Raw genomic sequence first — 57671 nt, 5'->3', positions numbered from 1 at the left:
TTTGCGGTGTCATCTTCTCTTTGATTTGCTCAATAACCAAATGATCAAGCACGCTACCTGGAAATTCAGCATTCTTAATATGTATCGCTCTTGATAGCGCAACAGGGCTGGCCCAAGAAGGTGTCATTGATGAAATAGGATAGGAATTTAAACCCAACATATCCGTTTGCATTACTGGCGTTTTATTATAAGGAAATGGGCGAATAGGGATGATACCAAAGTTAATAAATACATCTATCCATTGTTTGGAGTTACCCCGAGCAGATTGCAGTGCAGGTGCTGCTACATCATTAATAATACCTGTGCTGGGTAGCTTTGAATCTAATGAACTAAAATCCCCTACCAACATTCTATTAATATAAGACTTCTCAATATCAAGCGCATTATTATCTACCGACATATTAAGTCCGGTTGCCTGAAAACCAAACACGCCCTGAGAATTAAACAGCATTTCATAAAATGGTCGTAAAGTATCAAATAACGCCTTTTTTACTGTTGTTGACGGCTGCGGTAAACTACAATATTCCGTCCATAAACTTGCGATACTTTCCAGTGTATAACCACCTGAATAATTGATGTATTCGACACCATGTTTGTCCAAAACATTTTGTTTAAAATCAGTTGAAACATTACTAATATGCTTAGTTAATCTTTGTAAATTAGTCGTAATTTGTCCATTTTCTGTTTTATTGGGATAACAAAACAAATCAGTTTTGTGTTTAAAAAACTCGGGTTGTGGTGCAATAACCAATTCAGCTAACGGGTTATGTTCCAGCAAATAAGTAAAAGGTATTCCACCGTGACCGATAAATGCTTGATAATTTGAAAAAGGATATAATTCATCAAATATCGTGTTTAAAGGCGTTAACCACACTGCGGGAATGAAACGTGCTTGTTGATTTTCATCGGTAAAGTTGTCAATCTCTTTTAACGTATCAACAACAAACGTGGGTAATTCAAACGTAGGATCGTAATCAACCACATCATTTTGTTGATAATATCCTGTATCAGCTTCTTTAAACGCGGCTTTCACCCGACTGCGGTAACGAACAGTAGCAGAAAATTCAAGCCCCGAATCCAAAATAAGTATGGTTTGATTTGGATCTGACTTTTCTGGTGAAAACTCACCGTCTGAAAATTTTAAAATAACCTTTTCACAAGCTTCATCATTATTATCAGTTTCACAGTTCAACGCGTTTAACTGAGTTATCTTTTTAGTGAGCCAGTCATCAACCTGCGGCTTTAAAAGCTGTTGCGGAGTGTCAGAAATTGGATCTGGCTCTGGTTCAACAATCACTGGAGGGGACTTTTTAGGGGATGAGTTACCACCACCACAAGCCCCGAGCATCAAACTTAAAAAAATCAGAAGGGTTATGTGTCTTTTTTTCATAATAATTAATACCGCTTAGTCCATTTGGATTGCTTTGTCCATTTTGGGTACCATAGCGTTAATAATCATCGGTGTAAATAATAAATAATCCTTTTACATTACCGCTTATAAAATAGACCACCACATTTAGCTAGTTGAAAATAAATTAAGATTTAAGGGTAGGAACAAAGTTAACACCCTTATAAATAAATGCTGCAATCATCAAACTTAACCGTGCAAAAAACTACCTGCCCGCAATTACTTTTCGAGGAAATGTTGTTTGTAATAAATAACGTGACTAATGTCCGCTGAATACTGAATTTTAAACATATAAGGCTGCAAATTCGCAGTTCTTGAATTGCTTTTGATGGTTTATTATATCGTTCTATTTTATGCTAATAGCTTTTCACAATTACTCACGTTTGCTCGTCGCTTTCTATTTAAATCTTCACAGTATCCCTCCTGCGATGTTGGCCTCCCGACTGCGCCATCAAACACCCGTGTAAAGTGGGTCGTGAGTTTTAACCAATTATCTGCTGAGATATTTGCCCGCTCCAATAACCGTGAATGAGTATTATCTATATAACCGCGCTTATCTTCTCGTATACAACGACCTGTTAACTCGACAAGATCTAAATAAGATTTTAACTCAAATGGTAAGCCCTTTGGCATGTGCTGCCTTGACATACCTGCAAAGCGCATTAGATGTTTTGGTTGTTTGCCGTCTTTTGCGCTTTCTAATCGTTTTTGAACACTCGTATGTGATGACTCTTCTGGCGTGTTTGCCATTCTGGCCCTGATAGGATTTAAATCAACGTATGCCATACAGGCTGCCAATGATGCTTCATCAAGAAGCGCTTGTGACTTGAAGCGGCCTTCCCAGAATAGTCCTGTACAGTTATCTTCCTTATTCGCTTTACGAGTAATATCTTCATTTAATAATCGCATAAACCAGCTAATACTTGCTAGCCGTTCACGGTATTGTTTTACTGTTTGATTAAAAAAGATAAGTTCAGCTTTACTTAGCTTTTCACTTTGTATGTATCTTTGCTTAAGTACGGTGCCTTTACACAGCTTGTGCCAACGAATAACAATCGCTTTATCATTCAGCCTCTTTGCTTTTTTATCATCAACATAGAGCACTAAGTGCGTGTGGTTACTCATTACAGCATAAGCACACACATCAATACAAAATACCTTGGCTAGACTCAGTAGTTTCTCTTCAACCCAACCTCTGCGGTGCTCATAAGACTTCCCTGTAAAACAGTCTTCACCGCATAAAAATGCTCGGCGTACACAGCGAGAAATACAATGATAGTATTTTGTATCAACCAAACTTATTTGACGCTTTCTTGCGATAGCCATAGGACAACCTGTTTATTTTTTAAACCAATTAAAAGTTAGTGCAAAATATAGAAAATACAAACTTTAGGATGGGTGTCATCTTTGTTGTTCAAGCCTGCTGTTTTGTGTCCTTGGTTTAACGGCCTTGTTAGCTCTTAATACGTGACAAGCCTTCTTTTTGCTTAGCGAAATTCAGTAACATTAAATCAAATAATTTAGGAACTTCTGTAATTTCTTGAAAGCAGAATTTATAGCATTTTTTATTAAACCCAATAAAATCTTGGTGATACTCTTTACTAGTTGGACGAGCACTAATAAAAAACTCAAAAAGAAAACCCGTAAAGCAAAAACATATAGCTTGACCAATTTGGTTATGATTAAGCCTATAATCAGTTCTTACGAATGGACTTACTATAAAATCTCTTAGATCTTTTTCACTAAAACCATTTTCAGTACTATCTATCAAGCGAAAGCCTCTTACTAAAAATGTGCCTTTTGAGAGCTCAGTTTTCGTATTAAGCCCACTTCTGATACTTTGCTGTATTTTTGGAGGAAGATTAACATTGCTAAAACTTGGGTGCGATGACTCACTCATTCTCCAAAGAATTGACGCTAAAAAGTCTCTGAACTTTCTAGTGTTGAAGTCTGATAGGATAATGCCTGATTCATCTTGGCTTTTTAAAGCCTTTTTCCCCGAAAGTACAAGCATACCGTAACTTTCGTAGTGTTGATTAAGTTTTCGTTCACACCCTTCGCATAACTGCGTTGAAGCCCTGCTATCCTGTGAATGCTTAATTTCTTCATTCTCAACTGAGGACAACTCTATAGCTTTGCCATTGTTGGATCTAAAAATTTTTTTAAAAAATGAATCTGGAATTGCGTGCGATTTGCATAAATTGCTATGTTTAAGGCATAGCTTACATTTCTCAAGCATAACGTCCTTTGTTTAATTAAAAGTAAAGACTCTCTTGGGAGCTAACAGCGTTTTACCAAGAATACCGATAAACACTTTGCTAAAAGTGGCCGTACTCACGTAAATACGCATTAAAATTTATAATAATATTATTAACTTACTAATTTATGATGACGATGACAACAAAAATTAGCACTACCATACCGAGAATTTACTTAATCAAGAACCGACATTTTTGTTAACCGAGAATAAATAACGTACATTAAAATAAAATCAATAAGTTACGACCAGCGCAAAATACAAAGCGAGAATTAAAACTAATTACATACCGAGAATTTTAGTATCGAAATCCCCCCCTCCCTATTAAATTAAGGGTACGATTTACCCTTGTTTTAGTGATACAAAAAATGCGCAGTACTCTTCACATTCAAAATGTCTGTTAAGCTTTATTTAATTCGAAAATCGGTAAAACATTCTGGGAGAGTATGGTTTGAGGTATGAAGTTAAGTCGCTCATTTCAAGAAAAAGAGGGGCAGATCACTTGCCCCTTTGTTTAGTTACTTTGATAGTTTGTTGTGAATTTCGTTGGGTTTAGTGGTACTCAACTCAACCTATGCGGATGCTTTGAATAGTAATATTTTAGGGTGCGACGTATTTTAAAAAACAAAAAAGGCAGGTTCACTTTACCTGCCTTTTTATGACTACCCTTTTATTTGTTACTCTTTTATTTGTTGAGCAGCTACATTACTCAGCTCGCCCTTGCACACCGTAAATTGCAGGGCGTTTTAGCTGGGCATTTAAAGGTAAGTAACACGCTAGTGCACCGAGGCTAATTACAAACAATAACGTCATAAATAACATACCAAACTGTATAATTTGTGGTATGCCACCAGCAATGAATTGCAATGGTTGCTGTAAGGTCAGCAGTAACGTAATACTCAGTATTATGCCCGCTATTATTGCGCTGCCATTTTGCTTAAATACCAACAAAAACAATGCCAGTGGCTTTGCGCCAATACATAAATGAATGCCTATTTCAGCGCGGCGTAACAATACCGAGTAACGCATAATGCCTATCAAACCAATGCTGGTTAGGGCAATGGTTGCTGCGATAATCATCAGCGTTGTGGCCGATACCACATAATGGCGAAACAGTGCCGTGTCGCGCTGTGCATTTAACGGCTCTAACTGATGCACCGACAACCCTGAGTTGCTATTTTGCAATAACGTATTAAGCGTATTTTTTGTTAATTGCTGGCCCTGCTTAAGCGCTACAATAAATGAACGATAGCCTTTACGTGCTAAAAACGCTTTTGGTTGTGCCTTGCTTTGCCCTGGAATGGGCATTGCTTTGACTATGCCTATAATTGTCAGGTCATTCTCGCGCCCTGAAGTCATATCAAAACTTAGCCGCTTGCCTAACGCATTGCCATCTGGCGATAGCTGCTTTGCAAACACATCATTAATAATAATGACCTTTGTATTGCTTTTAGTATCCTCGTTTGTAAAACCTCGCCCCTGTAACACGGGTTGTTTAAGTAATGAAAAATACTGTGCATCAACTGATTTACCATAGGGTAATACGCTTTGATTGCTTGCCACCTCAACCAATGACCAGGTAATTAAATTATCGTTAATCGGTGATGAAGAACGACTTACTTGCCTAACCTCGGGCAATAAAGCAATCTCGTTAGCTACTTGATTTAATAATTGATTTGCTTGGTTTCTATCTGCCGCTACATGGCTTGCTAAATTAACCTCTAGACTGATTAGTTGATCAAGTGGCACTGTAAAAGCATCGTCAATATTGGTTTGATTCACGTTAAAGACTAAAAAATTAATAAATAATAATGTACACGCCACCGCTACTTGAAAGGCGACCAAGCCTTGCCATACGCGCTTACCTACCTGCACTGCTGTACCTTTACCTGCTGATTTTAAACCGCCAATTAATTGTTGATAATTTATAATTCGCGTACATAAAAAGGCGAACAGCGTGGTTAATATTAAACCGCTAAACAGTGTGATAAGAAATGATACTGCGTTGATAGAAAGTTCATTAGCGCGCGGTAATATTGCCATGGCAAAATCGCTTATAGTTGCTAAAAAAACCGCCGCGAGCGCAAGCCCAATGCTACTTGCCAAAGCGATGAGTAAGGCAACCTCTAGCCAAAATTGCTTAAACAAAGTAAGCCGTGTTGCACCCAGTGCCGCACTCAGTGCTAATGTATGTTTGCGCGCTGCGGTTCGTACTATAAACACATTACTAATATTTACGCAGGCAATAATAACCAAACCAGCTACGGCTAAAATAAGCCAATAAATATTTTGTGGCGTTTCTTTTAAAATCACTGTTTGCAAGGTGTTTAGCTCAAGCTCGATATGCCAACCTGCAAAAAATGCTTCTGTATCAATATGCTGCTGCCATACGTTATCCACATACTGCGATAACGTTTTACTTGCCTGCTCAAGGCTTATATTACTTGGTAATTTGGCTACAAAATGACTGCGCGAATAACGGTTCCACCAAAACGGCTTAGCTTCTGCTGAGGTTAAATTGTAATCCCACGGGAGCCACACAGCGGTGGTTTGCCCCGTTTTGATCAGTGCAGGCGATTTAAAATCAGCCGCTGCCACACCTATAATTTTAAACTGCTGAGCACCTACGCTCAGTGTTTGGCCTATTATATTATCTTTGCCGGCAAAGTCATTTTGCCAAGTTTGATAGCTTATAACTGCAACGGGGTTAAAGCTATCAAGGGCTTCGGTTTGCGTAAAACCACGCCCTAAATGCAGCTTAATGGCGAACATATCAAACCACTGCGGGGTAACAAATGAGGTGTTTACTATGGGTAAGCCCGCCACATCATCTAAGCGTTGTTCTGCGTAATACACCAATGCCACTTGCTCAAAAAGATGATGATTTTTATATAAATCAATTAGTGCTGGGTAATTAAAAGCGCGGGTATTGAGCGTGCCTGTTTGGTCAATTTGAGCGTATTCAGCTTTGACTAAACGCGCTTGGTCAGGATACGGTAGCGGTTTTAACAGCATAATATAAGCCAGTGTGAGTACGGTAATTAATGCAGCTAACACTACACTTAATGTTGTAATGACACTTAGGCTATAAACTCGATGATTAATTAAATTAGCAACGGCACTTTTAAGGTTGTAGCTCATTATTGTGCCCCCGTTAGTAATTGATTAACCGGCTTAGTGACGTATTTTTGCATTACCAGCACAATAGTCATAAAAGTTAGTAAGGTAATAACCAGTAAAGTAAACCCGCCTAAAGCAGCACTTAATGGGTTTGCTAACGAGGCTGTGGTTAAGTTAAAAATTCCTATTTTTGTAAACACAATAGCTAACACAATGGTAAAGGCACTCACAAAGCCAAACAGCAGGTACTTGGCATGATCAAACAGCATTAATAGCACAACCTGATAAGGCTTAGCACCTATAGCCATTCGCGTAGCAATTTCAGTAAGCCGTATTTGTAAGCTAATACTTAGCACACCATACAAACCAATTGCGGCAATAAACAATGCGCTTACGGCGGTGCTAATTGCACCATAGAGTGCGAGCTTGCTATGGCTAAGCTGCTGCGCATGTTGCTGTTCAAGGCTTATAAATTCACTAATTGCTAAGCGGCTATCAATGTTATTAAGCACACTTAATAGCTGTTGCCTTGTTATTGTTTGTTCGGTATTTGTTTGTCCTGCTTTCGTTTTAATTAAAAAATTAAGTGCCCCAGGGTTTGAGGCTTGATACATTACAAATCGCTCGCCATCAATGTTAGGTAAGTGTTTGTCTGCAACCACGCCAATCACTGTAAACTCACGCTGTGTTGGTGTAATACGCGTGCCTACGGCGTTGCCTTCTGGACTTAGATAATGAGCAAACGATTGATTTATAACAATGCCTGAATCGCCGTCTATTAGCTCTTGGTGATTAAAGTTGCGCCCAGAAAGCAGTGGTAAATCAAGTAATGAAAAGCTGTGTTCGTCGGCTAGATTTATAAAGCTGGTGTATCGCTCTTGGCGTTTTACATCGTTTATTGGCCAGCCCCAATGGTGTGCAAATGGCGAGCGCGCCCGCGATACGGCCTCAACACCCGCCAGGCTACTGAGTGCGTTAACGGTTGCTTGTACAAACTCTTTACTTTGCTCGCGGCTTATTGGCTGCGCGCCTACGGCTTCTACTGATAAGCTATAACGATCAGCCACAGCAAAACCCAGTGGTTGATTTACTTTTTTAAGCGCGTCGTTTATTACCAGTGTTGACGCAAACATCAGCACGCTGGCAAAAGTGATCTGTAAAACAATAAATACTTGGCGTTTGACGTTGTTAATTTGACTACTTTGCCCTTTTCCTGAGCCACTCAATTGTGATTGAAGTTGCCCATAATTTAAATGTGGCGTACTCACCTTTGCTAAAATAGCACCCGCAAACACCACAAATAATACAACTGTAAAATAAGAAACCCAGCCGAGCGCAAGCTCATTCACTCTTGGTAAAAACTCGCCAAACTGTGCTTTTATCAGCATTAACGCTAATTGTGCAAATACTAACGCCAAGCAACTAGCAATGATCAACAAAGTCACAATATCCACTAAGTTACGCATATAAATATGCTGTGTTTTTGCCCCAACAACATGATGAATAGCAATGGTGTGACTTTGCAGCTGATATTTAGCTAACAATAAATTAGCTACGTTTGTTAAGGCAATCAGTAGTAAACCCACTGACGCTGCAATAAGCACCTGTAAAATAGTTTTACTGTCGCCTAAAATAACTGTGTGTAATGGCGTTACTTGCATATTAAGCTGCCAACCTTTTAAAAAGGCACGCTCGGTCACTTGTGGCAGCCATAGTTGATTAGCGCGCTGTGCAAGCTTTAAAGCAAGTTGTGCAGGGTCAATATTAGTGTTTAATTTAGCTAGCATAGCTATCATTGGGCTGATACCAGCCCAGCTCTGCGTTTGATCTTTACGTGGGTTATAACTAAACGGCAGCCATACCTCTCGTGTTTGTGAAGGTCGGTGCATTTGCGGTTCATGAGCAAACTCGTCAAGTACACCGCTGACACTAAAATGGCTCCCTCCAACGGTTAAGGTTTTGCCTATCACGTCGGTATTTGCAGCAAAATGTTGCTGCCAAAACTGATAACTAATCACCGCTTGAGGCAGTTGTTGATCTAAAGCGGTCGTGTCATTAATTAGGCTTAAAGGGCTCCCTAGGTGCATTTTCCAACCGAGTAAGTCAAACCACTGCGGGGTAACATAACTCACAAAAACTTTAGGCTGGTTTGGCAACGAGCTAATAATAGCCTCGTCATAATAATTAAGGGCTGCCACACCAAACTCACTTTGATTATTATAAACATCAAGTACACCTGGGTAAGTGAATGCACTATTATCAATTGCGCCATTTTGCTTTATTTGTTGTTGTTCTATTTTATAAAGTGACGACTGATCTGGGTACGGTAATGGCTTTAAAATAACGTTATACGCCAAAGTAATAACACAAATAAGTACCGCAAGTGTTAAGCCTACCGTTAATACAAAACTGGTATTTAACAGTGGTTTTTGTTTTAGGTTTTGCCACGCTGTTTGCAAAAAGTATTGCATAAAGTTCTCACTAAATTAGCTGTTTATTATGCGCTTAACGCCTCATTGGTATTTACTGCACCGAGCATTTCGCCATCTAATAACTTTAATTGCCTAGTGGCCATATCGCCGTAACGCGGGTCATGTGTGACCATACAAATAGTGGTACCTGCAGCGTTTAGCTCACTGAGAACTTGCATTACTTGGTCGCCCGATTTTGAATCTAAATTACCCGTTGGCTCATCCACTAACAGGATTGCGGGTTGAACCACCAACGCCCGCGCAATCGCCACGCGTTGTTGCTGACCGCCCGATAACTGGTTCGGTTTATGGCTCATACGATGCCCCAGCCCTACTTTTTCAAGGCACACTTTTACTTTTTCAGCAATTACTTGCTTACTCGGCTTAGACTGATGATAACGCAATGGCAACGCTACGTTGTCAAACACGCTTAGCTCGTCAATTAAATTAAATGATTGAAAAATAAATCCTATTTTTGCATTACGAATTTCAGCCGCTTGATTAAGCGAAAGCGCCGACACATTTTTCCCTTCAATTAAATACTCGCCGCTGGTTGGCATATCAAGTAGGCCCAATAGTGAAAGTAATGTTGATTTACCACAGCCAGATGGTCCCGATATCGACAAATATTCACCACGATAAATACACAAATCAATACTGCGCAGTGCGTAGGTTTGTAGTTCTTGGGTTTCAAATACCTTACTAATGCCCTTCATTGCTAATACGACATCGGCTTGGGGGTGCGTTATTTTTTGCTCTGTCATTATTTTCATCCTGTTCATTAGTTAATTAAGATTTCGCTATTGCTGCGAGTAAGGTTGGTTAAATCTGAAATAATTAGTTGTTGTTCTAACTTTGCGCCATTAAGTATCTCGATAAAGCGCCCAGCTTCGCGGCCAAATTTTATATTAACCAAGCGTGCGCTTTGTTGCTGTGCGTTTACCTGATACAGCGCTGTTTCAGTGTGCGGTTTTACATTTGCTGGGCGCTCAATATAAGTCACGTTTTTGAGCTGCGCGACATTAATGTTGGCATCGACTGTTAATTGCGGCCTGACATTTTCAGGAAGTTCTTTAGGCAGAGATAATTCTACCTCTACTGTATTGTTGATCACCACCGGGCTTATACGTGCTACCTTTGCCGTTACTATACCGCGGCGTGTATCTACTTCTGCTAGCTGCCCTAATCGAATATCATCCACTTGATTTTGTGGTACTTGAATAATCGCAATGAGTGAATCAACCGAGCCGATAAGCGCAATTTCTTGCCCTGCGTTTACACTTTGCCCAAGCTCTACTGGTAAGCGCTGTAATACGCCATTCATCCCAGCCACCACAGATAAGTTAGCCAATTGTGTTTGTGCCATACCCACTAAACCTTGTTGCTGCTTTATTTGCTCAAGCTGAATTTTTTCAGATTCTATATGCACGGCTTTTAGTTGCTCAGCACGCTGCTTGGCTATCACTAATTGCTGGCTCAGTTGTTGCTCGTCTAGCACGCTGCGTTGATAATTAAGCGTTGAAACAATACCCTGCTCAACTAAACTTGTTTCAGCTTTTAATTGTAATTTAGCATTTTCGTAAGCGGCATGGCTTTGTGCTACATGAGAGCGTTCATTTAAAAGTTCGCGGGTATTATTTAACCTTAACTGGCGTAAATTAGCGTTGAGTTTATTAAGCTCTTGTTGGGCGCTTTCAAGTTGCTGCTCAAGTGTTGGATTGGCTAATTGCACTATTACCGAGTCACTGGTCACAATTGCACCGGGCTTTAATAAAATAGCCTGTACTGTGGCGGGTGTTTTTGCCGTTAGCAATTGCTGCTGCGCTGATTTAAGCTCGCCATAACCTGTAACTGTAACCGCAAGCGCGCCTTGACGTACATTAGCGACAATTATATTACTGCGCGCCACAGACACCCCTACTTGGCTACTGCGCTGATAAATCACTCCTGCAATTAAAATAATAGCCAGTAGTAAAATTAACTTATGCCAAAGCGATAACTGCTTTACTACTTTTGTTTTTGCTATGTCCATATTTCACCGCGTTATGCTTTGTATGTTTAAGCTATTGCGAAACACATGCCAACATTAAAATCTAATAAATACATAGCATTATAAATTTACATTATTTAAAAACCCTTATAGAGCTGCGATACCGGACTACCCAGTACCAGTTTGAAACTGGCTATGATCTAGCGCTTTCAATATGCTCAAAACAGCAACCCCAAAACCGGACTCAAATAGTCCATAATCGGACTAAAACACATGATGAAATAAAACCTAAGTAACTAACAAGCTGAAATACAAAAATAAAATCACTGGCATAGAAATCGCTATACGCTACAATCATCCTGCGCTTATTCACCTATTTGGAAGTTTATGTCTGCCACTATTTTGATCATCGAAGATAGCCCTGAAATCCGCCTAAGCGCGCGCTTTATTTTAGAAGATAACGGCTATCAGGTGCTCGAATGCGACTCGCCTTTTACAGCACACACACTAATTGAAGACAGCCAAGCGATTGACCTTATTTTGCTTGATATGAATTTTACCCGCGACACCACTTCAGGTAACGAAGGCATGGCGTTTTTAAAGCACTTACATAAACAACAATTAGATATTCCCGTCATTGCAATGACTGCGTGGTCGAGCGTTGATCTGGCGGTGCGCGCTATGCAACTAGGTGCATGTGATTTTATTGAAAAACCATGGCAAAACCAGCGTTTATTAAAATTGCTCGATCAGCAACTCACGCTTAAAAAGTTAAATAAACAAAACCAAAAATTGCAGCAACAGCTTAACGATCATACCTCGCCTACATTTGTGTATCAGTCACACGCGATGCAACAGCTGATAAGCCAGTTAGCTAAAGTAGCTAAAACCGATGCCAACATTTTACTAACCGGTGAAAATGGCACGGGTAAAAGCCAATTAGCACAATGGCTTCATCAGCAGTCTACGCGCCATACACAACCATTTATTGCGGTGAATATGGGGGCTATTGTTGAATCGTTATTTGAAAGCGAAATGTTTGGTCATAAGAAAGGCGCGTTTACTGATGCTAAAAATGAACGCATTGGCCGCTTTGAACTGGCCGATAACGGCAGTTTATTTTTAGACGAAATAGCCAATATACCGCTACCACAACAAGCAAAGTTATTGCGGGTACTCGAAAGCCAAGAGTTTGAGATGGTTGGCGCGAGTCAAACTAAAAAAACCAATGTACGCTTGATCAGCGCCACCAATGGCGATATTGCCACACTGATAAATCAAGGCCAGTTTAGAGAAGATTTATACTACCGGGTAAACACGTTGGAGTTTGTTATACCACCACTGCGTGAACGAATAGAAGATATAGTACCTTTATGCGAGCATTTTATAAATTTACACGCTAAAAAATACTCAAGCGCCGTGCTTACCCTAAGCGAATGCGCTAAACAGGCATTGAATCACTATCCTTGGCCAGGTAATGTACGCGAACTAAGCCATGTAATTGAACGGGCAATATTACTAGCAGCAACCGATACATTGACCGCCAATGACTTAAATTTACAAAGCAATCAAAGCAGTAACACATTACCACTAATGACACTAGAGCACGCTGAGCGCCAACTAATTAATTTAGCGCTAAAACAAACTCAGGGGCATATTCCTAACGCCGCAAAATTATTAGGTTTAGGCAAATCATCTATGTATCGTCGCCTTGAGAAATACGGTATCGCTGGATGGCAAAAGGCATGACAAAAGGCATGACAAACGGTATAAAAATAAATAGCCTTTATCACTCATCGCTTGAACGCAGCTTAATTGGCTTTGCACTGTTAAGTGGCACTTTAGCGGCGTTGGGTTGCTATTTTATTGGCCAATATTTTGCTTTACCTGTTATTACTTCTGCCGTTATTTCAAGTCTATTTTTAGCTATTTACCTTAAACTGTTTACTCGTACCTACAAAAAAGTGATCAACAGCTTTAACCGCAATCACGCCCACTTAGATGCCATTTTAAACGAAGATTACAACCAACTCGTTAAGCCCAGCTATCAGGCAGGGAGTATTCACCAATTACAACAAAGCTTGATCGATTTAAGTGAAGAGTTATTTAAAAAGAAGTCGCGCTACGATCAGCATGTGTTTTTGGTGTATCAATTAATTGAGCATTTTAATGTGCCGATCATGGTGCTCGATCAACACAATAAACTCAGCTATGCCAATAATGCGTTTAGTGAATTTAAACAGACACAATGGCAAACCTTACGCTACACCAGCGCAGAACAATTAGGGCTTACAAAACAAGGCGCACATTGGCAATTTAGCGATGTTATTACAGCCCAGCAATGGCAAATACGTCACAGTGAATTTATAGAGCAAGGCAGCTGTCATCAGCTTATTGTTATGATCGACATCACCTCAGCCCTTCGCGAAAACCAACTGCAAGCATGGCAGCAAATTATTCGCGTACTCGGTCACGAAATTCGCAACTCACTCACCCCTGTTACTGCTATGGCTGAAAATCTCGCCGTGAAGCTCACCGAGCCACGCCAAGTACAAGCGCTTAATGTAATAAGTGAGCGCTGTAATTATCTTAATGAGTTTGTCACCCGCTATGGCGATATTAATAAACCACTGACGCTCAATATAGTTGAAATAGACACGGCTGCATTTTTAAAACAAGTATGTGCTATTTATCCTGATGTTAAATTTAGCTGCGTGACTAACGCCACAACCTTTAAGGCCGACCGCACGTTTATTCACCAAGTGATGATCAACCTAGTAAAAAATGCCATCGAAGCAAGCATCCCGCCCATAAAAATAGCACTAGGCGTGCATAATCAAGGCAAAGTAAACTGCATCACCATTGATGATAACGGCCAAGGGCTCGCCAACCCAGACAACATATTCGTGCCATTTTACACTACTAAACAACAGGGCCAAGGCATCGGCCTCAGCTTTTGCCGTAACGTAATAGAGCAACATCACGGTAGCTTGAGTTTAATAAACAAGAACAAAACCCAAGGCGTTCTTGCTACTGTATTGCTGCCTAATGAGTAGTAGTTAAAAAGATAACTACACCTCACCTAAAATTAAATTACACTTAATAACATAAGTATCAGGTACGAAAAGTTAAGTAGATTAACCCTGCTTACTGGCAAACCATTGCTCTAAGTATTCTATACATTGTATTAATTTTGCTGGTACAAACTGCCTAGCAGGATATAAAGCATAAAGTGTTAACTTAGATTTTTTTGCATCAGCCAATACTTCAACAATGTCGCCGCTATCGATTGCCGACTGACAAACAAAGTCAGGGATAAACCCAAGCCCTAAACCTCGCTTTATTCCTTCCATCATAAATAAGGTACTGTTGACTCGTAAACGCCCATTCACTGTGATCCCATCCTCAATAGGCCATACATTTTTACCTTGAAAATAACTATAAACAAAACAGTTATGTTGCTGTAGATCTTTAGGTAAAACGATTGCAGGGTTATTATCAAGATAGCTTTGTGCCGCGCATACTTTATATGTAAAGCAAGTCAGTGGCCTGCCAACATAATTAGAGTCGATTGGTGTACTTGATGCACGAAATCCTAAATCAAAACCCTGCTCTACAAGATCAACCTTCTCATCGCCAAGGTGAATATCAAGCTCAATATCCGGATAAGCTTGCATAAAATCTGTGAATAAACTCGCCAAATCAGTAATGCCTAATGCCATAGGGGCATTAATTTTAAGCTTGCCTCGTAAATCTTGCTGCAGTTCTCGTACAAAACTATCTGCGTTATCCAACTTTGAGAGTATGTCGCGCGCTCTTTGTAAATAACCTTCGCCTGCATGAGTAAGCTGTACGTTGCGTGTAGAGCGATGCAATAAACGCGCGCCGAGATTATCTTCTAGCCTAGCAATTTCTTTACTGATCATTGATTTTGATGAATTGGTTTGTTCAGCAACTCGCGTAAAACTGCCTAAATCAGCTAAACGAACAAATAGCTCAATCGCACGTAGTTTATTCATTTTCGCTCCTGTTGAGGTTTTTATTGTGGATATACCCAAGCCACCTCGATTGTTTCCTTCTTGATGACAGTATATCCACATTATAGGTATATATGAAAACCAACTAAACACTTAATATTCATCACTGCTGACATAGATTCTTTAGTCAGCATGAAAGTAATTAATTCAACCAAATTTAGGAAACATTATGTACACACTTTACTATATGCAAGGCGCTTGCTCATTGGCGACTCAAGTTGTATTACATGAATTGGATCAAGAGGTCACTATTATTGATAAAAATAGTCTTGATGACTTTAATACCATAAACCCTGTAGGCACTGTGCCTGTATTAGTGGATGGTGATAATAAACTAACCGAAGGTGCTGCTATAATATTGTACCTGCTTAATAAACATGACAATACCTTGCTTCCAACTAATGCAAACAAACAACAAAAAGCAATAGAAGAGATCCTGTTTGCAAATGCCACCATGCACCCTGCCTATTCAAAGTTATTTTTTATTGAGCAAAACATCAGTGATCAAAAGGCAAAACGTGAAGCATTCGATGCCATTGAAAAAAACATTAACGACCTATGGCAAGTTGTTGAAGACAGTCTTGAAAGTAAAGAAACCTTAAATGGTTACATGCTTTCTGCAGCAGATATTATGTTAGCGGTATACGCTACATGGGGTCAGTACTTTCCTGTAAAACTCATTTTTGGTAAACGCACAACTAAAATGCTTGCGGCAGTTCAGTCAATGCCAAGCTTTTTAAAGGCTGTTCAAGCTGAAAGTATTACATCAGCAACCTAATATTTTTTAAGGCAATTACTTTTGAGTCGTAAAATTTCTAAGGCCTTTAGGGCGAGTTTACCTTTTAGGATTCACATTTGTTCAATTGCGGCGCGAGGCTTATAACCTTGTAACCTCGTGAGCCAAATAAAATAGAGTAAAACGACCATGTCTTACTCTCCTAAGTACTTTAATCCACAAAGCATATGGAGCGCTTTAGTCGCATGAGCAAGCAATTAAGTCTGTTTAAAAATATAGTCCAAGATGTGTCTCTTTCAGCAATAAACGCAGGATTTATTACTGTTTTAGTTGGTTTTACAAGCTCTGTTGTTATTGTATTTCAAGCAGCATACGCGTTAGGGGCAAGCCCTCAACAAATCAGCTCATGGATATTAGCTTTAGGCGTAGGCATGGGAGTTACTGGTATTGCATTATCTATTAGATATAAAACGCCAATAACCACTGCTTGGTCAACATCTGGCGCTGCAATGCTTGTTAGCACGACCTCGACTGTGAATTTAAATGAAGCGATTGGCGCGTTTATTATGACTGGGATTTTAATAAGCCTTAGCGGCTTTAGTGGTTTATTTGAACGTGTAATGAAAAAAATCCCTCTGTCGATTGCTGCTGCAATGCTATCTGGCGTATTAATAAACTTTGGTGTTGATGCATTTTCTGCGATGAAATCCGATCTATTTTTAGTTCTGACAATGTTTATTGTCTTTATTATTACGCAGAAATACAGCCCTCGTTATGCGGTTATTTATACTTTACTTATTGGCTGCATGATTGCTTATCAACAAGGTTTAATTGAACCTGCGGCAATCGAATTTTCAATCACAACACCGGTATTTACTATGCCGGTGTTTAGCTTACAGGCATTCATTGGTATAACTGTGCCACTTTTTGTTGTCACTATGGCTTCGCAAAACCTACCGGGGTTAACTGTACTACGAGCTTCTGATTATAAAGATACTCCCGTTTCCCCACTCATTGCATGGACAGGCGTATCAACTACGTTACTTGCTGCATTTGGTGCATACACCATAAACTTAGCCACCATTACCTCTGCTATTTGTGTAGGCAAGGAAGCACATACAGATCCCAAAAAGCGTTATATCGCAGCGATTGCCGCGGGTTTCTTTTATATAGTAACGGGCCTATTTGGGACTGCTGTTGTTCAGGCATTTACCTTATTCCCTCAATCGCTAATTTTAGCCATTGCAGGGCTGGCATTAATAGGCACAATAGGTAATGCGTTAGCATCTGCAGTTATTGATGAACGTAACCGCCAAGCGGCTTTAATAACCTTTTTGATTACCGCTTCTGGTATCTCATTTTTAAGCATCGGCTCTGCCTTTTGGGGAATTATTGCGGGTGCTTTCACTCTGCTTATCAATACGCCTCAGCCTATCGTAGCTATGTTTACCAAGCTTTTAAAAAAGTAACGGTTATTTGCTAAAACTGTCTATAGTGTTTGAAACAACAGACCCTAGGCCGTTTTCACTTTTCTTTAGACATAAAAAAACCCCGACCAATTTGGTCAGGGCTATTAAAAGTGGTACCAGCGGCCGGACTTGAACCGGCACGCCTTTCGGCAGGGGATTTTGAATCCCCCATGTATACCAATTTCATCACGCTGGCATCATTTTTCTTTAACCTTCTAACATGAGAAGATAAAGAAAAACCACTTTAGAGCTAGGACTTATCTAGCCGTCTTCGTCTCTATGCCAAGCATTATACAAACAATAAACACTGCGGCAAGCGTTTTTTACAAAACAACGATCAACCGCTTAACAATTAAGCAACCATTAACATTCAATAAGGCTTGTAACTGTGTTGAGTGTTTGTGTGAGCCTAGTATTTATCAGCCTATTTGCTAAACTAGCGCGCATATTAACTTTGTGAGTGTATTTATGTCTGATGAGTTTCCTCGTGCGGGGTTTTGGCGCCGCTTTGCTTCATTGATTTACGACTCTTTAGTCGTCATTTCATTATCAATGCTTACAGCGATACTCTATTTTGCGGCTATTCAGGCTTTAATTGCATTGGGTGTTATTGCAAAAACTGACGATCCTGCTGCGTTTATACAAGATTCACCGCTTTTGTATGGTATTAGAAGTGCGTTATTTATTGGCGTTAACGTGGTGTTCTTTGCTTATTTTTGGACTAAAAGTGGTCAAACAATTGGGATGCGTGCATGGCGTTTAAAAGTTCAAACACGTGATGGCGCGTTAATAAGTTGGCCACAAGCCGTTATTCGTAGTTTAAGTGCATTACTTGGGCTTGGCACGTTAGTGGTATTAATTGATTTTAAAAATAAACGTGCTCTGCAAGATTACATATCAAAAACAGACATGGTATCGCTAACTAAAGAAGAGAATAAGCGTATTTATCAATCTTTAGATTAAAACTAAGTTACTCAGGAGCTAGGGTTCTAGCTCCTAGCCCCTAACTATCAGTTTCGCTTGTTAAGTAAATACGTCGCAAAGCCAATAAAAATAACGCTTGGTAAGGTGGCGCCAACCACCGCAGGAATTTGATACACCATTACCACGGGGCCAAATATTTCATTTGTTAAGTGAAATACAATACCCGTGACAACGCCCATAACAATTCGTGCGCCCATTGTTACTGTTCTAAGCGGACCAAATATAAATGACAGTGCAACTAATAACATCACCGCAATAGAAACCGGCTGCATGATTTTACGCCATAACGCTAATTCATATGTGCTGGTGTCTTGCTCATTTTGCTCTAAATAACTCAAATAAGACCACAAACCAGTAAACGATAACGACTCAGGTTTTACTGATACTACACCGAGTTTTTCAGCGGTTAATTGTGATTCGTAAAACTCTTCTTTTAGCTGTAGTGTCGTTATTTGCTGCTCGCCAAGCTGCACTTTATTTACATCACGCAGTAGCCAACCATCTTTGCGCCCTACGGCCTGATTAGCTTTTGTTATTTGGGTTAATTGCAATGATTTATCAAAGTGATACATGTTCACGCCATGTAATACGCCATTTTGATCAACATCTTCTATATTAATAAAATTATTGCCATCTTTGGCCCAGACGCCTTGCTGCGCATTAAATACATCTCCACCATAAATCGCTTGGTTACGCATTTCTTTAGCTTTAAGTTGTGCAGCCGGTGCGCCCCACTCACCCAATGCCATCATGCACAGTGCCATAAATATTGCCGTTTTCATCACCGAGACAATAATCTGCAAGCGTGACATACCAGCTGCTTGCATAACCACCAGCTCACTATTCGATGCCAGTGCACCTAAGCCAGTTAAACCACCTATTAATGCGGCCATAGGGAAAAATACCACTAAGTCACCAGGCATGCTGTATAAGGTATATAACAACGCATTGGAAATATCGTAACTACCGCGCCCTACATACTTATTAAGCTGCTCAATGAATTTGATGAGCGTGCTAATACCAACCAGTACCATTAAAGCAAAGCCCGTGGTTTGCAAAATGCTACGGCCTAAGTACCAATCAAGCATTTTCATCATGCGCCTAACTCCCGCTTAGTAACAATTGCTTTGAGCCAAGCACCTAAAGGCCGCCCTTTTATAATCAAAAAGCCACCGATAAATAATGCGGTAAAGTGGATCCACCACAGGCCAATTGATGGCGGTATTTTGCCATCCTCTACTGCAAATTTAGCCGCATTAAGTAAAATAAAATACCCTAAATACAAACTGATTGCTGGCACTAACTTAGCAAACTTTCCTTGGCGAGGGTTTACTACACTTAAAGGAACTGCAAGTAAGGTTAATAACGGAATAGAAAGCGGGATAGCCATGCGCCATTGCCATTGTGCTATTGCTTCTGTGGTATTCATAGCCATCAAATCAATAGTTGGTATGGCTTCTAGTTTGCGGCGTTGGTGTTCGATCTCTTGCCCGCGAATTTGTACGCTATAGCCATCGAATTCAGTTAGGTTGAGAGCCGGCGTTTTTCCATCGGTTTCGTAACGTTTACCATCACTGAGCACCAATTGTTGCTCCCCATTTTCTTGTTCAACCACCACACCGCGCTCTGCATACACTAAACGCGCTAAATTATCTTTTTTACTGTCTGGTAGTTGCGCTACAAATACTTTATTTAATTCTTTGCCACCGTTATCAATGTTGTGAATGAATACAACCGCTTTTTCATTACCCGTTTGCTGAAAACGCCCAGCCCGCAGTGCCGATAAACCCGCATCTGCTTTAGCTTGCTCTTTTAGTTGATATTCTTGCTCACTCGCCCATGGCGCGACATACAATGTGAGTACACCCGCTAATAACGCTAAGACAAAGCTTGAAATTAGCGTAACGCGCACCACATACCATTCGCTTACACCGCACGCTTTAAGTACAGTCATTTCGCTGTCGGCATAAATACGGCTATACGCGAGAATGATCCCTAAAAAGATACTCAAAGGTAAGATTAAAGATGCAAGTTGCGGTAGTTTTAATGCAATCATCGACAACACTAACTTGGCAGGAATTCCACCTTCAGAGGCGTCACTTAAAATATCTACAAACTTTTGCGATAAAAAGATAGTCATTAAGGTTAGGAATACGGCGACCTGTGACTTTAAAACTTCAGTGGTCAAATAACGGAAAATTAGCAATGCTCGCCCCTGTTAAACATCGTGTTTCACTTCAATAGTAAGAAAATGTGAGTAAACTTAGCGTTTTACTTCGTTATTATATGTCATCAACATTAAATATCATACCTAGCAGCTCGATATATTGTTGCTTTAGTGGTATTGATAGCGACAAAAGTATAAAGTTCAAATACACATAATGAGTCAGGCTTTATAAGCTAGTATTAAACCAATAACTAGATTTTTATTTTATTGCCCTTATTAAAGGGAGCTATGACTCAAAATTAGGAGTGACAATGGAATTTAGCGTAAAAAGTGGTAGTCCTGAAAAGCAACGTAGCGCATGTATTGTAGTTGGCGTTTATGAGCCACGTCGCTTATCCCCCATTGGTGAGCAACTCGATAAAATCAGCGATGGTTATATCTCTAATTTATTACGTCGTGGTGACCTTGAAGGTAAACCGGGACAAGTATTGTTATTACATCATGTACCTAACGTATTAAGTGAGCGCATACTACTAGTAGGCTGTGGTAAAGAGCGTGAACTTGATGATAAACAATATAAACAAATTATTTCTAAAACCATTAATACCCTTAACGAAACAGGGTCGATGGAAGCAGTTTGCTTTTTAACAGAGCAACACGTTAAAAGTCGTGATACTTATTGGAAAGTACGCCAAGCCGTAGAAACAACACAAGATTGCCTGTATACGTTTAATCAATTAAAAAGTAAAAAAAGCGACCCTCGTCGCCCACTGCGTAAAATTGTATTTAATGTACCAACCCGTCGTGAGCTCACAATTGGCGAAAGCGCAATTGAACATGGTTTAGCGATTGCAGCAGGTAGTAAGCTTTGTAAAGATGTAGCAAACATGCCACCAAATATCTGTAACCCAGCTTATTTAGGTGAACAAGCACAAGAACTTGCGACTAACTTTGACAATATCACTGTTGATATTATCGGTGAAGAAAAAATGGCTGAGCTAGGTATGAACTCTTACTTAGCCGTTGGCCGTGGTAGCGATAACGAATCGGTCATGTCGATTATTAATTACCAAGGGGGCGCAAAAGAACAAGCCCCTATCGTACTGGTAGGTAAAGGCTTAACCTTTGACTCTGGTGGTATTTCGCTTAAACCAGGCGAAGGCATGGATGAAATGAAATACGACATGGGTGGCGCTGCTGGTGTTATTGGTGCAATGCGCGCATTAGCACAAATGCAGTTACCGATTAACGTTATTGGTGTTTTAGCTGGCTGTGAAAATATGCCAAGTTCAAATGCTTATCGCCCGGGTGATATTTTAACAACTATGTCAGGGCAAACGGTTGAAGTACTTAATACCGATGCTGAAGGGCGTTTAGTGTTATGTGACGCACTGACGTATGTTGAACGCTTTGAACCTGAAACGGTAATTGATGTTGCGACCTTAACCGGTGCCTGTATTGTTGCACTTGGGGCACATGCAACGGGTTTGCTATCAAACCATAACCCGCTTGCTCATGACTTACTTAAAGCATCTGAGCAAAGTGGCGACCGTGCTTGGCAACTACCGCTGTGGGATGACTATCAAGATCAACTTGAAAGCCCATTTGCTGACTTTACCAATTTGGGCGGACGCGCAGCCGGCACAATTACTGCGGCGTGTTTCTTATCTAAATTTACTAAAAAGTATAACTGGGCGCATTTAGATGTAGCCGGTACAGCATGGCGCAGCGGTAAAAATAAAGGGGCGACAGGCCGTCCGGTCCCTATGCTAACGCAATACTTATTAAATCGTGCTGGTGTAAGCGAAGCCGCACAAGATTAATGAGTTAGTTTAATACCAACATTAAAAAAGGCGCTTTTTAGCGCCTTTTTTATTAAGACCTAACGCAGTGTATTAATTGAAGCAAACCCCGTTCTATGGCAAAATCCCTGCTCTGATTTATGTGTACTAACTCGTATAACATGCAATGCAATGGGAAGTCCCGATACTATGAACATGAACGCCCAGTTTTTCGTTCTAAAGCAACAAGATGAATCGCAAGCGAAGGCTGATGATCACTTTAGCTTAGCTGCTGATATTGCAGCTGAACAGTATCGTCTTGGCCAGCGTGTTTTTATTTTTGTAGATAACGCCGATACTGCCCACGCCATTGATGAAACGATTTGGTCATTTGACCCCGACAGTTTTGTGCCACATAACCTTCAAGGTGAAGGCCCAAAAGGTGGTGCGCCAGTTGAAATAGGCACAACCCCACCGGTTGGAAATCGTAAAGTTTTAATAAACTTGGCTGCACACCTTCCGGATTTTATTCGGCGGTTTAACCAAGTTTTTGATTTTGTACCCGTAGAATCTGTAGCTAAACAAGCCGCCCGTGAGCGCTTTAAAAAGCTACGCCAACTCGGTGCAAACATCACCACGCAAGATATAAATCGCTAAGATGCCCAAGGTAAAATAGCAAACCAACTCATTTAAGTACTTATTTAAGGTTCTGTGTAATGGATAAAACCTACAATCCGCAAGATATTGAACAGTCACTCTATCAAGACTGGGAAGAAAAAGGCTACTTTAAGCCATCAGGCAAAGGTGACGCATATTCAATTATGATCCCACCGCCAAATGTCACCGGTAGCTTACACATGGGCCACGCATTCCAAGACACTATAATGGACACCTTAACACGCTATAAGCGCATGCAAGGTAACAACACATTATGGCAAGTAGGTACTGACCACGCCGGTATTGCTACACAAATGCTGGTTGAGCGAAAGCTTGCTGCCGAAGAAGGTAAAACACGCCACGATTTAGGTCGCGAAGCCTTCATCGATAAAATTTGGCAATGGAAAGAGCAATCTGGCGGTACGATCACTAAACAGCTTCGTCGTCTTGGCGCATCGGTTGATTGGGATCGTGAGCGCTTTACAATGGACGATGGTTTATCAGACGCGGTTAAAGAAGTTTTCGTACGTCTTCACAAAGAGAATTTAATCTATCGTGGTAAGCGCCTAGTAAACTGGGATCCAAAGCTTCATACGGCAATTTCTGATCTTGAAGTTGAAAACAAAGACAAAAAAGGCCACATGTGGAACTTACGTTACCCATTGGCTGATGGCGTAAAAACACCAGACGGTAAAGACTACATTGTTGTAGCAACAACACGTCCAGAAACCATGCTAGGTGACTCAGGTGTTGCGGTAAACCCTGATGACGAACGCTACCAAGATTTGATCGGCAAAGATATTTTATTACCGATTGTAAATCGCCGTATTAAAATTGTGGCTGACGAACATGCCGATAAAGACAAAGGCACGGGTTGTGTAAAAATCACACCAGCTCATGACTTTAACGATAATGAAGTAGGTAAGCGTCATCAAATGCCGATGATTAATATCTTCGACAAAGATGCAGCAATTTTAAACCAAGGTGAAACTTACACCTTTGACGGTAAAGAGCTTGAATTTGATGCACCAATTCCTGAGCGCTTACATGGGCTTGATCGTTTCGATGCGCGTAAAGCGATTGTGGCTGAATTTGAAGAACTTGGTCTTCTTGAAAAAATTGAAGATCACGCTTTAACTGTACCTTATGGCGACCGCTCTGGCGTGGTGATTGAGCCATTGCTTACCGATCAATGGTATGTACGTGTTGCACCACTGGCAGAACCTGCAAAAGACGCGGTTAAAAATGGCGACATTAAATTTGTACCACAGCAATATGAGAACATGTATTTCTCATGGATGAACGACGTACAAGATTGGTGTATTTCACGTCAACTTTGGTGGGGCCACCGTATTCCAGCTTGGTATGATAACGAAGGCAATGTATTTGTTGGCCGTGATGAAGCAGAAGTTCGCCGTGAAAATAACATCGCGGATGGCGTTGCACTTCGCCAAGACGACGACGTACTTGATACCTGGTTCTCATCTGCACTGTGGACATTCTCAACCCAAGGCTGGCCTGAAAATACCGATGACTTAAAAACCTTCCATCCGTCTGACGTGTTGGTTACTGGTTTTGACATCATCTTTTTCTGGGTTGCTCGCATGATCATGATGACGATGCACTTTGTTAAAGATGAAAATGGCAAACCACAAGTCCCCTTTAAGACGGTGTATGTAACTGGCCTTATTCGCGATGAAAATGGCGATAAAATGTCAAAATCAAAAGGTAACGTACTAGATCCAATCGATATGATTGACGGCATCGACCTTGAGAGCTTAGTGACTAAACGTACCAGTAACTTGATGCAAGAAAAGGTCGCTGCAAAAATAGAAAAAAACACCCGTAAAACGTTCGATAATGGCATTGAAGCACATGGTACTGATGCTCTGCGCTTTACATTAGCGGCAATGGCTTCAACTGGTCGTGATATCAACTGGGATATGAACCGCCTTGAAGGTTACCGCAACTTCTGTAATAAGTTATGGAACGCCAGCCGTTATGTACTTATGAATACAGAAGAGCAAGACTGTGGTTTTGCAAACGACGCAGCGAAAGAATACTCACTCGCTGATCGTTGGATCTTAGGTCAATTTGAATCAACGATTAAAACGTATACTGAGCACTTAGATAACTACCGTTTTGACTTAGCGGCTAATACGCTTTATGAGTTCACTTGGAACCAATTCTGCGATTGGTATTTAGAACTGACTAAACCGGTATTGTTTAAAGGTAACGAGGCGCAACAACGTGGCACGCGCCATACGCTTATTACCGTGCTTGAAAGCTTGCTACGTTTGATGCACCCAATGATTCCATACATCACTGAAACTATCTGGCAACGTGTTGCACCATTAGCGGGTCTTGAAACAGCTAATACCAGTATAATGGTACAAGCCTTCCCATTATTTAATGACGCAAACGTTGACGCTAAAGCAATGGATGATTTGGAGTGGGTTAAACAATTCATTCTAGCCATTCGTAACATTCGTGGTGAAATGGATATCAGCCCAAGTAAGCCGTTATCAATATTACTAGCTAATGCATCGAATGATGATGTACGTCGTATTGAAGACAATAAATCATTTTTAGCATCACTTGCTAAAATCGAAGAGTTTACTTTGCTTGATAACAAAGACACAGCCCCTGCGTGTGCAACTTCATATGTTGGCAACCTTGAGATCATGATCCCAATGGCCGGCCTAATCGATGTTGAAGCCGAACTTGCACGTATTGCTAAGCAACTTGAAAAAGCTGAAAAAGGCCTAGCCCAAGTGCAAAATAAACTAGCTAACGAAAAGTTTGTTAACAACGCACCAGAAGCTGTTTTAGCTAAAGAAAACGAGAAGCTTGCTGAGTTCTCTGATGCAAAAGCAAAACTGTTGGAGCAAAAAGCTAAAATTGAAAGTTTATAAAATTTCAATTAGCGACTTGAAAACGCGAGCTTTTTAGCTCGCGTTTTTGTTTCCATTTTAAGTCCAACCATCTATACTGCCTGATAAATAATTATAAATCACAGGAACCATCCCAAAATGAAAAAAATCTCTCTCGCTTTAGCCCTACTAGCTATAACCTCAATGTCACAATCAGCACTTGCACAAGGTAAGTTTTCCACTGGAGTCGGGCTCTATGAGTTTGGTGGTCATACCGGTGTTAAATATAGATACTCAATTGATGACACACATAAGTTATCTGCTTCAGCAGGTCTTATAGGTTACTCGTTAGGCTATGAATACACGCTCTCTGAGCATGTTACTGCCGGGCTTGCATTAGGCCAGCAAGTTGTTGTTGCTGAAGATGGTTATCTAGTTGCTAAGTTTAATTATTACTTTCAAGGTGTTGATAGTGCTAGCTGGGTAATAGGTTTAAGCGCAGGCGTAAAAGAAGATGACGGTGATTGCTTTGTTTTTTGTGAAAAAAAAGACACAGATAAAATAGAAGGAACAATGGGCATACACTTAGGTTATCAATTTTAAAAAGGCAGCTAAAACTGCCCTTTCATTTATTTTAACTAAATAGTTAACCAAGCTTCGGATAATACATCCACCTCCAGCTGGAGCTTGGTAAGTACCTTAACCTAAGTTCGGTTATTTAAGTTAAAACGTGTAGTTATACTGCGCACCAAATAAATATGCGTGGCCATTTGATTCAAATGACCATTGCTGAGCAATATTGTCATTCTCAGTAAATTTTTGTGTTTTACCACGTAAGATACTCATACCTATATCTAAGTTTGATTGCTCACTCATCGTGTAATTCACACCAAATGAGTACCAAAAACGATCCGTATCTGGGATTGAAATAGACATATGATTTTTATCGGCTGGTGATTCATCGTAGGCTATACCTGCGCGTAATAATACTGACTTGTTAAACTGGTAATCACCACCAATTGAGTAACGCATCGCATTTGAGAAGTTTTCATCTTTAGAAAAACCTGGCTGATCACGACCTTCAACATCTGCTTCTAATTTATCAAAGCTACTCCAACCTGTCCACATAACGCTATAATGTAAACCTGTTTTATCATCTAATTGATGAGAACCTGAAAACTCTGCAATCGCAGGAAGCGTTATTGCTACGCTGCCTGGAAGACTAGCCCCACTCGTGCCACCCATTGTTGGCGGCAACTCACTTGAAAACTCACCATCAAAGGTGATATCGGTTTCACTGCGATAGTTAAAACCAAAACGGCTATTTTCATCTAACTGATACATAGCACCAACATTCCAGCCAAAGCCAGCATCATCACCTTCTAAGTGAGTTGCCTCAGTCTCTGCAGGTAAACCAAATGGGTTAGCACCAAAGTTTCGGACAATTTTCGCATCAGCATAAATGTAGTTTAAGCCAAGACCAACACTAAATTGATCATTGATCTTATATGAACCACTTACATTCATGTTTACAGTCACGATCTCAGTTTCACCCGCAAGCTGACCGGCTGGGTAATTCTCATCAAACTCAGTCGCTAAACCAAAGTTTGAGAATGCGCCAAAACCAACCGCGAACTTATCATTAATTGGCATTAAAAAATAACCAGCAGGCACAAACGCACTAGGAGCAATACTACTATCATTCAGTGCATTTGGATTTACAGCAGCATTACTTGACCCTGTACCCTCTAGGCTTACATCTGGAACGACTGCAATACCAGCTATACTCAGCTGCTTTTCTTTAAATACTGACATTAACGCAGGGTTACGTGCAATTACAGACGCATCTTCAGCTATAGCCGCTTCACCTGCATATGCCCGACCAAGGCCTGACGCACTATGTTCTGCAAGTTGAAAAGCTGCCGCAAAGCTATCAGCCGACATTACAGCAAGTGATGCCGCGATAAGTGTTTTTGTAAGTTTCATTATGTGTCCTTAACCAAGCACGACGCTTGGGTTCTCATGTATGTTGTTATTATGAGTAATTACTCTATTCAAAACTTTTATACACTACATCAATTTTTTACGAAAAACTGTAACAAAGCGTTAAAAACACACATTTAAGCGAATATTTAACAGCTAAGTAACAACTTTTTAAAACACATCGGATGAGAGCAAGATAAAACCATTTGCAATTAGTTATCATTTAGATTGACTTGATAATTAAGCGCATTTAGACTGGCAAACATATCAAGTGAGGGGATGATCGCTATGGAGATTGGATTAATTATTGCTGCATTAGCATTTTGTGGTGCTAGCGTTTACTGTTTTTGCAAAGCTAACTTCTGCGCCTGCACTAAAGCGGGTGAATGTGATAATCCAGTAAACCACTATTGGCTAGGAGCAATATTAACGGCGATGGTCGCATTACTTTGCTGCTGTGCTGCACTGCATTCAGAAAACGGTACATTATTATGGTTATTGCTGATGTGTAGTTGCTTTAGCGGTGCATTACTATCAGCCAAGCAATCAGCCAAAAGACGTTGTGATAAATCCATCACTAAAAAAGGTGTTAAACCACCAGATGCTCTTTTAACAAACGAGCCAAGTTAAGTTGATAATCTAGCGGTTTGATACTCGCGAGTATCTTTAGCCCTTGCTCTGACGTATTTAAATCAATGTCTTTTGATGTGACATGGTGGTTATGCTTAGCGTTATAAAATACTTTTACTTTAGGCTGAATTGGATTCTTATGGTTTCCTTCTGTGACCAAAGCAAGGCGTTCATTGGTTAATTTAACGATAGTACCGACTGGATAGACACCTAAACACTTGATGAATCGCTGTACTAACTCATTATCAAACAACAATTTATTACTTAACAAATGACGTAATGCATTTATTGGCTCATCACCAATTTGGTGCGGCCGATCGGACGTCATCGCATCGTATACATCCACAATTGCCATGATCCTAGCAGGTCGACTAAGTTTCTCTCCTTCTATACCACGCGGATAGCCGCTACCATCCAAACGCTCATGATGATTTACTATCATATCTAGCATCAATGGAGTAATACCCTTCTCCCCCTTAACAAGCCCTAAGCTTTGCGCTACATGCTTTTTAATTGCCTGCATTTCAAGCTTATTAACATCTTCGGACTTTGAGAATATCCCTTGTGGTAGCTTTGCTTGACCTAAGTCATGCAGTAAAGCCCCCATAGCCAGCTCATGTACTACTGATTCTTTGTACCCTAGGTATTTTGCAAACACAGTGACAAAAATGGCGCAATTAATCATGTGCTGCCAGTTATACATATGCTTATCTTTAATGCGCGTTAAAATTGTCATCGCATTGTGATTACGAAATACTGAAGCAACAATGTCTTTTGCTATGTCATCAAGCAGCGAAATATTCATTTTTAAACCCGACGTTATATCGCCATATAACCCTTGTAGTTTACGATTATGCTGCTCATAACTCGTGCTAGCTTTTGCAAACTCTTGCTCTAGTGTAATTATCTTTTTTATTTTGTCTGCTTGAGTTTTGGAGGTGGGCTTTATAACGGGTGTTGCTTTTGGCTTTTCTTGATATTTACTCGGAACCCCGACATTACTTTGCGTAAAATCAATGAGTAACTCCTGTACTCCTTCCGATACCAAACGTTTAATAATCGATTTATCGCGAACTAAACCCCGGGTTTTAATTTTAATGCTATCAATACCCTCAAATTGCTTGCTAACACTGTCAACAAACATACCAGGAATAAGTTCTGAAATAGGAAGGGTAATGAGCATATAAGAATTAATTTATTTCGCTAAATGATGATTTAAATTATCAACTATTCAATACAAATGTCTATAACAAAGATAAAGAATACGAAATAGGTATTAATAAGCTGGTGAGGTCAAGAATCGTTATTAACTAAACAATAGGAAATTGCTCTAGGTCCTAGGACCTAGCGATTTACACATTACTCTTGAAAGTAAGTGCCCCAACCATCGTACTCAACGTCGGTATCTACAGCTAATTTAGCTAGTTTATCAACGTCTTCCATAATAACTTCAACGTCTAGCTCTGCTTCAACAACAATATCAAAGCTCCAAATTTTGCTGCCGTCTTCAAGCTCAAGTTCCGCAGGCTCTTCAACGTCATAGCCAAGTTTAAATGCGGCTAATGCTGCTTGCTCAAGCTTTACAAAATCTTCGCATACAAAGTGATGCTCAACTTCATAAAGGATCTCTGGATCTGATCCGTCTTCTAGTAACGAAGTTACAATGTCTTCACTAATTTCACGCCAATTTTCCATTACTTTTCTCTCACTTGAGCATCTAATTCAGTTATTCTAGCAGCCATTATAGAGTGAATACGTGTTGCGTGTTCACGTGCCCCAATAGTTTTATCGAGGTGCACCGGCGCTAGCATGTCTATATAGATTGTACCATTGTCCCAACGATTTAGCTTAATGGTTTTATCAGTTGTACTCATACAGACAGGCACAACCGGCACTTCGGCGTTTAATGCAGTATGAAATGCACCTGTTTTAAATGGTAATAAGCCACGCCCATAGCTACGCGTTCCTTCAGGAAACATCCATACAGATAGACGTTGCTGCTTTATTTTGTCAGCTGATTTAGAGATAGTACCGGCAGCCTTTGAGCGATTACTTCTATCGATTAAAATATTACCAGAAAGCCAATAAAGCTGCCCAAAAAACGGGATCCACTTCAGGCTTTTTTTACCTAAACTTACACAGCTTTTTGGTACCGCCGCGGGTAACGTAAAGATATCATAGTTATTTTGGTGATTAGCCACATACACCGCCGGTCCGCTATTTAATAGGTCTGGGTGGCGAGTGATCACTAAATTCACCCCAAGCATTCTGGCCATCGAACCAAACCAACCAGAAATAATGTGTACATTATTACTATGAAATGGCTTTATAAGGCACAATAACAAACCTAAAACACAGCTAAAAACAATAAATAAAGCCATGATTATTATACGAAAAAAAGCTAACAAAGAGACTCTCCTCAAAAATTCAGAGCACATTATATCGTTATTTTAGTCGCTAAACGAGAGTTAAGCGCACACTTGTAAGCTTAAATTGATTTTCATATTTCATTTCAACGAACTAGCGAGCCAATCGGTTTCAATTTTAATGCCCTCACTTAATAAAACTTTAGCCTGTATCCTAAATTATTCCAATCACCTCAAGCAAAAACGGCCTGCAAATGCAGGCCGCTTTATTAAGTAGTTACGCGATTATTCATCGCTCGTATCTACATCTATCTCTTCAACAGGGTTAAGCTCAACAACGGCTTCATCAACACGCTGTAATCCACGAGGTAATTTATTACCCCTGCGTCCACGTTCGCCATGATAATGCTCTAAATCGCTCGGCTTAAGCGTCAATTTACGCTTACCAGCATGTAAAGTAACACTTGTGCCATTTGGCACCACCGCAAGCACTTTTACAAACTCTTCACGTGCTTGAACCTTGGCACTTGGGATGGAGATAATCTTGTTACCTTTACCTTTACCTAGTTTTGGTAAGTCACGTAATGGGAATAACAACATACGCCCTTCATTTGATATCGCCATGCAGTAATCGCTGGCTACATCATTAACGCGAATCGGCTCAAGTAACTGCCCGCCTTTTGGTACACTCACTAACGCTTTACCATTTTTGTTCTTACTGACTAAGTCAGCAAAATCGGTGATAAATCCATAGCCAGCATCAGAGGCCATAAGCAGTACTTGCTTATCCTCCCCCATAACCACATGTTCAAACGTTGCGCCGGCTGATAAATTAAAGCGCCCTGTCATAGGCTCACCTTGGCTTCGTGCTGATGGTAAGCTATGTGCGTCAGTTGCAAAGGCTCGTCCGGCAGAATCTAAAAAGACTGATGGTTGGTTACTCTTACCCCGTGCTGAAGCTTTGTATTCATCACCTGCACGATAACTGAGCCCTGCTACATCCAGATCATGACCTTTACCAACACGTGCCCAGCCTTTTTCAGACAATACAACGGTTACCGACTCTGATGGTATTAAATCTTTTTCACTTAATGCTTTCGCTTCTAAACGCTCGACTACTGGTGAACGACGATCATCACCATACAACTCAGCCGCTTCTTGAATTTCTTTTTTCAGCAATGTCGACATACGACGATCAGAACCAAGCGTTAGCTCTAGCTTATCACGTTCTTTAGCGAGCTCATCTTGCTCACCGCGAATTTTAAACTCTTCTAATTTAGCTAAATGGCGAAGTTTTAATTCTAATATTGCCTCAGCCTGTATATCTGAAATACCAAAGCGTTCCATTAATACTGGCTTTGGTTTATCTTCAGCACGTATGATTTCAATTACTTCATCAATATTTAAAAAGGCAGCTAATAAACCTTCTAAAATATGTAGTCGCGCTAACACTTTATCCAAACGATACTGTAAACGTCTACGCACTGTTTCGCGGCGAAACACTAACCACTCAGTCAAAATGGTACGCAAGTCTTTGACTTGCGGACGACCATCAAGGCCAAGCATATTTAAGTTTACGCGGTAGTTTTTTTCCAGATCGGTCGTCGCGAATAAGTGAGCCATTAATGGTTCTGCTTTAATGCGATTTGAGCGAGGAATAATCACAATACGCGTTGGATTTTCGTGATCAGATTCGTCACGTAAATCAGCTACCATAGGCAGTTTTTTAGCATTCATTTGCGCTGCGATTTGCTCTAAAACTTTACCGCCTGAGCATTGATGCGGAAGCGCGGTGATAACAATATCGCCATGCTCTTCGGTATACACCGCACGCATTTTAATCGAGCCGCGACCTGTTTGATAAATTTTTTGAATATCAGCTTTGGGGGTGATTATTTCCGCTTCAGTTGGGTAATCCGGTGCGTGAACTAACTCTAGTATTTCGTTAAGTTCTGCTTTTGGTTTATCTAGTAATAAACAACATGCACTGGCGACTTCACGCACATTGTGCGGCGGGATATCCGTCGCCATACCAACTGCAATACCTGTAATACCATTGAGTAAAATATGCGGTAAACGCGCTGGCAGTACTTGTGGCTCATCCATGGTGCCATCAAAGTTTGGCGTCCAATCGACGGTGCCTTGACCAAGCTCTTTAAGTAATACTTCTGCAAATTTAGATAATCGTGCTTCTGTGTAACGCATCGCGGCAAAAGACTTAGGGTCATCTGCTGCACCCCAGTTGCCTTGCCCATCCACTAGTGGATAACGATAAGAGAACGGCTGCGCCATTAACACCATGGCTTCGTAACAAGCACTATCTCCATGTGGATGGTATTTACCTAGCACATCACCGACTGTACGCGCTGATTTTTTATACTTAGCCGCAGACGAAAGACCAAGTTCGCTCATCGCATAAATAATACGACGCTGTACTGGTTTTAAGCCATCACCAATATGTGGCAACGCTCTATCCATGATCACATACATGGAATAATTCAAATAGGCGTCTTCGGTAAAACGTCCCATTGTTTGTTGTTCAATTCCTTGCATTAGCAAGGTATCTGTATCACTCATCAAAGCCTACCTAATTTTTTTTATAGCTTACACGGTAGATCACATTGGCATAATCATCGGAGATCAATAAGCTGCCATCGGCAAGTTCTGCAAAAGCAACCGGACGACCCAATGTTTCTTCGTTTTTCATAAAGCCCGTAATAAACGGCGTGTATTTTACCACACGTCCTTGCTCAATGGTGGCAAGCGCCACTTTATATCCAGATTTTTTACTTCGGTTCCACGAACCATGCTCAGCCACGAAAAGCTGTTGCTTATAATCAGCAGGAAATTGCTTGCCTTTATAAAAATGAATCCCTAAAGGAGCTACATGCGCCCCCAATGCTAATGCTGGCGGGCTATAGTCAGTAATACTCTTATCTCTGCCAAATTCAGGATCTAAGATGGCACCAGCATGTACGTAAGGAAAACCAAAATGCTCCCCTTCGTTTGTTAACCGATTTAGCTCATCAGGTGGTATGTCATCGCCCATCATATCTCGGCCATTATCACTAAACCACAATGCTTGTGTACTGGGATGAAAATCAAACCCCACAGAATTACGGACACCTTGCGCTAATGTTGTCATTTGTTTGGTGTTGATATCTAAAGAAAATATACGCCCATAACGTTCATCTTCAGCACACACATTACAAGGGACTCCCACAGGTATTATTAGCTCACCCGATGGCGAAAACCGTAAAAACTTCCAGCCATGATGGCGCTCAGTTGGTAATGCGTCGTACACTACATCGTATTTAGGTGCTTTGAGTTGTGTGTCAACATTCTTAAAGCGAATAATACGGTGCACTTCTGCTACATATAAATCATTATCTTTAATTGCTAAACCTGATGGCATTGTTAAGCCACTGGCCACCAGTATTTGTTTATCAGCAACACCATCGCTATTGTGATCAATCAGCGCATACACATTGCCAGCTTTACGTGAGCCAACATACACGATGCCTTTTTTGGAGACTGCTAGCTGACGTGCATTTTCGACGTCGCGGGCAAAAATATTAATTTTAAAGCCGTCAGCAACACTTAGTTCTTTTAGCATATTTTTTGCTGCTAATGGTGTACTTAACATACTCAATGCGAGTAATGATGTTAGTAATTTATTCATTGATTTCTACCCTGTTTCGGCCATGCTCTTTTGCAGTATATAAGGCTTTGTCTGCTTTTTTCAGTAAATCTTTAAATGAAGTTAATTCAGAACTTTTTTGTGCAACGCCAAAACTTGCCGTTATTTTAATGATCTGACCATCACTAATTATATGCTCTTTCTCTATATCACTTTTAATGCGGAAAGCTATTTCAGTGGCTTCAACTGATGTTGTATTATTCAATACAACTAGAAATTCTTCACCACCTATACGCCCTAAAAAATCACTTTCTCGAATAGCTCGCTGCGATATTTGAGTTACAACCTTTAAAACTAGGTCGCCTGCCGGGTGACCATAGTTATCATTAATTTTCTTAAAGTGATCTAAATCAAAGCTAATTAAGGATAGCTTTTGATTGTCGGATTTGAGTTGTAACCACTGCAACTCTGCAAAATCCATAACCTTGCGCCTATTAGCTACACCAGTTAAAAAATCAGTGTTTGCAAGTAAACTAAACTTTCGTCGCAAGCGATATTGTCGCCACGTGAATATTAATACAAATAAAAATAATAATAGCACGCTCAACATCGCTGTTTGTTGAACTGCCTGTTGCCGCTTTATTTCTTGAAGTGTAAATTCATTAAGCTCCTTATCTTTTCGCAACAGCTGCTTTTCAAGCTCCATTTGCTTTAAATCAAATTGTATTTTATGCCTTGAGCGCGTCAATTCACGCACTTTATCAAAATATTCTGTATTAAGCTGATTATAAGTTTTTTGGTAATTATAGGCCTGTTTGTAATTACTCTTTTCGCTGGCTAATTGGCTTTTTAAATCTGTCAATTTCAGCTTTAAACTCACTTTATTATCAACTGAAAGGCCTACAACAGATTTCTGAGCTCGTTCTAACGTTTCTTCTGCTTGAGTTAATTTCCCACTTTTTATCTCTATTTCAGCTTGAATATAAAAATGCCTAACAATATTATTTACATTTTCTAATCCGCCAAAATGATCATTACTTAAATTTAAATAATAGTTAGCCTGATCAACTTTTTGTATATTAATGTAAGCCTCTGCAGCAATAATGTAAGCATAATAAGCTAGGTTTGCATTTATTACTTTACTATTTAATTTTAGCATTTCCTCACTGCAATGAATCGCTTCTTCATTTCGTGATAATTTTAAATACACATTTGCTAAGTGGTAATAAGACACCATAGCGTCAAATGACAAATTATGGCTTAAAAAATAATTCAATGATTTTTTTTGCAATTCCACGGCTCTTTCATAATCAAATAAATGTTCATATGATTGCGCCATTGAGGATTGAATGTAAGCAAGCTGAAGAAAGTCCCCACTTTTAAGGATAAGTTCATAGCTTTTAGAATAATAACGAATAGCAAGTATATCTTTTTCATTATCAACGTAATGACTGGCCATTTTGGAATAAACCTTGCTTTTCAATTTATTATTAGAAAGTTTATCCACCTTACTTTTAGCCTCTTCTAGCACATTTATTGCTTTGTCTGGCTTGCCTTCAAAGTTATAAATATTTGACTTCACCAGCAAATGGCTAATCAAAGACTCATCACTTAATAAAGGTAAATTATTGGATATTTGTTTATCTAAAGCTGTCGCCTTAGATAATTCAGCAACTAAAATATGATTTTCAGCTAAATAAATTTGCAGCTGAGTACGTAGAAGAACATTTAATTCCTTTTCATGTTTTGATAGTAAATCAGTAAGGTAAACAATAGCATCTCCAGGGTCCTGAATACTTTTTTGTTCAGCTGTAGCTAACTGTGCATTTAACCATCGCTCATCAAAGGTTGTGTCATTTGCGGTTACCGTATTGATAAAGAGGAAACCCTGTACAACAAAAACTATTAAAAAGCGATGTAAAACATTTAACGCAGTACAACTTCCTTTTGATAAAAGCATTACAGAACATCCTAATGTTTATACTTGGGCACGATTACCGTGATCTTCTAACCATTGGCGACGATCTGATGAGCGCTTTTTAGCCAGTAGCATGTCCATCATTTCTAAGGTCGATTGCTCATCTTCAAGCGTTAATTGTACTAATCGGCGGGTATTAGGATCCATGGTCGTTTCACGTAATTGCAAAGGGTTCATTTCACCCAATCCTTTGAAGCGTTGTACGTTAACTTTACCACGTTTTTTCTCGGCTTCTATGCGCGCTAAAATACCTGATTTTTCATCTTCATCAAGCGCGTAGTAAACGTCTTTACCTATATCAATTCTAAACAAGGGTGGCATAGCAACGTACACATGGCCTTCTTTTACCAATGTCGTAAAATGACGTACGAATAGCGCACATAATAAAGTTGCGATGTGCAAACCATCCGAATCAGCATCCGCTAGAATACAAATTTTATTATAGCGTAAAGTTGATAAATCACTTGAGTCTGGATCAATTCCTAGTGCGACAGAAATATCATGCACTTCTTGTGATGCTAAAATTTGTCCTGACTCAACTTCCCACGTATTTAAAATCTTACCTCGTAGCGGCATAATAGCCTGAAACTCACGATCACGTGCTTGTTTAGCCGAGCCGCCAGCAGAGTCACCTTCCACTAAAAACAATTCAGTTCGGTCATTATCTGCAGCGCTACAATCAGTTAATTTCCCTGGTAATGCGGGGCCTGCGGTAACACGTTTACGTACTACTTTTTTAGCTGCTCGTAGGCGTTTTTGGGCATTAGAAATACACAGCTCTGACAACAGCTCTGCTGTATCCGTGTGTTCATTCAGCCATAAACTAAACGAGTCTTTAACTACGCCAGATACAAACGCTGAACATGAACGCGATGAGAGCTTCTCTTTAGTTTGACCTGCAAATTGCGGATCTTGCATCTTCACTGATAAAACGTAACTACAGCGTTCCCAAATGTCATCAGGTGTCAGCTTTACTCCGCGCGGTAGTAAGTTTCTGAATTCGCAGAACTCACGCATGGCTTCAAGTAAACCTTGGCGCAGACCATTAACATGAGTACCACCTTGAGCTGTTGGTATTAGGTTTACGTAACTTTCAGCAATTGATTCGCCACCATCCGGCAGCCAAACTACAGCCCAGTCTGCTCCTTCGGTTGAACTTGAAAATACACCTGTGAATGGGTCTTTAGGTAAAACGTCATAGCCTTTTACGGCTTCATTTAAGTAATCTTTTAAGCCAGTTTCGTAATACCACTCTTGGGTTTCTTTAGTTTGTTTATTTACAAATTTAATACGCAAACCCGGGCAAAGTACGGCTTTGGCTTTTAATAGGTGATGCAATTTAGTCAGTGAAAAGTTAGCCGAGTCAAAATAGCTAGCATCTGGCCAAAATCGGACTGTGGTTCCCGTATTACGTTTACCAACAGTACCAATAATATTTAAGTCTTCAACTTTATCGCCATGTTCAAATGCCATCATGTACTGCTGCGCATCACGTCGAACAACAACTTCTACGCGAGTAGAGAGTGCATTTACTACCGAAATACCTACACCATGTAAACCACCCGAAAACTGGTAATTTTTATTTGAAAACTTACCACCCGCATGCAGTTTAGTGAAAATCAACTCAACCCCAGGAATACCTTCTTCTGGGTGAATATCAATTGGCATACCACGACCATCATCACTGACTTCTAAAGAATTATCTTCATGCAGAATGACGTCAATTTTTGTGGCGTGTCCGGCCATTGCTTCATCGACACTGTTATCAATTACTTCCTGCCCTAAATGGTTAGGACGAGTAGTATCGGTATACATGCCCGGACGGCGTTTTACTGGTTCTAAGCCATTTAAAACTTCAATGGCTTCGGCGTTATAATTTTGCTGACTCATAGTTTTTATCTTTTATATGCTTGGCTATTTTTCGTGATTTTAAGAAAATCGACAATGCTCGCAAAGGTGCTCTCAAAGTTAACAAAACTGTGATCGCCTCCAAACTCTATATGCTGCTTGCATTGTGAATAATATTTAACTGCCTGTTGAAACGCCAATACTTCATCGCCTGTCTGCTGTAATAAGTACAGTAGCGATGGCTGTTGTAAATCTGAAATAGACAGTGACTTTAGCGCACTAATATGACTTTTATTTAGTTCGTAGTGGGTATCCTGATATGGATTATAATTTGACCCTAAGAATGAACTCAACAATAAAAAAGGCGTAACTGCAGGATTGATCACTACAGCTGGCAGCTGATATTTTTGCGATAAATAAGTGGCATAAAAACCACCTAAAGAGCTACCTAACAACACTGTATTTGGCGTGAGTAGTTGCTCGATTTGAATAATTGCGTGAAACGGTTCATGACTCAACCGCGGTACGCAGTATTCAACGCCATAGTGTGCCATATACTCACCAAAGCGCACAGCTTTAAATGACTTTTCACTGCTATTAAAACCGTGAATATAAATTACTCGTTGAGCCATATCAACTCCGATTTCACACACAGTGGTTCAGCTGTATTTAGCCTTTCAAGTGTTATTAAACGGTAGCTAGCACCCATATTTTGCTGCTGCCAATCAATACTATGCTTAGTAAATTGCACCGAGCTGGCTGGTGTAGATAAAATATCAACACTTCTAAATTTAAACTGATAATCGTTATGTACATGACCATGAAACAAATGGTTAACTAGGCCACTGTTATGCAATACATTGAGTAATTGAGGGCCATTTTCTAGCATGTGTTTATCTAAATAACCATTTATAGGCAATGGATTATGATGACAAAAAACCACTGCAGGCTGTTGCGATGTTGCCAATACCTCTGAGAGTTCATTGATATGTTGCTCACTCACCCAACCTGCAGGCGTTGGCCCTTTAGAGTTAACCAACAAAATATCGAAGCCACTAGCAATAAGGCGTTTAGCACTTTTTATTTGGCCACCAGAAATACGCTGCATTAAACTTATTTCATCATGATTACCTGGCACCCAAAATACGGGGCATGTTAAAGGGGAATCAGCGATTAACTGGGCAAATAATAAATAGGATTCAAAGCTGTGGTCTTGCGTTAAGTCGCCACCAAAAATCACAGCATCTAGAGGTTGCTGCGCCATATGTGTCAGCGCGCTAGAAAAATGCTTTGCGGTATTCACGGCAAAATACTCACCGTCAATATCACAAAATAAATGGCAGTCGGTGATATGGGCTAAACGTAACTGGGGAGTATTAAACTTTGCAACCTCATCAAACCAAGCCATTATCTACATCCCAGTTGAGAACTGCGCGGCCACTTTCAACACACGCAACTAACCAATCATACAAAAATGCATTAAGTTGGTACTTTTCATCTTTTTGGTGCATTTGTGGATTAGGGTAACCATAAGATGGCTTTATTCTTTGATGGTAATCATGGTGAACTATTTCTGCGACCTTCGCATCATGATACAAGCGCACAGTTAAAAAGAGTGGATTAAACCCCTTTAGCATCCCTGTTAATTGCCTGATTGAAATATCCATTGTGTACTTTGCGCAACCATCCACTTTAATCGTAAATTGATTATTGCCCAACTGAACGTCCCGAGCACTCCCTACTTCCCTATCACTAGGTAATAGTTTTAAAGCACGTAAGTAATTGTGCTCACATAACGTAAGGTATTTAGGTAGATTTTGAATATATCGTTGTTTCACTGCAAATGCTGTCAAGTTGCCGCCATTAAATTAGAAATTAAACGTAATCAATTTTAAATGTACTTTAGATTATTCAACACTGTGAACTGTTATTTTACGCATTCAGCTATTATACGCTCGCGATTTAGTGCAAGCCATTGTAATGAAATAACCGTAGCAGCATTATCTATCTCACCGCTTTTTAAACGCGCCATCGCATCTGTAAAACTCACTATGTGGGTTTTAATGTCCTCACCTTCGGTCTCAAGTCCATAAATCCCACTGTTAAGCTGGCTCAAATCGGTTTTAGCTAAATATAGATACAAACGTTCAGTGGAACCTCCGGGACTTGAAAGGTAGGACAACATAAACTCTAATTCAGTAAGCTCTAACCCTGCCTCTTCAAACGCTTCACGCTTAGCGACATTCTCGTAATCAGTGCTGCCATCCGTCATTCCTGCTATACACTCTAACAACCAAGGCGATGGCTTACTTTTAATTGCACCGATTCGAATTTGTTCTATTAATAAAATACTATCTAAAGCAATATCATAAGGTAGCACAGCCACGGCGTCGCCACGCTCTAGTATTTCACGACGAATCGTGTCCGATTGACCACCGGCAAAGAGAGCATGTTCAAACTGATACAAGTTAATATTAAAAAAACCTTTATACAGTGACTCTATTGGTGCGACTTTAACATCGTGTTTGCTAAATTTTGCAAGTTGCTTGCCCATATTCTACTTTCCTTAAATTAGTAAGCACAACAAAATAAATCATTATACTGTGCATACAAATAATTATATTCTGTTACATTTGATCACGGTGTTTTATGCAATTTTTTTTTTGTTATTTGCTAAAACAGGTTACCATGCTTTTAGTATGCAAATTGTCTAAGGACTGAACGAATAATGAAAAAGAACATTCTTGCTGCGCTGATCGGTTTATCATGCGCATTAACTGCTACAGCATCAAATGCTGAAAATTTAATTCAAGTTTACGAGATTGCCACGGTTAACGATCCAACTGTATTAAAGGCAAAAGCCCAAGCGGACGCGCAATCTTATAACAGTGACCGTGCTATGAGCGCTTTATTACCTCAAATCGGCTTTAGCATGGGTTATAGCAAAAGCGATAGTACTTCTTATGATGGTTCTGACTTGACTGGCTATGAAAAATTAAAAGGTGATTCTGACTCATTCACCCGCGGCTTAAGCTTAAACCAAACGCTGTTCGATTTAGGTGCTTGGAACTCTTTAGGCATTGCAGATAAGCAAGCATTACAAGCAAATGCACAATACGATTTTGCTCAGCAAGACCTGATTGTCCGTGTTGCTGATGGCTACTTTAATGTATTAAGTGCTATTGATAACCTAGAGTTCGTAAAATCTGAAAAGCGTGCAATTGAACGTCAACTTGAGCAAACAAAACAACGCTACGCTGTTGGTTTAACAGCTATTACTGAAGTTCATGAAGCCCAAGCACAATTTGATAATTCAGTTGCTCGTGAAATTGTTGCTCAAAACGGTGTTGAAACAGCCCGAGAATTACTACGTGAAATCACAGGTAAATACCACGCTAAACTTGATACTTTGAACACTGAAACTTTTTCGACGGTTACCCCAAGCAAGAAATCGGTTGATTTTATTGAAGTCGCAAAAGAAAACAACTTGAACCTTCAAGTTGCAAAAGTAACCGTTGATATTGCAAAGGATCAAATTGATTTAGCGCAAGCTGGTCATTATCCAACGCTGACTTTAAAAGCCAGCTATGGTGATACGCTTAGTGATTCAAACCGTAACCATATGAAACCACGTGGCGATAGCACAACTGTTGGTTTGAACTTTAACGTTCCGATTTACTCCGGCGGTGCTACATTGGCGGCAACTGAGCAAGCCCGTGCTTTTTATGTATCAGCGAGCCAAGATTTAGAATCTAGCTTACGCGGCGTAACTCGTTCAGTAATCACATCCTATAACCAAGTGGTTTCTGATATTGCGACGTTTAAAGCCCTTGAACAAGCCGTTGTATCAGCAGAAAGTGCATTAAAAGCCACTGAAGCTGGTTTTGAAGTAGGCACGCGTACCATTGTTGATGTATTAAACAGTACGCAAAACCTGTTCAACGCTAAACGTAATCTTGCTGATGTACGCTATCGTTATGTCGTATCAACACTGCGCTTAAAACAAGCCGCTGGTACGTTAACAAGCAACGATTTACAAGCGATCAACAAAGGTTTAAAAGCAATCTAATCCCTTCGTTTAGGTAATGATTGATAAATACTTCAAAAGCCAGCAACTTGCTGGCTTTTTTGTATTTTTACATTCATACAGTTAAACTAGCTTCTTTTCGATTTGAGATACTTTCGTGGTCAACACATCTGCATTTAAATTATCTTTTTTAAGCCCGCGTTATTGGCTTACTTGGATTGGCGTGTTTTTTTTATACGCTATATCTTGGTTACCTTTTAAATTTCAGCTTTGGTTAGGGAAACAACTTGGCCGTTTAGTATATCGGACGATGAAAAGACGCCGCCATATTGCAGAGGTCAATATTAAGCTATGTTTTCCTGACATGCCCGATACAGAGCAACAAGCTCTGGTTAAAAAGAATATGGAAAACACTGGCATTGCAACACTTGAAACAGGCATGGCGTGGTGGTGGCCAAATTGGCGTATTAAGCGTGTTTATGGCTCAGTAAAAGGCCTTGAACATTTTGACCAAATTCAACAATCCGGGAAAGGTGTATTATTACTGGTACCACACATTTTGCATCTTGAAATGGCGAGTCGTGTAATGGGAATTCATCATCAAGGCGTTGGCTTTTATCGCCCTCACAATAATCCGTTGATGGAATTTTTTATGACCCGTGGCCGATTACGTTCAAACGAATATTTAATCGGCAAACGTGATGTGAAAGGTCTTTTAAAAGCACTCAAAAACAAAAAGGTTTGTTACTATTTACCCGATCAAGACTATGGTCGAAATCGCTGTGAGTTCGCTCCTTTTTTTGCAGTCTCAGAAGCCGCCACTACCACGGGTACACTCCTATTTGCTGCAAGCAAAAATTGTGAAACAGTCAGTTTAATCAGTCGTCGTGATAAACATGGTAAATATCACTTAGAAGTACTTCCTGCTTTAGATAATTTTCCCAGTAGTGATGATAAAACAGATGTAACGCGTGTTAACCAACGAATTGAACAAGCTGTAAATGCCGCTCCAGAACAATATATGTGGTTACACCGACGATTTAAAACACGCCCAGATATTAACGCGCCCTCTTATTACAAGTGACAATTTCTCGTTAATATGCTTTTATAAACAAATATCAATACAAGGGTATTAGCCATGTGGTTTTGGGTTAGGCATTTATCATTAGCTGTTATTTTAATAGCTGCAGCTATCTATTTTTTATTTGGTCATGGTCCAGTTGTCGATATAAAAGAGACACAAAATGCTGCAGCTCAAGGTTTATCACGCTTTTATGCATCTTTACGTAATCAGGTAAATAAAAGTAATGAACGTGACAAATACGTACTTACTTTGCCAACGCCTGAAATGGGGATTGATGAAGTATTAACTGATCGTGCAAAAGTGGTTGATCCCTCTTCACCTAGCTGGTCAGGAGCTGTAACTGCACGTCGCTTTGAAAACGGCTCAACATTAAGAAGAGTGCTTTCTGACTATGCTCGCAGCGAAGATATCGTGCTGTATTGGTATTTAAGCAAAGATTATGTTGTTAAAGATCATTTTCGTGTTGATAGTAATTTCAACTCAACGTTATATCAGGTTGGTCGCGCCATTAACGATGATTTTGAAAACGAAGTGTATACTTTTTTTTGTTATAGACAGCGAGCAGCGGTGATCACCGAACTGCCCTCTGAATATGTACGTCAAAACTGTAGGCGCCTAAAGAGCTAGTTGAAATATCTGCTGCCACGTACGAGTAACAAACGAAATATGTGTGGCAAACTCATCTCTTGTGACACATCGCCCTCGTTGATCTAAGCTTAATACGTGGTAGCACGAACGATAGTCAATATAGGCTGCAATAAGCCCTTCTTTTGTGTCATTGCTAATACACCCAAGGCGTGCGGCATCCGTTAAAATTCTTACATTGTCCGAATAAGTAGTCAGTTGTTCAAATGTATGGGCATTACTGAGCACCAAATATTGAGTGATAAACTCAATATCAGCCATTCCCCCAGCATCTTGCTTTAAATCAAACAGCTCACTATCACCTTTAGCCAAATGCGTGCGCATCTTTTCTCGCATGTTGATTACATCATCTTTTAGCTTTTGTGGTTCTCTTTGATCGCATAAAATACCTAATCTAATCTGTGCAAAACGTTGTTGTAACTCACTTTGCCCTAAAATCATGCGAGAACGCACCAAAGCCTGATGCTCCCACGTCCACGCTTGAGTTTGCTGGTAATGATTAAAACTCTCTAGATTGATTGCCATTAACCCTGAAGCACCCTCAGGGCGCAATCGGGTATCTAGTTCATATAAAATCCCCGATGCTGTACGTGTATTAAATAAGTGTAATAAGCGCTGTGCTAGTTTTAAATAAAATTGACGAGAATCGATAGCTTTGGTTCCGCTTGTTTGATCTGTCCCGTCATGATTATGCACAAAGACTAAATCCAAGTCTGAATCATAACCCACTTCAAAACCACCCGTTTTACCATACGCGATTACCGCAAAGCCTTTATTTTCGTCATCTGTATTTGGTGGTATACCAAAGCGCTGTGCCATTTGATGCCATGCAATATTTACTGCTTGCTCAACAATCGCTTCTGCAAGTGCTGTTAAATGATCGCTGACTTTCATCACATCTAAGACACCCGTTGCATCAGCTGCAGCAATTCGTAATTGGTGAGTTTGTTTGAATTGTCGCAATGCTTCCATCTGTAATTCTAAATCAGCACTGTCGATACGTAAAAAGTACTGTCGAATTTCATCCTTGTAAGCAGATAAAGGCGTTGGCTTATACAACACTGCTGGGTCAATTAACTCATCAAGCAAAATTGGATAACGTGAAATATGCTCGCCAATCCATTTACTATGACAACATAGTAAAACGAGTTGTTTTAGTGCACCTGGATTTTCATACAACAGCTCTAAATAAGCAGTTCGAGAAATCACCTTATTTAATACTTGGCAAATCATACCAAATACAGCGCCACTGGCTTTTTCGTTAGTAAGCTGCTTAAGTAAAAGTGGCATTAATTTATCTAAAATATCACGCCCACGCGTACCTATCTTTGTTTTGGTTAATCGTGATTTAAAATCATCAAGCGCACTTTGCCAATCTTCATTAGGTTCGCTAAGCACACTAATATCTGTATGTTCCCACGCGCTAACAAATGCCCCTTCACAAGGATCAACAGGCTCACTCTCATAACCAATGACATATTCAAATTCACTGTGAATGCCCGCCATTATTTTTTCAATAAAGACTAAGCAATGGCTAAAATCAACTTGATTAAGTAGATAATTTAAACGCGATTGATTAAGCTCGTCATCGGGCAGTGTTTGCGTTTGTTGATCACTGAATATCTGCAAGTACTGCTCAATACGCCTAAGTATTAAATAGTTACGCTCTAATAATTTAGCCTCAGCTTCGCCGATAACTTTTATTTGATTCAGTTGCTTTAGTGCTTTTAACAATGATTGGGTTTGTAAATTTGCATCACGACCACCACGCACCATTTGTAGTGCCTGCACTACAAATTCAACCTCGCGTATACCACCCGCTCCTAATTTAATATTATTAGTTAATCGTTTGCGGCGTACCTCTTGCGCTATCATTTGCTTCATTTTTCTTAGTGATTCAATCACTGAAAAATCAATATAACGACGATACACGAACGGCTTGAGTAGTTGATAAAACTCATCGCTATAACGTGTTTGAGGGCCAATCAAGCGACCTTTTAGCATCGCATAGCGCTCCCATTCACGCCCTTGTTCTTGGTAGTAGTCTTCTATGGCATTAAAACTCATTACCAAAGGACCACTTTCACCAAACGGGCGTAAGCGCATATCCACTCTAAATACTTGCCCATCTAACGTTGTTTGATTAAGTGCTGCAATCAGTTTTTGTGCAACTTTATTATAAAAAACCTGCGCCTCTAAAGAACGTCGCCCACCTTGGGTTTTAACACTGCGTGGATAAGAGAATATTAAGTCAATATCTGATGAATAATTAAGCTCTTGTCCACCTAATTTGCCCATTCCCAAGACCATCATGGCCAGCGGTTGCTGCTGTTCATCTAAGGGTTTACCATTGACTTGAGATACTTGCGTAAACGCCCAATTATTAGCACTATTGATGAGTTCATCGGCTAACTTAGAAATATAACTTATACTATCGGCAATCTCATTTTTATAACATAAATCTAAGCAGGCTACTTTTAACCAATAGCGCTCACGGTAATGGCGTAATATTCGATGACACTGCGCCTCATCAACGTCGCTTAGTATTAAATCTTGAAATGGATTTGGTGCATCACGCAAAGCCATTTCTGCGTCGTTAATTAACATATCACTTAACGCTGGTTGTGACTGTAGAGCACGCCAGGCAAAGTCACTCAATCCCAGTAAGTTAATAATTAACTCATTCGGTGCCTGTTCTGGATATAGCTCAAAAAAGCGCTCACTACCGAGGGTGTAAAGTGGTGTTGGGAGTTGCTTGCCAAGTGTCATCAAATACTCTCTTTTATCTAAGCCATAACCGTACTAAAATGAATCACATAATAATAACCAACTAAGGTTTTACATGTCATATTTGTCTTTATCTAACACTAGTTTACTCGCGATTGCTATTAGTTTTATCGTTATTTGTTTAACCGTTATTTTCCTGCGCATCGTAAGTCAGCTCAAAGCGAAACAAGCGCTCAAAGAAGAGCTTGCCCAACATGACAACTTTGCAATGGGGATCAGCTTTGCATCTGAAATTACGGTCGTAATTACAACCATTGCTTTTTTATTCGATGAAATTAGCCTCAGTGCAGCACAATCCAACCCATTAAAAGTTGTCTTTTTAGTAGTATTATTATTTGCGTTTATTAAATTAGGGCACTTAATTCACCGAAAATGGATTCTCCATAGATTTAATGAAGAAGCAGCCATATTAAAACAAAACGTCTGCGCTGCTTTGGTTGATTCAGGTATGTTATTGGCTAATTGTATTATCACATTAGGCTTATACAGTTGGTCACATACTCAAGGGTATAGCAGTTTACTTATTGTGTTTGTTAGCTTCTTTTTATTACAGGGCATTTTTGCGTTAGATAGCAAAATACGTGAATATCGTTTTGCTCACGCAAATCAAGGCGCATCGCTGCAAAGTAACTTTAATTTAGAAAACACATCAATTGGGATTCGTTATGCGGGTAAATCTATTGGTCTTGCTTTAGCCGTCTATGCAGGTTTAGCAAGTGCAACGTTTCATAGCGGTAAAATGGTAGAGAATTTATTCACATTAGCTTTACATTGCGGCACTATGTGGTTATTACTGTATCTACTAACTAGTATCATTAAATTTATTTCATTGCCAAATATTGATACGGCACTTGAAATTGATCATCAAGATAACATTGGAATTGCTTGTATTGAATTTGCTGTTTTCAGCGCTATAGGCTATTTACTAATAAGTATGTTTTCAATTTAGCCATGAAAAGTTCCAAAATATGTGGGGCCCTATGCCGTTTGAAGTAAAGAATTATCTACTGATAGATAACGATAGTGAATTCAGTCGGCAATTTACTGAGTCTTATTTTGCCAAACCAAACGCAAAGGTCCCAAGCACATTAGTTATCGCAGGTGCTAATACTCGTCACTTAGTAAAGCTGATGTTTGATGAACTAATCAAAGACTATTGCTATTGCGATTTTAATAATGAAATTAGCGTATCAGAACTTGCCAGTTATCTGCATGAGCATCACGATATTGCAGGGGTGTTATTTAACCAAACTGACTATTTGCTCGCCGATGAAAAGCAACGATTTATATTTAACTCGTTACACTCAATTCGTTTTTTAGTCTCAGAAAAAGAAGGAGGTTACCACTTTGAGCCCGTCACTGACGAAGCACAAAACAACCACCTTTCTTGCCAAACTGAAATAGCGGAAACCCCTCAAGATTTAGCCAAACTATACGAAAAGCTAAATAACTAATTACAGTCACGCCGCAATAAATATTTGCACCTAAGAGGTGACTTACATACCATAACGCCATTAACCCATTCTGTTAAAGGTCATCATGCGAGTTCCTCATATTTATCAAGCAAGCGACATAGTTATTTCAACTCCTCTTACTTTAGACGACGATGCCGCAGGCCACATTGGTCGAGTATTACGCATGAAAGTAGGTGAGCGTATATCGCTGTTTAATGGCTTAGGTGGTGAATACCTTTGTGAGCTTATTGAAGTGGGTAAAAAAACAGTGGTTGCAATGCCGCTAGAGTTTCATGACAAAGATGTAGAGTCACCATTGAGCATACATTTAGGCCAAGGAATTTCTCGAGGCGATAAAATGGACTTTACCATTCAAAAATCTGTAGAGTTAGGGATCACTGAAATCACCCCTATTTTTAGCCAGCGCTGTGGTGTTAAATTAAGCCCTGAACGACTAGCAAAAAAACACTTACAATGGCAAAAAATAGCCATTGCTGCTGCAGAGCAATCTGGCCGTAACCGTATTACCACTATCCACTCACCTATTGATATTAGCGATTGGCTTGTGCAAAGTAGCAACGAAATAAAACTTACTTTACACCCTCGCGCAGAGCACAGCATTAAAACAATTACAGTGCCTAGTAGCGGCGTACGCTTTTTAGTAGGCCCTGAAGGTGGCTTTACTGATGATGAAATAGCCCAAACCAAACAACAAGAATTTGTTGATATTCGTATTGGTCCTCGCGTATTACGAACAGAAACTGCCGCTTTAACGGTCTTAAGTGCATTACAGCTACAATTTGGCGATTTAGCTAATTGAAATTAGTAAAACTACCCTCATATCAATAGCAACATATTCAGTAAGGCAAGCGAACATGGCAATTAAGTTAGGTATAATTTCAGATCCGATCAGCGGATTTAACATCAAAAAAGACACCGGATTTGCAATGATGATGCAAGCCCAAAGCCGTGGTTATGACATTTATTACATGGAAATGAACGATCTTTCATTACGTAAAGGCAAAGCCTATGCAACCGCAGCTAAAGCAACCGTATTTGATGATGAAAACCATTGGTATGAGCTTGAAGAAAAGGCCACTATTGCCCTAGCTGATTTAGATGTTATTTTAATGCGTAAAGATCCACCATTTGATACTGAATACATTTACGCAACTTATATCTTAGAACGTGCTGAACTTGAAGGTACTCTTATTATTAATAAGCCACAAAGCCTACGTGATGCAAACGAAAAGTTATTCACCGCCTGGTTTAGTGAGCATACCCCTGACACTTTAGTTACACGTTGCAAGCACCAAATTCGTGCATTTTTGACTGAGCATAAAGACATTATTCTAAAGCCTTTAGATGGTATGGGTGGCGCATCTATTTTCCGCGTGACTGAAAATGATGCCAACATTGGCGTAATTTGCGAAACACTTACAGAACACGGTAGCCGCTTTGCAATGGCGCAAAATTATATTCCTGAAATTAAGCAAGGTGATAAACGTGTACTTGTAGTCGATGGTGAAGTTATTCCATATTGCCTTGCTCGTATCCCACAAAATGGTGAAACACGTGGTAACTTAGCTGTTGGTGGCCGCGGTGAAGCTCGCCCAATTAGTGACTCAGATCGCAAAATTGCCGAAGCAGTTGCGCCAACATTAAAAGCGAAAGGACTTATTTTTGTTGGTTTAGATATTATTGGCGATAAGTTAACTGAAATAAACGTTACTGCTCCTACGTGCGTAAAAGAAATTGAAGCAGCCTATGATATTTCAATCACAGGGCGCTTATTTGATGCGATAGAGAGAAAACTGAGCCATACTTAATTTTCAACATACTAAAGGGGTATCGTTATGCAATCATTAGAAAATCATTTTTTAATCGCTATGCCATCAATGCAAGACCCTTTTTTTAAACGTGCTGTTGCGTACATTTGTGAGCACAATGAAGACGGGGCGATGGGGCTGGTGATCAACCAGCCTATTAATATAACGGTTGGGGACTTACTCGATAAAATTGAAATTGATAACGATAAGTCTACACACGCTGCAAGCGTTGCTGTTTTTGCTGGCGGACCTGTAAAAACCGATCGTGGTTTTGTATTGCACTCACCCACACCTGGGTATGCTGCAAGCCAAGAGCTCAGCAGCGATATAATGATCACAACATCAAAAGACGTGCTCGCAAGCCTGACAACTCCTGACGCACCAGAGCAGTTTATTATTACGTTAGGTTACTCCGGCTGGGAACAAGGACAACTTGAAAAAGAATTGCTTGAGAACTCATGGCTAATTATAAAAGCTGACCCTGATATTATTTTTAATACTCCCATAGAACAACGCTGGGAAAAAGCTGTTGCAACGCTCGGCTTTGATATTAGCCAACTAAGCTCTGAAGCAGGCCACGCATAACAAGCCCTTATTTGGGCTTTAATTTCATAGAGACAACATGAGTAAAAAACAACTCAAACCTAAAGGCGAACGTACCGTTATGGGTTTTGATTTTGGCACCACCAGCATTGGTGTTGCTATCGGCCAAGAACTAACCGGTACTGCAACGAGCCTGACGGCAATTAAAGCCAAAGATGGTATTCCAAATTGGGACTTTATTAAAAAGCATGTAGATGAGTGGCAACCTGATTTACTTGTCGTTGGTTTACCGTTAAATATGGACGGAACCAATCAAGAAGTCACTTTTAAAGCCAAAAAGTTCGCTAACCGTTTGCATAACCATTATGGACTACCTGTAGAGACTCAGGATGAGCGTTTAACGACCGCTGATGCAAAAGCACGCCTATTTGAACAAGGCGGCTACCGCAGCTTAGGTAAAGGTAACGTGGATAATATGTCTGCGGTTATTATTTTAGAGAGCTACTTTGAGCAGGCTTATGGCTAACGGGTAAATTTATAATAAGCTTATCAGTCAAATCTGGAATAAAACCAGCTTGACGATAAGCTTTTTCAATTAGCCCTTGTTTACGTAATAATTGCAAGCCTTGTTGAAGTGATTTATAAGCCCGCTTGCCATCAGGATGAAGTTTTGAAACTACATAATGGCGACTATCATCTAGTAACATCAGCACCTTGGGGACGGCTTTTAAATTAATATTTTCAAGTATGTAGTGATTATTTATTTCAGGCATTAGTGACATTAGCATAAAATCAATCCATTGCATTGACACCATTCTAACTTGGCTTAACCATTCATCTTCACGCGTTAAACTTTTTAAAGGCAAAGCGGATAAAGTCTCCCAATCAGTACGCCAACGCGGTGTTGATACACTTGTTAATTGACTAAAATCAGATAGGTGTTTTATTTCAAATACTTTACGATTACTTGGTGATGTAAAAACCCCCGAAAAATACTCCCCTTTGCGTATCACTGGATCGCTAATAAACACTTTATCACTCAGTGCATTAGCATCCTGACTCCAGTAACTATCAAAACTAAGTAATAATTCACCTTGCTCCAATAATTTAGTGTTTCTAAAGTTAACTTTGCCAATTTGATAACTAAATTGTTTATTAAATCCACCAAGTAACAGAGCTTGTTGAGCAATAATCATATCAACAACGTCTCGTCGAATAAATTGCCCACTAAAATCATTGACATCTTGTACTTTTCGACCATTTAAAAAGCGCATGTAATCATGATAGACATCATCGCGAATATAAATTACAACGTTATTATCCGTAGTTTTAAAGTTCTTTATTGCTTCAGAAATCGCTACATCATCGCGCAATGCACTAACACTAAATGGCATACTCAATAAAAATATAAGTGCCGTAAAGAATAACCATTTAATGTTATTGATCATACTATGAACCTTTTTGATCTAACCCGTCGATTGTCACACCTTGTAGAAAACCAGCTCCTTGCTGTTCGTTATTTCTAAGTTTAATCATCAAGCGTAAATCATTTGGTGAATCGGCGTGATGCAAAGCATCAGCGTAATTGATACGCTGTTGCTTATAAAGTTCAAACAAGGCTTGATCAAAGGTTTGCATGCCCATATCCTTGGCTTTTGCCATCGCCTCTTTAATACCGCCTATATCACCTTTTTTAATTAACTCGCCGATGATTGGCGTATTTAATAAGATTTCAATTGCAGCTACACGCGAGTTACCATCAGCTGTTGGTACTAGCTGCTGAGCAATAATGGCGCGTAAATTTAACGACAGATCATATTTTAACTTATCGTGTTTTTCTTTAGGCACTAAGTGCATAATACGGTCAATTGCTTGGTTAGCATTGTTTGCATGCAATGTAGCAACACACAAATGACCTGTTTCAGCAAAGCTTAATGCGTATTCCATTGTTTCTTGCGAACGTATTTCACCAATTAAAATAACGTCAGGTGCTTGGCGTAAAGAGCTCTTTAAAGCTGATTCAAAGCTTTCTGTATCAAGACCCACTTCTCGCTGAGTGATAATGCTTTTACGATGCTCATGCACAAATTCAATCGGATCTTCTATTGTAAGAATGTGCCCACGTTGATTACGATTACGATAACCAAGCAATGCAGCGAGTGAGGTAGACTTACCCGTGCCTGTGCCACCTACAAACAACACTAAGCCACGTTTAGCCATTATCACATCAGTAAGTGTTGAAGGTAGCCCTAAATCAGCTACGTCAGGGATTTGAGTAACGATTCGGCGAATAACCATACCAGCGCGATCCCGCTGCCAAAAAGCAGATACCCTGAAGCGACCTTCTTCTGTCGCGATTGCAAAATTACATTCTTTCGAGCTATGAAATTCTGCTTTTTGCTTGTCACTCATCGCTGATTCAACGAACGCAAGCGATTCTTCGTCAGATATTTTTTCATCGCCTAACGCAATGAGTTCACCATTAATTTTAGCACTGACAGGAAGCTGGCTTGAAACAAATAAATCGGATCCTTGTTTATCGATCATCAGCTGCAAAAAGTAATTAAGAGAATGTGTCATTATAGTTCCTTATCGCTTTGCCTAACTGCCAAAGTTTGTTTTATCTTGTGCTTTAACACGCGCTTCAGCATTAGTAACAACACCATGATTAACTAAATTAATTAAACACTGATCCATGGTTTGCATTCCGTGCGATGCACCTGTTTGAATTGATGAATACATCTGCGCAATCTTGTCTTCTCTAATTAAATTACGAATGGCTGGAACACCTATCATAATCTCGTGCGCAGCAACACGCCCCCCTCCTACTTTTTTAAGCAGTGTTTGCGAGATTACCGCACGCAATGATTCCGAAAGCATCGAACGTACCATGTCTTTTTCATCACCAGGAAATACATCGATAATACGGTCAATGGTTTTTGGCGCTGATGTGGTATGCAACGTACCAAACACTAAATGGCCAGTTTCTGCTGCGGTCATTGCCAAGCGAATTGTTTCCAAGTCTCGAAGCTCACCAACCAAAATTACATCAGGGTCTTCACGCAGCGCACTACGTAGAGCTGCCGAAAAGCTATGCGTATCGCGGTGAACTTCACGCTGATTTATTAAGCATAACTTATTATCATGCACAAATTCGATCGGATCTTCGATCGTAAGAATATGGTGATGCTTATTACGATTAATATAATCAACCATCGCCGCTAATGTGGTTGATTTACCCGACCCCGTAGGACCAGTTACCAACACTAAGCCACGTGGGTTATCCGAAATAGTTTTAAAAATATCTGGCGCGCCTAAGTCATCAAGCGTTAATACTTCACTTGGAATAGTACGAAACACAGCAGCAGGGCCACGATTAGAATTAAATGCGTTAACACGAAAACGAGCAAGATTCGGGACTTCAAAAGAAAAATCCACTTCGAGGTTTTGCTCATAGTCCTTGCGTTGATTATCGTTCATAATGTCGTAAACTAGGCTGTTTACATCTTTGTCTTCCAGTGCTGGTATATTAATACGTCGCACATCACCATCGACACGGATCATTGGCGCAACCCCTGATGATAAGTGTAAATCCGATGCTTTATGCTGCACACTAAAGGCCAACAATTCGGTAATATCCATTTATGACTCCACAACTAACTGATAATTATATGGTTACAATAGCAGAACGACTTAAATCCGCCTATGCTAGAATTGCCATAGCGACAAAAAAATATCATCGTAATGAGCATGATGTCTGCTTACTAGCAGTATCCAAAACAAAACCTGCTGATTTCATTCTAGCGGCTTATCAACAAGGTCACCGAGAGTTTGGTGAGTCCTATGTTCAAGAAGCTGTCGATAAAATAACCCAATTAGCAAATTATAGCGATATTGTTTGGCATTTCATCGGTCCTATTCAATCAAATAAAACGGCCGCTGTTGCCGAAAACTTTGACTGGGTGCAAAGTGTTGATCGTGAAAAAATAGCCAAACGTTTAAATGATCAAAGGCCGATAAATAAGGCCCCTCTTAAAGTATTAATTCAAGTAAATATAAGCTTGGAAGACTCCAAATCAGGTTGCCACCCAGATGATCTAGCCGCATTAGCGCAGTTCGTTAACGACAGCCCCAATTTAGTTCTGCGTGGGCTAATGGCAATCCCAGCAAAAACTGACGACCCACAGCAACAAATACAATATTTTGAGCAATTACGTGCTTGCTTTGATAGACTTAAGGCCCAATATCCTCATATAGACACCTTGTCGATGGGGATGAGTGGCGATGTAGAAGCTGCAATAGCTGCAGGCTCAACCATGGTACGCATCGGCACGGATATTTTTGGCCAACGAAGCTAAGGTGATAACTAAGATATGTCAGATAAAACAATCGCATTCATAGGCACAGGTAACATGAGCTATGCCATCATTGGTGGCATGGTAAAAAAAGGATTTGCTGCCTCCAATATTATTGCAACAAATCGTAACCAAGAAAAACTCGCTAAGGTAGCAGCGGATTTCGGGGTGAACACCACCTCAGATAATAACGCAGCGCTTCGTGATGCCGACGTGATTGTCCTATCTGTTAAACCACAAATGATGGGGGATTTATGCAAATCATTCCAAGATTCAGGTGTAGACTTAAGCGATAAGCTATTTATTTCTGTTGCCGCAGGCTTAACAGTTAAACGCTTACGTGAAATGTTAGGTCAGGACGTTAAAATGATCCGCTGTATGCCTAATACACCGTCATTGCTTGGTCGTGGTGTGTCTGGCTTATTTGGCGACGGTGAAACGGCCGATGAGCATGCTTTTGTACAACAAGTATTTGAATGTACAGGTATTGCGGTTTGGGTTGAAAAAGAGTCTCAAATTAACGATATCATTGCGGTTACCGGTTCATCACCAGCGTACTTTTTCTTATTTATGGAAGCCATCGAAGAAAAAGCCAAAGCGCTTGGCTTTAGCGATGAAGATGCACGCCGCTTAGTGCAGCAAACCGCGCTAGGGGCTGCTGAAATGGCAGTATCACAACCTGATATCAGTATTTCTCAGCTGCGCGCTAACGTCACATCTAAAGGTGGTACCACACATGCTGCTGTTGAACATTTAAAAGCACAAGGTTTAACAGGTACCGTCGCTGATGCCATGGATGCTTGTATTGCCCGCGCAGAGCAAATGGAACAAGAACTTTAAACTTATCACTTAGTCATCAGGTAAAAAATATGGAAGCTATTAAATTTCTAATAGAAACAGTCTTTGACCTATTTTTAATGGTCATTCTATTACGCTTTTGGTTACAAACAGCCAAAGCTGACTTTTACAATCCATTGAGTCAGTTTGTTGTAAAAGCATCATCATTTGCTGTAAACCCTTTACGTAAAATCATTCCTGGGTTTGCGGGATTAGATATAGCTTCTTTGCTATTGGCCATTTTAATAGCTGTAACGAAGGTAAGTGTTTTAATGCTTCTCTTCAATGGAATCTGGCAGGCTCCTTCTGTAATTAAGTTTTCGTTTGTCACTTTAATAGATAATGCATTTTTTCTACTCTATGCGGTATTAATTATTAGAGCAATACTTAGCTGGTTAAGCCAAGGTTATAACCCAATGGAAGCTGTTTTTCATCAATTAACAGAACCAATGCTTCATCCAATAAGAAAAGTCATACCTCCTTTAGGCGGGTTCGATTTATCTTTCATAGTACTATTTATTGCATTGCAATTTTTGCAAAAGCTTATTATGAGCTTTCTATTCATCTGATAAAAATATCCAAATGAGGCCATTGTGGCCTCTTTTTTTAAGAGTCATTTATGAAAAAACTAGCCAGTATTTTATTCTTCGCACTTGCGGGGATTACCTTTAGTGCTCACAGCGAACAAATACAAGGTGCTCAATATAAAGAACTTGGCCCTTGGCAAGTACACTACATTGCATTCCCATCCATGTTTATTCAACCACAAATTGCAAAAGCGTATGATCTGCAGCGCAGTAACTACAAAGGCATTGTTAATATCTCAATTTTAAAAAACAATGCAGATAAAACAGCGCAAATTGCGACTCTCAGTGGCACAGCTAAAAATTTACTTGGCAATAAACAAACCCTCACATTTAAAGAAGTGATTGAAGGTGAGTCTGTTTACTACCTTGCACAAGTGAAATTTACCAACGAAGAAATTTTGCGTTTTGATATTGAAATTAAACAAAGCAATCAATTTCAAAAGCTGCAGTTTCAACAAAAATTCTATGTAGATTAAATCATGACAAAAACCTTAGTTTTAGCCACAGGTAACCCTGGAAAGGTTAAAGAATTAGCACAAATGCTAAGCCCACTAGAAATAAACGTTGTGCCGCAAAGTGACTTTCACGTCAGTGATGTTGCAGAGACTGGCACTACCTTCGTTGAAAACGCGATAATTAAAGCGCGTCATGCGGCTAAAGAAACTGGCCTGCCCGCGATTGCTGATGATTCAGGGCTGGAAGTTGATGGCCTAAACGGCGCACCTGGTGTGTATTCCGCTCGCTTCGCGGGTGTCGGTGCCAGCGATCAAGATAATATCAACAAACTTTTAAAAGAGCTTGGCGATAACCCTATTCGTACTGCACGCTTTTGGTGTGTTTTAGTATTAATGCGCCACGCTGATGACCCAACGCCACTCATTTGCAGTGCAAGCTGGGAAGGTCAAATTACATTAACGCAAGATGGCCAAGGTGGCTTTGGCTACGACCCTGTTTTTTATGTACCAGCGCTTCATTGCACCAGCGCTCAATTGACTAAAGAGCAAAAAAACGCGGTGAGTCACCGTGGTCAAGCGCTCCAAAATTTACTTATCGAGCTTAAGCTCAAAGGCGGCCTGTGAATTTGCCACCACTAAGCTTATATGTGCACGTGCCTTGGTGCGTCCAAAA

Annotated in this window: 51 protein-coding genes and 1 tRNA gene (2 of these 52 cut by a window edge); 25 read left to right on the top strand and 27 right to left on the bottom strand. The window is 40.0% G+C overall.

Going from position 1 to position 57671, the window contains the following annotated elements:
- The 7 genes from HH219_RS04575 to HH219_RS04545 form a co-directional block, all read right to left on the bottom strand.
- A protein-coding gene (locus tag HH219_RS04575) for a hypothetical protein (protein ID WP_169326765.1) crosses the window boundary here: on the bottom strand, nt 1-1390 show its 5' portion. The gene continues 110 nt to the left of window position 1, outside the view; 1390 of the gene's 1500 nt are visible here — the first part of the coding sequence; it begins with the start codon at nt 1388-1390; its stop codon lies beyond the left edge, outside the window.
- Nucleotides 1391-1759: 369 nt separating this feature from the next.
- Entirely contained in the window at nt 1760-2734 is a 975-nt protein-coding gene (locus HH219_RS04570; RefSeq protein WP_169326764.1) for a transposase, read from the bottom strand.
- Between the two features lie 127 nt (nt 2735-2861).
- Entirely contained in the window at nt 2862-3647 is a 786-nt protein-coding gene (locus HH219_RS04565) for a hypothetical protein (RefSeq protein ID WP_169326763.1), read from the bottom strand.
- A 723-nt stretch (nt 3648-4370) separates the two neighbouring features.
- On the bottom strand, nt 4371-6806 hold the full coding sequence (locus tag HH219_RS04560; RefSeq protein WP_169326762.1) for an ABC transporter permease: 2436 nt from the start codon (nt 6804-6806) through the stop codon (nt 4371-4373).
- Nucleotides 6806-9256, bottom strand: a complete 2451-nt coding sequence (locus tag HH219_RS04555; protein WP_169326761.1) for an ABC transporter permease — start codon at nt 9254-9256, stop codon at nt 6806-6808. The genes HH219_RS04560 and HH219_RS04555 overlap by 1 nt, the downstream gene beginning before the upstream one ends.
- Nucleotides 9257-9282: 26 nt before the next feature.
- Entirely contained in the window at nt 9283-10020 is a 738-nt protein-coding gene (locus tag HH219_RS04550) for an ABC transporter ATP-binding protein (RefSeq protein WP_169326760.1), read from the bottom strand.
- A 17-nt stretch (nt 10021-10037) separates the two neighbouring features.
- Nucleotides 10038-11288, bottom strand: a complete 1251-nt coding sequence (locus HH219_RS04545) for an HlyD family efflux transporter periplasmic adaptor subunit (RefSeq protein WP_169326759.1) — start codon at nt 11286-11288, stop codon at nt 10038-10040.
- A 345-nt stretch (nt 11289-11633) separates the two neighbouring features.
- Here HH219_RS04545 and HH219_RS04540 point away from each other — a divergent pair, with 345 nt between their 5' ends.
- The gene (locus HH219_RS04540) at nt 11634-12995 is read left to right on the top strand and encodes a sigma-54 dependent transcriptional regulator (RefSeq protein WP_169326758.1); all 1362 of its coding nucleotides are present in this window, start codon (nt 11634-11636) and stop codon (nt 12993-12995) included.
- Nucleotides 12992-14302, top strand: a complete 1311-nt coding sequence (locus HH219_RS04535; RefSeq protein ID WP_249118450.1) for an ATP-binding protein — start codon at nt 12992-12994, stop codon at nt 14300-14302. Before HH219_RS04540 ends, HH219_RS04535 begins: the two co-directional genes overlap by 4 nt.
- Nucleotides 14303-14383: 81 nt before the next feature.
- Here the strand turns inward: HH219_RS04535 and HH219_RS04530 are convergent, their stop codons facing one another.
- Entirely contained in the window at nt 14384-15265 is an 882-nt protein-coding gene (locus HH219_RS04530) for a LysR family transcriptional regulator (RefSeq protein WP_169326757.1), read from the bottom strand.
- A 187-nt stretch (nt 15266-15452) separates the two neighbouring features.
- Here HH219_RS04530 and HH219_RS04525 point away from each other — a divergent pair, with 187 nt between their 5' ends.
- Together HH219_RS04525 and HH219_RS04520 are read left to right on the top strand one after the other, a co-directional pair.
- Nucleotides 15453-16061, top strand: coding sequence for a glutathione S-transferase family protein (locus HH219_RS04525; RefSeq protein WP_169326756.1), 609 nt, complete (start codon nt 15453-15455; stop codon nt 16059-16061).
- 203 nt (nt 16062-16264) lie between these two features.
- The gene (locus tag HH219_RS04520; protein ID WP_169326755.1) at nt 16265-17488 is read left to right on the top strand and encodes a benzoate/H(+) symporter BenE family transporter; all 1224 of its coding nucleotides are present in this window, start codon (nt 16265-16267) and stop codon (nt 17486-17488) included.
- A 111-nt stretch (nt 17489-17599) separates the two neighbouring features.
- Here HH219_RS04520 and HH219_RS04515 read toward each other — a convergent pair.
- Nucleotides 17600-17684: transfer RNA gene (locus HH219_RS04515), tRNA-Leu, on the bottom strand.
- A 272-nt stretch (nt 17685-17956) separates the two neighbouring features.
- Between HH219_RS04515 and HH219_RS04510 the strand changes: the two genes are divergently transcribed.
- Nucleotides 17957-18451, top strand: coding sequence for an RDD family protein (locus HH219_RS04510; protein ID WP_169326754.1), 495 nt, complete (start codon nt 17957-17959; stop codon nt 18449-18451).
- Nucleotides 18452-18498: 47 nt separating this feature from the next.
- On the opposite strand, the gene lptG is transcribed toward HH219_RS04510, so the two are convergent.
- Both lptG and lptF read right to left on the bottom strand, forming a co-directional pair.
- The gene (gene lptG, locus HH219_RS04505; protein WP_169326753.1) at nt 18499-19569 is read right to left on the bottom strand and encodes an LPS export ABC transporter permease LptG; all 1071 of its coding nucleotides are present in this window, start codon (nt 19567-19569) and stop codon (nt 18499-18501) included.
- Nucleotides 19566-20678, bottom strand: coding sequence for an LPS export ABC transporter permease LptF (lptF, locus tag HH219_RS04500; protein ID WP_169326752.1), 1113 nt, complete (start codon nt 20676-20678; stop codon nt 19566-19568). The genes lptG and lptF overlap by 4 nt, the downstream gene beginning before the upstream one ends.
- A gap of 272 nt (nt 20679-20950) precedes the next feature.
- On the opposite strand from lptF, the gene pepA reads away from it, so the two are divergent.
- The 4 genes from pepA to HH219_RS04480 all read left to right on the top strand — a co-directional run bounded on the left by pepA (nt 20951) and on the right by HH219_RS04480 (nt 26553).
- Nucleotides 20951-22462, top strand: a complete 1512-nt coding sequence (gene pepA / locus HH219_RS04495) for a leucyl aminopeptidase (RefSeq protein ID WP_054203168.1) — start codon at nt 20951-20953, stop codon at nt 22460-22462.
- A gap of 168 nt (nt 22463-22630) precedes the next feature.
- Complete coding sequence (locus HH219_RS04490; RefSeq protein ID WP_054203167.1) at nt 22631-23077, top strand: DNA polymerase III subunit chi; 447 nt, start codon at nt 22631-22633, stop codon at nt 23075-23077.
- A gap of 59 nt (nt 23078-23136) precedes the next feature.
- Nucleotides 23137-25992, top strand: coding sequence for a valine--tRNA ligase (locus tag HH219_RS04485; protein ID WP_169326751.1), 2856 nt, complete (start codon nt 23137-23139; stop codon nt 25990-25992).
- A gap of 117 nt (nt 25993-26109) precedes the next feature.
- Nucleotides 26110-26553, top strand: coding sequence for a hypothetical protein (locus tag HH219_RS04480; protein ID WP_054454511.1), 444 nt, complete (start codon nt 26110-26112; stop codon nt 26551-26553).
- A 120-nt stretch (nt 26554-26673) separates the two neighbouring features.
- Here HH219_RS04480 and HH219_RS04475 read toward each other — a convergent pair whose 3' ends face one another.
- Nucleotides 26674-27936 carry an outer membrane protein transport protein gene (locus HH219_RS04475; protein ID WP_054203164.1) on the bottom strand — a complete coding sequence of 421 codons (1263 nt, stop codon included), beginning with the start codon at nt 27934-27936 and terminating at the stop codon, nt 26674-26676.
- 285 nt (nt 27937-28221) lie between these two features.
- Here HH219_RS04475 and HH219_RS21910 point away from each other — a divergent pair, with 285 nt between their 5' ends.
- Nucleotides 28222-28563 (top strand): hypothetical protein, encoded by a 342-nt coding sequence (locus HH219_RS21910; protein ID WP_054454513.1) that lies wholly within the window; start codon nt 28222-28224, stop codon nt 28561-28563.
- Here HH219_RS21910 and HH219_RS04465 read toward each other — a convergent pair.
- The 11 genes from HH219_RS04465 to HH219_RS04415 all read right to left on the bottom strand — a co-directional run bounded on the left by HH219_RS04465 (nt 28523) and on the right by HH219_RS04415 (nt 40949).
- Complete coding sequence (locus tag HH219_RS04465; protein ID WP_169326750.1) at nt 28523-29746, bottom strand: HD-GYP domain-containing protein; 1224 nt, start codon at nt 29744-29746, stop codon at nt 28523-28525. The genes HH219_RS21910 and HH219_RS04465 overlap by 41 nt on opposite strands.
- A gap of 176 nt (nt 29747-29922) precedes the next feature.
- Complete coding sequence (gene rraB / locus HH219_RS04460) at nt 29923-30258, bottom strand: ribonuclease E inhibitor RraB (RefSeq protein WP_054203162.1); 336 nt, start codon at nt 30256-30258, stop codon at nt 29923-29925.
- Complete coding sequence (locus HH219_RS04455) at nt 30258-30971, bottom strand: 1-acylglycerol-3-phosphate O-acyltransferase (protein ID WP_211841994.1); 714 nt, start codon at nt 30969-30971, stop codon at nt 30258-30260. The genes rraB and HH219_RS04455 overlap by 1 nt, the downstream gene beginning before the upstream one ends.
- A 243-nt stretch (nt 30972-31214) precedes the next feature.
- On the bottom strand, nt 31215-33506 hold the full coding sequence (parC, locus tag HH219_RS04450; RefSeq protein ID WP_054203160.1) for a DNA topoisomerase IV subunit A: 2292 nt from the start codon (nt 33504-33506) through the stop codon (nt 31215-31217).
- A gap of 10 nt (nt 33507-33516) precedes the next feature.
- Complete coding sequence (locus HH219_RS04445) at nt 33517-34611, bottom strand: PQQ-dependent sugar dehydrogenase (protein WP_054454521.1); 1095 nt, start codon at nt 34609-34611, stop codon at nt 33517-33519.
- Nucleotides 34604-36529, bottom strand: coding sequence for a GGDEF domain-containing protein (locus HH219_RS04440; protein WP_169326748.1), 1926 nt, complete (start codon nt 36527-36529; stop codon nt 34604-34606). Before HH219_RS04440 ends, HH219_RS04445 begins: the two co-directional genes overlap by 8 nt.
- Nucleotides 36530-36547: 18 nt before the next feature.
- Nucleotides 36548-38437, bottom strand: a complete 1890-nt coding sequence (gene parE / locus HH219_RS04435; protein WP_169326747.1) for a DNA topoisomerase IV subunit B — start codon at nt 38435-38437, stop codon at nt 36548-36550.
- 5 nt (nt 38438-38442) lie between these two features.
- On the bottom strand, nt 38443-39027 hold the full coding sequence (locus tag HH219_RS04430; protein ID WP_054203156.1) for a YqiA/YcfP family alpha/beta fold hydrolase: 585 nt from the start codon (nt 39025-39027) through the stop codon (nt 38443-38445).
- Nucleotides 39012-39803 (bottom strand): metallophosphoesterase, encoded by a 792-nt coding sequence (locus HH219_RS04425; protein ID WP_064435782.1) that lies wholly within the window; start codon nt 39801-39803, stop codon nt 39012-39014. The genes HH219_RS04430 and HH219_RS04425 overlap by 16 nt, the downstream gene beginning before the upstream one ends.
- Nucleotides 39790-40233 (bottom strand): DUF1249 domain-containing protein, encoded by a 444-nt coding sequence (locus HH219_RS04420; RefSeq protein WP_349251605.1) that lies wholly within the window; start codon nt 40231-40233, stop codon nt 39790-39792. The genes HH219_RS04425 and HH219_RS04420 overlap by 14 nt, the downstream gene beginning before the upstream one ends.
- Before the next feature lie 89 nt (nt 40234-40322).
- Nucleotides 40323-40949 carry an NUDIX domain-containing protein gene (locus HH219_RS04415; protein WP_054203153.1) on the bottom strand — a complete coding sequence of 209 codons (627 nt, stop codon included), beginning with the start codon at nt 40947-40949 and terminating at the stop codon, nt 40323-40325.
- A 174-nt stretch (nt 40950-41123) separates the two neighbouring features.
- Between HH219_RS04415 and tolC the strand changes: the two genes are divergently transcribed.
- The 3 genes from tolC to HH219_RS04400 all read left to right on the top strand — a co-directional run bounded on the left by tolC (nt 41124) and on the right by HH219_RS04400 (nt 44133).
- Nucleotides 41124-42464, top strand: a complete 1341-nt coding sequence (gene tolC, locus HH219_RS04410; RefSeq protein WP_054203152.1) for an outer membrane channel protein TolC — start codon at nt 41124-41126, stop codon at nt 42462-42464.
- A gap of 115 nt (nt 42465-42579) precedes the next feature.
- Entirely contained in the window at nt 42580-43506 is a 927-nt protein-coding gene (gene lpxL / locus HH219_RS04405; RefSeq protein WP_054454529.1) for an LpxL/LpxP family Kdo(2)-lipid IV(A) lauroyl/palmitoleoyl acyltransferase, read from the top strand.
- Nucleotides 43507-43560: 54 nt separating this feature from the next.
- Nucleotides 43561-44133: a TcpQ domain-containing protein gene (locus HH219_RS04400; protein WP_169326746.1), complete on the top strand. Its 573-nt coding sequence runs from the start codon at nt 43561-43563 to the stop codon at nt 44131-44133.
- Here the strand turns inward: HH219_RS04400 and glnE are convergent.
- Nucleotides 44122-46920: a bifunctional [glutamate--ammonia ligase]-adenylyl-L-tyrosine phosphorylase/[glutamate--ammonia-ligase] adenylyltransferase gene (gene glnE, locus HH219_RS04395; protein WP_169326745.1), complete on the bottom strand. Its 2799-nt coding sequence runs from the start codon at nt 46918-46920 to the stop codon at nt 44122-44124. The genes HH219_RS04400 and glnE overlap by 12 nt on opposite strands.
- Before the next feature lie 73 nt (nt 46921-46993).
- On the opposite strand from glnE, the gene HH219_RS04390 reads away from it, so the two are divergent.
- The 6 genes from HH219_RS04390 to ruvX all read left to right on the top strand — a co-directional run bounded on the left by HH219_RS04390 (nt 46994) and on the right by ruvX (nt 51290).
- Nucleotides 46994-47887 carry a hypothetical protein gene (locus HH219_RS04390; RefSeq protein ID WP_054203148.1) on the top strand — a complete coding sequence of 298 codons (894 nt, stop codon included), beginning with the start codon at nt 46994-46996 and terminating at the stop codon, nt 47885-47887.
- Between the two features lie 31 nt (nt 47888-47918).
- A complete protein-coding gene (locus HH219_RS04385) occupies nt 47919-48392 on the top strand; it encodes a hypothetical protein (RefSeq protein ID WP_054203194.1) in 474 nt (157 codons plus the stop codon).
- An 85-nt stretch (nt 48393-48477) separates the two neighbouring features.
- On the top strand, nt 48478-49212 hold the full coding sequence (rsmE, locus tag HH219_RS04380; protein WP_169326744.1) for a 16S rRNA (uracil(1498)-N(3))-methyltransferase: 735 nt from the start codon (nt 48478-48480) through the stop codon (nt 49210-49212).
- A 55-nt stretch (nt 49213-49267) separates the two neighbouring features.
- Nucleotides 49268-50221 carry a glutathione synthase gene (gshB, locus tag HH219_RS04375; protein ID WP_054203146.1) on the top strand — a complete coding sequence of 318 codons (954 nt, stop codon included), beginning with the start codon at nt 49268-49270 and terminating at the stop codon, nt 50219-50221.
- Between the two features lie 27 nt (nt 50222-50248).
- Nucleotides 50249-50806: a YqgE/AlgH family protein gene (locus tag HH219_RS04370; protein WP_054203145.1), complete on the top strand. Its 558-nt coding sequence runs from the start codon at nt 50249-50251 to the stop codon at nt 50804-50806.
- Nucleotides 50807-50843: 37 nt separating this feature from the next.
- Nucleotides 50844-51290: a Holliday junction resolvase RuvX gene (gene ruvX, locus HH219_RS04365; protein ID WP_054203144.1), complete on the top strand. Its 447-nt coding sequence runs from the start codon at nt 50844-50846 to the stop codon at nt 51288-51290.
- On the opposite strand, the gene HH219_RS04360 is transcribed toward ruvX, so the two are convergent.
- From HH219_RS04360 to HH219_RS04350, 3 genes are read right to left on the bottom strand one after another with little or no spacing between them, the layout of a single operon-like run.
- A complete protein-coding gene (locus HH219_RS04360; protein WP_249118449.1) occupies nt 51253-52212 on the bottom strand; it encodes a hypothetical protein in 960 nt (319 codons plus the stop codon). The two genes, ruvX and HH219_RS04360, sit on opposite strands and share 38 nt — an antisense overlap.
- Nucleotide 52213: 1 nt before the next feature.
- On the bottom strand, nt 52214-53344 hold the full coding sequence (locus tag HH219_RS04355) for a PilT/PilU family type 4a pilus ATPase (RefSeq protein WP_054203143.1): 1131 nt from the start codon (nt 53342-53344) through the stop codon (nt 52214-52216).
- Nucleotides 53345-53365: 21 nt separating this feature from the next.
- Nucleotides 53366-54406 (bottom strand): type IV pilus twitching motility protein PilT, encoded by a 1041-nt coding sequence (locus tag HH219_RS04350; protein ID WP_054203142.1) that lies wholly within the window; start codon nt 54404-54406, stop codon nt 53366-53368.
- Between the two features lie 2 nt (nt 54407-54408).
- Between HH219_RS04350 and HH219_RS04345 the strand changes: the two genes are divergently transcribed.
- The 6 genes in view from HH219_RS04345 to hemW are tightly spaced (at most 50 nt apart) and all read left to right on the top strand, a layout consistent with a single transcriptional unit that may run on beyond the window.
- Nucleotides 54409-55122 (top strand): YggS family pyridoxal phosphate-dependent enzyme, encoded by a 714-nt coding sequence (locus tag HH219_RS04345; protein WP_054203141.1) that lies wholly within the window; start codon nt 54409-54411, stop codon nt 55120-55122.
- A 15-nt stretch (nt 55123-55137) separates the two neighbouring features.
- Nucleotides 55138-55959, top strand: coding sequence for a pyrroline-5-carboxylate reductase (gene proC, locus HH219_RS04340; RefSeq protein WP_054203140.1), 822 nt, complete (start codon nt 55138-55140; stop codon nt 55957-55959).
- Nucleotides 55960-55988: 29 nt separating this feature from the next.
- Nucleotides 55989-56525 carry a YggT family protein gene (locus HH219_RS04335; protein ID WP_169326743.1) on the top strand — a complete coding sequence of 179 codons (537 nt, stop codon included), beginning with the start codon at nt 55989-55991 and terminating at the stop codon, nt 56523-56525.
- A gap of 50 nt (nt 56526-56575) precedes the next feature.
- The gene (locus HH219_RS04330) at nt 56576-57019 is read left to right on the top strand and encodes a DUF4426 domain-containing protein (protein ID WP_169326742.1); all 444 of its coding nucleotides are present in this window, start codon (nt 56576-56578) and stop codon (nt 57017-57019) included.
- Nucleotides 57020-57022: 3 nt separating this feature from the next.
- The gene (rdgB, locus tag HH219_RS04325; protein ID WP_054203137.1) at nt 57023-57622 is read left to right on the top strand and encodes an RdgB/HAM1 family non-canonical purine NTP pyrophosphatase; all 600 of its coding nucleotides are present in this window, start codon (nt 57023-57025) and stop codon (nt 57620-57622) included.
- On the top strand, nt 57619-57671 hold the 5' portion of the coding sequence (gene hemW / locus HH219_RS04320) for a radical SAM family heme chaperone HemW (RefSeq protein WP_054203136.1). It continues 1084 nt past the right edge of the window; only the first 53 of its 1137 coding nucleotides appear in the window; its start codon is at nt 57619-57621; the stop codon falls past the right edge of the window. The genes rdgB and hemW overlap by 4 nt, the downstream gene beginning before the upstream one ends.

The organism is Pseudoalteromonas sp. NEC-BIFX-2020_015 (assembly GCF_012952265.1).
In the GTDB taxonomy this organism is placed as follows: domain Bacteria; phylum Pseudomonadota; class Gammaproteobacteria; order Enterobacterales; family Alteromonadaceae; genus Pseudoalteromonas; species Pseudoalteromonas neustonica.
Note: the sequence above shows the minus strand (reverse complement) of the source record. Positions and strands in the feature narration are given on the sequence as shown.

What these genes read in the sequence shown, in the direction of transcription:
- HH219_RS04570 (WP_169326764.1), bottom strand. Translation starts at nt 2,734, where the DNA reads ATGGCTATCGCAAGAAAGCGTCAAATAAGTTTGGTTGATACAAAATAC.
- HH219_RS04565 (WP_169326763.1), bottom strand. Translation starts at nt 3,647, where the DNA reads ATGCTTGAGAAATGTAAGCTATGCCTTAAACATAGCAATTTATGCAAA.
- HH219_RS04560 (WP_169326762.1), bottom strand. Translation starts at nt 6,806, where the DNA reads ATGAGCTACAACCTTAAAAGTGCCGTTGCTAATTTAATTAATCATCGA.
- HH219_RS04555 (WP_169326761.1), bottom strand. Translation starts at nt 9,256, where the DNA reads ATGCAATACTTTTTGCAAACAGCGTGGCAAAACCTAAAACAAAAACCA.
- HH219_RS04550 (WP_169326760.1), bottom strand. Translation starts at nt 10,020, where the DNA reads ATGACAGAGCAAAAAATAACGCACCCCCAAGCCGATGTCGTATTAGCA.
- HH219_RS04545 (WP_169326759.1), bottom strand. Translation starts at nt 11,288, where the DNA reads ATGGACATAGCAAAAACAAAAGTAGTAAAGCAGTTATCGCTTTGGCAT.
- HH219_RS04540 (WP_169326758.1), top strand. Translation starts at nt 11,634, where the DNA reads ATGTCTGCCACTATTTTGATCATCGAAGATAGCCCTGAAATCCGCCTA.
- HH219_RS04535 (WP_249118450.1), top strand. Translation starts at nt 12,992, where the DNA reads ATGACAAAAGGCATGACAAACGGTATAAAAATAAATAGCCTTTATCAC.
- HH219_RS04530 (WP_169326757.1), bottom strand. Translation starts at nt 15,265, where the DNA reads ATGAATAAACTACGTGCGATTGAGCTATTTGTTCGTTTAGCTGATTTA.
- HH219_RS04525 (WP_169326756.1), top strand. Translation starts at nt 15,453, where the DNA reads ATGTACACACTTTACTATATGCAAGGCGCTTGCTCATTGGCGACTCAA.
- HH219_RS04520 (WP_169326755.1), top strand. Translation starts at nt 16,265, where the DNA reads ATGAGCAAGCAATTAAGTCTGTTTAAAAATATAGTCCAAGATGTGTCT.
- HH219_RS04510 (WP_169326754.1), top strand. Translation starts at nt 17,957, where the DNA reads ATGTCTGATGAGTTTCCTCGTGCGGGGTTTTGGCGCCGCTTTGCTTCA.
- lptG (WP_169326753.1), bottom strand. Translation starts at nt 19,569, where the DNA reads ATGATGAAAATGCTTGATTGGTACTTAGGCCGTAGCATTTTGCAAACC.
- pepA (WP_054203168.1), top strand. Translation starts at nt 20,951, where the DNA reads ATGGAATTTAGCGTAAAAAGTGGTAGTCCTGAAAAGCAACGTAGCGCA.
- HH219_RS04490 (WP_054203167.1), top strand. Translation starts at nt 22,631, where the DNA reads ATGAACATGAACGCCCAGTTTTTCGTTCTAAAGCAACAAGATGAATCG.
- HH219_RS04485 (WP_169326751.1), top strand. Translation starts at nt 23,137, where the DNA reads ATGGATAAAACCTACAATCCGCAAGATATTGAACAGTCACTCTATCAA.
- HH219_RS04480 (WP_054454511.1), top strand. Translation starts at nt 26,110, where the DNA reads ATGAAAAAAATCTCTCTCGCTTTAGCCCTACTAGCTATAACCTCAATG.
- HH219_RS04475 (WP_054203164.1), bottom strand. Translation starts at nt 27,936, where the DNA reads ATGAAACTTACAAAAACACTTATCGCGGCATCACTTGCTGTAATGTCG.
- HH219_RS21910 (WP_054454513.1), top strand. Translation starts at nt 28,222, where the DNA reads ATGGAGATTGGATTAATTATTGCTGCATTAGCATTTTGTGGTGCTAGC.
- HH219_RS04465 (WP_169326750.1), bottom strand. Translation starts at nt 29,746, where the DNA reads ATGCTCATTACCCTTCCTATTTCAGAACTTATTCCTGGTATGTTTGTT.
- rraB (WP_054203162.1), bottom strand. Translation starts at nt 30,258, where the DNA reads ATGGAAAATTGGCGTGAAATTAGTGAAGACATTGTAACTTCGTTACTA.
- parC (WP_054203160.1), bottom strand. Translation starts at nt 33,506, where the DNA reads ATGAGTGATACAGATACCTTGCTAATGCAAGGAATTGAACAACAAACA.
- HH219_RS04445 (WP_054454521.1), bottom strand. Translation starts at nt 34,611, where the DNA reads ATGAATAAATTACTAACATCATTACTCGCATTGAGTATGTTAAGTACA.
- HH219_RS04440 (WP_169326748.1), bottom strand. Translation starts at nt 36,529, where the DNA reads ATGCTTTTATCAAAAGGAAGTTGTACTGCGTTAAATGTTTTACATCGC.
- parE (WP_169326747.1), bottom strand. Translation starts at nt 38,437, where the DNA reads ATGAGTCAGCAAAATTATAACGCCGAAGCCATTGAAGTTTTAAATGGC.
- HH219_RS04430 (WP_054203156.1), bottom strand. Translation starts at nt 39,027, where the DNA reads ATGGCTCAACGAGTAATTTATATTCACGGTTTTAATAGCAGTGAAAAG.
- HH219_RS04425 (WP_064435782.1), bottom strand. Translation starts at nt 39,803, where the DNA reads ATGGCTTGGTTTGATGAGGTTGCAAAGTTTAATACTCCCCAGTTACGT.
- HH219_RS04415 (WP_054203153.1), bottom strand. Translation starts at nt 40,949, where the DNA reads ATGGGCAAGCAACTTGCAAAATTTAGCAAACACGATGTTAAAGTCGCA.
- tolC (WP_054203152.1), top strand. Translation starts at nt 41,124, where the DNA reads ATGAAAAAGAACATTCTTGCTGCGCTGATCGGTTTATCATGCGCATTA.
- HH219_RS04400 (WP_169326746.1), top strand. Translation starts at nt 43,561, where the DNA reads ATGTGGTTTTGGGTTAGGCATTTATCATTAGCTGTTATTTTAATAGCT.
- glnE (WP_169326745.1), bottom strand. Translation starts at nt 46,920, where the DNA reads ATGACACTTGGCAAGCAACTCCCAACACCACTTTACACCCTCGGTAGT.
- HH219_RS04390 (WP_054203148.1), top strand. Translation starts at nt 46,994, where the DNA reads ATGTCATATTTGTCTTTATCTAACACTAGTTTACTCGCGATTGCTATT.
- HH219_RS04385 (WP_054203194.1), top strand. Translation starts at nt 47,919, where the DNA reads ATGCCGTTTGAAGTAAAGAATTATCTACTGATAGATAACGATAGTGAA.
- rsmE (WP_169326744.1), top strand. Translation starts at nt 48,478, where the DNA reads ATGCGAGTTCCTCATATTTATCAAGCAAGCGACATAGTTATTTCAACT.
- gshB (WP_054203146.1), top strand. Translation starts at nt 49,268, where the DNA reads ATGGCAATTAAGTTAGGTATAATTTCAGATCCGATCAGCGGATTTAAC.
- HH219_RS04370 (WP_054203145.1), top strand. Translation starts at nt 50,249, where the DNA reads ATGCAATCATTAGAAAATCATTTTTTAATCGCTATGCCATCAATGCAA.
- ruvX (WP_054203144.1), top strand. Translation starts at nt 50,844, where the DNA reads ATGAGTAAAAAACAACTCAAACCTAAAGGCGAACGTACCGTTATGGGT.
- HH219_RS04360 (WP_249118449.1), bottom strand. Translation starts at nt 52,212, where the DNA reads ATGATCAATAACATTAAATGGTTATTCTTTACGGCACTTATATTTTTA.
- HH219_RS04355 (WP_054203143.1), bottom strand. Translation starts at nt 53,344, where the DNA reads ATGACACATTCTCTTAATTACTTTTTGCAGCTGATGATCGATAAACAA.
- HH219_RS04350 (WP_054203142.1), bottom strand. Translation starts at nt 54,406, where the DNA reads ATGGATATTACCGAATTGTTGGCCTTTAGTGTGCAGCATAAAGCATCG.
- HH219_RS04345 (WP_054203141.1), top strand. Translation starts at nt 54,409, where the DNA reads ATGACTCCACAACTAACTGATAATTATATGGTTACAATAGCAGAACGA.
- proC (WP_054203140.1), top strand. Translation starts at nt 55,138, where the DNA reads ATGTCAGATAAAACAATCGCATTCATAGGCACAGGTAACATGAGCTAT.
- HH219_RS04335 (WP_169326743.1), top strand. Translation starts at nt 55,989, where the DNA reads ATGGAAGCTATTAAATTTCTAATAGAAACAGTCTTTGACCTATTTTTA.
- HH219_RS04330 (WP_169326742.1), top strand. Translation starts at nt 56,576, where the DNA reads ATGAAAAAACTAGCCAGTATTTTATTCTTCGCACTTGCGGGGATTACC.
- rdgB (WP_054203137.1), top strand. Translation starts at nt 57,023, where the DNA reads ATGACAAAAACCTTAGTTTTAGCCACAGGTAACCCTGGAAAGGTTAAA.